Origin of the sequence: Mycobacterium sp., from assembly GCF_047975165.1 — a bacterium.
GTDB lineage: Bacteria > Actinomycetota > Actinomycetes > Mycobacteriales > Mycobacteriaceae > Mycobacterium.
Map to the genome: position 1 here is coordinate 1 of NZ_JBKECZ010000098.1, position 57054 is coordinate 57054.

A 57054-nucleotide genomic window follows, 5' to 3' on the forward strand; every position below is an offset into this window, starting at 1 on the left:
CCGCATCACTGAGCCACCCCACATACGGGGCACCCGCCGCAGCCATCGCCGCCGACGCCGGCCCCGCCCACGGCCCACTGGCCAACCCCACGATCACCGCATCGAACGAACTCGCCGACGTCGCCAGATCCGCCGCCAAACCCTCCCACGCCGCCGCAGCAGCATGCAACGGACCCGACCCCGCCCCAGCAAAAATCCGCGCCGAATTAACCTCCGGCGGCAACCAGGCAAAATCAAACATCACAACCCCACTCCGTCGACAATGCTCACCTTCCATGACACATGACAGGTGCTATATAGGCCACTCTTCCTGAAAATCAGGCCGCCGGGTTGGATATTCAGTAGTTTCACAGGAACCCCGCAGATTTCTCCAAGATTGGACGCGCGATACCCAGCACGGAGGAGCCGATTTCGTCAGCCGGCCCGCGTCGCCGGCGGCCGGTAGAAGACCAGGAGCTGACCGATCGCACCGGCGAGTCCCAGCCCCAAGGAAAGGCCCAGACCGGACCAGCCGGTCGACCACAACGCGTCGCCGAAGATCAGGTGATCCAGGCTGTGCTTGCCAGGCCCCAGCGTCGCAACCGCGACCGCACTCACCGCCAGGACCAGGTTGTACTCCCAGCCCTCGTTGACGATGAAGAAGCCGTTGTGACGGTGCACGGTCCAGACCGCAACGACCATCAGCGATACGAATCCCGCCGCCGGAATCGGTGTGAGCAACCCGAGGGCCAACCCCAGCCCGGCGGCAATTTCGGTGCCGGCCGCCAGGGTGGCGTGGAACTTTCCAGGTTTCATTCCGATGCTCTCGAACCAGAGCGCCGTGCCGGGAATCCGGCCGCCGCCGAAGAATTTGTTCAAACCGTGCGCGGCCAGGGTCAGGCCGAGTACCAGCCGCAGCATCAGCACACCGGCCTCGAAGGCAGTCATACGGTCAAAATTAGACCATCGCCGCCGGCTCCAATGCCACACCACGGCGTCCGGCTACCCGTGTGGGACCATTGCGGGCGCTGCGGCGCCAGCCGGAGCACACACCGATCTGCCCATCGGACTGCTCGCCGACGAGGGGATGCCGCATGGCTCGCGCCGCGCAACACCGCGCCGCAGGCCCAGGCCTCCCGCGCATCGCGGTGGTAGCACTGGACGGCAGGGGGAACCACCCGCGCGAAATGCTGGGGAGCAAGGGCCTGGGAATCGACGCGATGCACCGGCACAACCTGCCCGTGCCACCGGCGTTCTGCATCAGTACCGATATCGGAGCCTGGTTCCTCGTCGAGCCCGGACCCGCGCTCGACGCCGTTTGGGCCGCGGTCCTCGACCAGCTGGCTCGGCTGGAGGAACAGACCTTGCGGACGTTCGGGCGCGGCCCGCGGCCACTGTTGCTCAGCGTGCGTTCGGGAGCCGCCCATTCGATGCCCGGCATGATGGACACGATTCTCGATGTGGGCATCAACGATGCCGTCGAACAGGCTCTCGCGGCGTCGGTCACCCCCCGGTTCGCGAAAGACACTCGCAGGCGTTTCGCAAGCAGGTATCGCGGCGTCCTTTCCGACGACGGCTCCCACCCACCCGAAGATCCCTACGAGCAGTTGCGCGCGAGTATCCACGCCGTGTTCGCTTCGTGGAACTCGGCGCGCGCCGTCGCCTATCGCAATCATCACGGCCTCGACGCACAAGCCGGGACGGCGGTGGTGGTGCAGGCCATGGTGTTCGGCAATCGGGTGGCCAACTCCGGAGCCGGGGTGGTGTCGTCGCGCAACCCGATCACCGGAGCCGACCAGGTGTTCGGCGACTGGCTGCCCAATGGCCAGGGTGACGACGTTGTTTCCGGGCTGGTCGAGGTCGAGCCGATCTCAGCGCTGCGAACTGCGCAACCCCGCGTCTACGACGAGTTGATGGCTGCCGCCCGCGGCCTCGAACGGCTGCACGGCGACGTCCAGGAGATCGAATTCACCGTCGAGGACGGCAAGCTCTGGCTGCTGCAAACCCGGCCGGCCGAACGGTCGGCGACGGCCGCGGTGCGGTTGGCCCTGGACCTTCGCCGCGAAGGCCTCATCGATGACATCGAGACGCTGCGGCGGGTGGCGTCGGTGGATTTCGAGGCGCTGCTGAAGCCGGTGCTCGCGCCGGAAACCCGGTTGGCCGCGGAGCTGTTGGCCACCGGGTTGTCGGCCTGTCCGGGGGTGGCTTCCGGTATGGCCCACACCGATTTGGATCAGGCCCTGGACGCGGCCGGCCGCGGCGAACCGGTCATCCTGGTGCGCGAGTACACCCGGCCCGAGGATGTCCAGGGCATGCTGGCCGCCCAGGGCATCGTCACCGAAGTCGGTGGCGCTGCCAGCCATGCCGCCGTGGTCAGCCGCGAGCTGGGCAAGCCTGCCGTGGTGGGCTGCGGAAACGGGGTGGCCGCGACACTGGCCGGCCGCGAGATCACCGTCGACGGGTACACGGGCGAAGTGCGTCAGGGCATCCTGCCGTTGACCGCATGGTCGCAGGACGATTCGCCCGAACTGCGCGAACTCACCGACCTCGCAATGCAATTCAGTCCGCTGCGGGCCCATGTCACCGGGGCCTACCCGCGTCTGGACGAACACTCCGAAGCAGCGGTGCGCCAGGCCATGGCCTCCGGACAGACCGACGTGGTGTCGGAGGCGCCCCTGATTGCCATGCTGGTCGCGCTACGCCTGGAAACACTGGGGAACGACTCCCCGCACCGCGGAAGCGATGGATGATGACCGACGAATCCCGCAGTCCCGGCACTCCGGTTGTTCCACCGAACCCGGACGCCGACGACCTCGCGGTCCTGCAGGCGGTCCGGTTGAAGGGGAGGCTGACCCGGGCAGACCTGGCGGCGACGGTTGCCGAAAGCGTTGCCGACATCACGCCGGTGGTGGCGCGACTCGCCGCTGCGGGATTACTCGTCGACGGCCCCGCCATCCGGATTTCACCCGACGGCCGCGCCCGGCTCGCAGAGTTGCTGACCGCGGAGCGGGAGACCGCCGATGCGGCCGCATTGGCCGTTGTCTACGACGAGTTCCGTTCGGTGAACACCGATTTCAAGTCGGTGGTCACCGACTGGCAGTTGCGGGACAACCAGCCGAACAACCACGACGACAGCGACTATGACGCCACGGTGCTGGCCCGTCTGGACGATGTGCACCGGCGAGTGCTGCCGATCATCACCACGGTCACCGTGCAACTGCCGCGTCTGGCCGCCTACCCGAGGAAGTTGACCGCGGCGCTGAATCGGGTGAAGGTCGGCGAGCTCGCCTGGCTGACCAGGCCCCTCATCGACTCCTACCACACCGTGTGGTTCGAGTTGCACGAGGAGCTGATCCTGGCCGCCGGCCTGACCCGGGAGGAGGCCGCCCGGTCCGGCGACGCCGGCTGACGGCGGGCCGAACGGCTACAGCGCGGCATCGAGCAGCCGCACATAGGCGTTCGGATCGGGCAGCGCCGATTCCGCGGCATGCACGCTGATCGCTACGGTGTCACCGATGCCGTGCACGCCGTGCGTCAGGCCCATCGCCGGTGACAACGCCGGATACCCACACGTCAATACCACTGGAGCACCACCGAACCTCAGATCGGCGGGCCCCCGGTGCACGCTCGACACGACCGTGTTTCCGGCCACCTGCACCGGGCGGACGTCGGTGTCGAATCGGGATACCCCCCAACGCAATAGCGCCGCTGGCATTGCGGCGAACGCTTGATCGGCCGCGCGGCCGGCAGGGTGCGCCAGGCGGCGCCGGGCATTTGCCAGATCAGTCTCGATCCGCCGCAACCGGTCGGCATCGCCCGGGTACAGCCCGACCACCGCATTGGCGAAATGGTTATTAGCTTGTCGCACACCCGGTTTGGTCATCGGCACCTCGGCACCCAACGTATCGGCGGAGTCGCCGAACAATTCACGCAGCGCACTGCCCACCGCCGCCAAGACGGCGACGGTCACCGTGGGGCCGCACAATTGGGATCTGTCGCGCACCAGGGTGCGAACTGCGCGCACACACTCGGGCCTGGTGTTGGTGGGCAAGGGCGGGCGCGTCCCCAGCGGCGCAGGGACTCGGCCCGCCTCGGTGTCGGCGACGAACCGCCGGTGGGCGCGGGCCGCCGCGACTGCCCGCCGCGGCAGCCGCCCCGCCCGCGAAGGAACCGCCGCGGGCACCGGGCTCGGCCTGCCGAACAGCCGCGCCGCCATCGCCGACGCCCGCACTCCGTCGCCCAGCGCGTGGGCGACCTGCAGCACGGCGACGGTGCCCGGTCCCGACGTGCACGGAACGCCATGCACCGGGGTGAAGACGTGCAGCTGCCAAGGCAACCGGCGGGCATCGAGTTGGCCCTCTGCCAGACCGGCCACCGCGGCCAGGCAACCGTCCCAACCGGTGGCGGCCAGGTCGCGGCGGACAACGCAGCCGGGCCCGACGTCCGTCGGCACCCACCGCGGGTAGCGGGCCGGGCAATCGTCGGCAACCCGCACCGCAAGGTCCGGGCAGGCCCGCGCGCGGCGACGAATCTGTTCGAAGACGTCACCGAGATCGGCCGGTGCGCCGTCGAATGCGTAGAGCAGGAACTCATCGTTGGGGACTTTGGCCGACATCCAGTAGAACTGCGCGTCGACGGCGGCCATCGGGTGCATGCGGCGAGTGTCAGCCCGGTGAACCGATGAAATCCAGGACCAGCTCGGCGATCGTCGCCGGTTGTTCGAGCTGCAGAAAGTGGCCCGCGCGCGGGATCAGCGCCACTTCGCTGCCCGGCGGCAGCACCGGTTCGACCCAGCTGGCGAAGGCCGACGTCATACAGCCGTCGTCTTCGCCGTGCAGGTACAGGCTGGATAATTTCGGCGCCCGCGTCCAGTACCGGTGCAACTCGGCGTATCGCGCCGGGGGGCGGGTGTTGCCGATGGTGGCGCGGTAGGGCCCCAGGGCCGCCCGCCAACTCTGCGGCGTCCCGATCGCGGCGTCGACGTGGCGCAGGTCCTCATCGCAGCGGTAGCCCGGCGACCAGCGCCGCCACAGCAGCGGAACCACCCAGGATGCCGACCGCTCGGGGAGCCAGGGCACCTGGAAATAGCTGATGTACCAGCTGCGCAGCAGCTGTCGAGGTATCTGCCACGCCAGCCGGCCGCGGTCGGGCACCCGACCCAGCGGGCGAAACGCTCCGGGGGGCGGCACCGACATGATCACCGCCTTGGCGAACGGCGCCTCGGGTAGAGCGGCCAGCCCGGCGGCGGCGATCGCACCCCAGTCGTGGCCGATCACCACGTCGCGTTCGGTTCCGCCCGCCGCCGACCGCACCCGCAACGCGTCGTCCATCAACGCGCCGATGTGATAGCTGCCGTCGACCGGGATCGACGACGGCGCGTATCCGCGCATGAACGGCGCCACGACCCGCCAGCCGGACTCGGCCAGTCGCGGAGCGATTTTGCGCCAACCGTAGGCGGTGTCGGGGAAACCGTGCAGACACAAGGCGATCGGATCACCCGGCGACCCCCAGGTCAGCGCCTTGAGGTCACCGTTGGGGCCCTCGACGTCGATCCACTGCGGTTCGGCCAACGCGACTCCCCTTTTGCCATGTGCTCCTCGCACCGTCCACCGTATCCGGCCGGCCGGGCCGGCGGCGCCTGCTGCCCTCGACGTGCCGACCGTGAACTACCCGACGCGACACGCCGTCGATGCGTCGCGAAATTCACTCTCGGTGAGTTCGGCGAGTCCGGCAGCCTAGTTCGCGGGCTTCTCGGCGTGGCCGCCGAATTGCTTGCGCATCGCCGAGAGCGCCTTGTTGGCGAAGTCGTCGAGGTCGCGTGAAGCGAACCGGGATTGCAGGGCCGTCGTCAGCACCGGTGCGGGCACACCTTCGTCGATCGCCGCGATGGACGTCCAGCGGCCCTCACCGGAATCGGAGACCCGGCCGGAGAACTCGTGCAGTTCGGGCGAATCGTGCAGGGCGATCGCGGTGAGGTCGAGCAGCCACGAGCCGATCACGCTGCCCCGGCGCCACACCTCGGCGATGTCGGGGATGTCCAGGTTGTACCGGTAGTACTCCGGGTTGGACAGCGGAGCGGTCTCGGCGTCACCCGCCACGACACGTGTGCCGACATCGGCGTTGCGCAGGATGTTCAGCCCTTCGGCCAGCGAGGCCATCATCCCGTACTCGATACCGTTGTGCACCATCTTGACGAAGTGGCCCGCCCCGGATGGCCCGCAGTGCAGATAGCCGCGTTCGGCGGGGGTGATTTCACCCTGGCGCCCGGGTGTCCGCGGTGCGGCGTCGACTCCGGGGGCCACGGTGGCGAAGATGGGTTCGGCGTGCGCGAACGCGTCCGCGTCACCGCCGATCATCAGGCAGTAGCCCCGTTCCCGACCCCACACCCCGCCGCTGGTGCCGCAGTCGAGTAAATGAATACCTTTCTCGGACAATATCTTCGAATGCTTGATGTCATCACGGTAGTAGGAGTTGCCGCCGTCGATCACGATGTCGCCGGGCTCTAGGGTGACCGCGAGTTCGTCGATGACACCGGTGGTGATGCCGCCCGCGGGCACCATCACCCAGACGACCCGGGGGGCGGTCAACCGATCGCGCATCTCCTGCGGGGAAGAGACGCCGGTGGTTTGGTCTTCTCCGGCCATCGCGGTCACCGCATCGGGGTCGTGGTCGTAGACCACGCATTCGTGCCCGTCGGCGACCAGGCGACGGACGATGTTGGCGCCCATCCGGCCCAGACCGATCATGCCAAGCTGCATGGTGTCTCCTTCGTGTCCGACGGGGCGGCAGGCTCACCGGCCGCGCCACACCAACCGTAGACACCGTTGACAGGGCAGGCCAACCACCGTGCAGCTCCCTGCCAGGATGGTCAGCATGAGCGACTCGCTGCACATCGCGTTGTATGTCGTGACCGGCCTTGCGGTAGCCGAAGCCGGTGGCGTCGCGGCGCTCTGGTGGCTCTACAACCGCAGCCGCGCCGAGTCAGCGGAACTCCGGGAGCAGCTCGATGCCCGGAATCGGCTGATGTCCGGTGGCCGGGAAGCCGTCAAAACGGTGTGGAACACCGCCAATCTGATGCGTCAAAAGGGGTTCGGCGCGGTGGTACGCAACTCGATCGAGGATCTGGCCGATTGGGCCGAGGTCGAACTTCCCGACCTGGACCGTATCGCCCCCGACGGGCGCGTGGTGATTGTCTTCTCCGACATCGAGGAGTCCACCGCCCTCAACGAACGGATCGGAGACCGGGCCTGGGTCAAGCTGATCAGCGCGCACGACCACCTGGTGAGCCGGTTCGTCCAACAGCACGCCGGATACGTGGTGAAAAGTCAAGGCGACGGCTTCATGATCGCCTTTGCCCGAGCCGAAGAGGCGGTGCGCTGCAGCATGGCTATTCAGCAGCAATTGCGAGTCGATTCACAACGCAAGCGGCGCACAGCGATTCGAGTCCGGATCGGCATCCACCTCGGCCGCTCGGTACGTCGCGGCGACGATCTGTTCGGTCGCAATGTGGCGATGGCGGCCCGCGTCGCCGGCCAGGCCGTCGGAGGTCAGATCCTGGTGAGCGAGCCGGTGCGGGATGCCGTGCGCGACTGCGATGACATCGGATTCGACGATGGCCGGGACGTCGAGTTGAAAGGCTTCACCGGAAGCTACCGGTTGTTCGCGGTGGACGCCGAAGCGGAGCCCGATCTGCCCCGAAAGCTCTGAGCGTCGGATTCGGCCAACCGCTCGTGCAGCCGCGCGCGAATCTCGTCAGGTGTGTAGGCCTGACGTTTCCGCTGGTCGCGCACCACGAGCGCACCGCCGGCAACGACACCCGCCGCGCCGGCCAACCCGACCCACTTCCAAATGTTGCGCATCAGCACAGGCTATCCCGGCGAGGTTACATAGAGTGCTGTAGTGGACTCGAGCACGCTCACCTTGGACCAAGCACTCAACGAGACGCGAACCGGCGACCTCTGGCTCTTTCGAGGCGGCTCCGGGCCTGACCGTGCCATCCAGACGCTGACGAACGCGCCGGTGAACCACGTCGGCATGACTGTGGCGCTCGACGATCTGCCCCCGTTGATCTGGCATGCCGAACTGGGCCACAAGCTGGTCGACATGTGGACCGGCACGAATCACCGAGGCGTCCAGCTCAACGACGCCCGCCAGGTATTCCTGCAGTGGACGAACCGCTACCACCAGCGCTGCTGGCTGCGCCAGCTGACCCCGTATGCCAACCGCAAACAGGAGAACGAGTTGCTGCAGGTGATCGCGCGAATGAGCGGGACCGCGTTCCCCACCACCACCCGGCTGACGGGCCGCTGGCTGCGCGGACAGTTGCCCACCCTCAACGACTGGTTCCGGGGAATCCCGGTCGTGGAACGCAAGGTTCGCGACTACACCGAGCATCGCCGGGAGGAGCATCGCAAAATGGGCCTCGGAACGGCATACTGCGCGGAGACGGTCGCGGCCACCTACGAGGAAATGGGATTGCTGGTCACCGACAAGGACACCAACTGGTTCGATCCTGGCAGGTTCTGGAGCGGTGATTCGTTGCCGCTGGTATCGGGCTACCAGCTGGGCAAGGAGATCACCGTTGTGGGCGACGAACCGGGGTAGGCGCTAGTCGACCGTCATCTCCCCAAGCTCGGACCATCCGGTCACATCCACCGTCTGGCTGAGGATCTTCGGTGTTGAAACCAGTGCCTGGGGGAACTCAGCCATCGCTTTCTTGAAATGATCGCTGTTGACGTGCAGGTTTCCGGCGGCGTCGTCGTGGAACGCCTCAACCAAGACGTATTCGGCCGGGTTGTCCAGGCTGCGTGACCATTCGAACCACAGATTGCCCGTTTCGGCCCTGGTGGCCTCGGTGAACGGCGCGACGAGCTCCGGCCAGCGCAGGGTCCACTCGGGTTTCGTCTCGAACTTGGCGACTATAAATATCATCGGCGGATCACGCCGCAAGGATACGATAGTTTCGAGCCTTCGAGTCGGGGATTAATTCAACGCAAACCACACTCCGGCCGTATTTGTGAGTCGCGTCACAAATACGGCTGAAGGGTGTGGTTGCGGTTACATCAGGACCAAGTGTGACCTGCACCGCAAATTCAATTCGACGGTCGGATCACACCGGAACAATTATTGTCAGGCGTCCATCATTTCGGGCTCGTCGACCGGCGCGTCCTCGTCGACCGGCACCTCGTCGACAACCGGAGCGTCCTCAATAACCGGTTCGAACACGGCCTCTTCGGGAGCTGGCTCAGGGGCCGGTTCGATGTCGTCCACCAACATGACTGACTCGTCGGGCGCGGGCAGGTCGTCGTCGGCCAGGTCTTCCACGGCCAAGTCGTCCACCGGCAGGAACATATGGTGGGTGAAGCCCCGCTGGTAGGCGCCAGCACCGCCGATTCGGACACCGCCGCCCTCGCCGCTGGAGACCGGAGTCCCATCGGGCAGGGTCACCGCGGTGTGGCCGCCGTTCCATCCGATCACCACCGCGTTCGGCGCGGTGCCGTACTGGAAGCCACGGGCCAGCAAAGCGGCCTCTTCGTTTCCGGTATTGAACCTACTGGCGAAAACCGGCCGTTCGCTCGCAGCGTTTGCCACCCACGAAGCCAATCCCGAGCAGTCGGTCCCTGCGGGAGTCATTCCACCTGGAATGTAGGGCGTCCCGGAAACCTGATTAACGAGCGCTAACAGCGATGCAAGTGCAATCATGGGCAGGAACGCTACCGAATATAGGATGGTGATATCAAATATTTGTGGCACTCATCACGCTGATCATCCAAATGATCGAATTATCGCCGTACTCCAATTATGTAACGGACCAATATACGAAGAGGAACAGTTGCAAAATAACCGAAATTGTAAATTTATCAGCAAACGATGTTGAATCTCATTGCAGCCTTGTGTACTGGGATTTCATCTGCCCGAAGTCGGCAATAGCAATATTTGCATGGCATACCTCAAAAATCCACAGCGGTAGGGCTTCTACCTTGGCGGCTGCTGAGTTCACGTGTTGATCTTGATTTCCGGGGTCCGGGTAGCCGGTGTCGAGGCGTGTCGTGCGGTGACGCCGAGTTCCTTGGGCCCGGTGTGTGGTTTGCTCCTTTCGGGGGTTGAGTGGATACGGGGGTCCGCGGGTTAGCGGACCAGCCGGCGGCGGGCACACACCCGATCGCGGCCCGTGCACGTTCGTCCAGATCGAACCCGACCGAGTAGACCGGCGACACCCCGGCCGGGCAGCCAGGTTCTCCAGGTAGTCCACGACAGCGTGGCTGACACCGGCACCGTCGATGGTGGTCAGAAGGTTGTGGCGCCACCAGCCCGGGACCGAGGCGATCGCGGCGTCAATGAGCGCCGGGTGATCGGCGGCGGTGCATCGCTCCGGGGCGATTCAACCTGCTTGCTCGCGAGCGTAACGCCAGGGCGAAATCCCGAGCGCAAAATCGCAGCCACGTTACGCTCGCGACCGACTCACAGCCCCTGAACCTCACCGGCGCGAAAAATCGAGGCTAGGCAAAATGTCCGAACTCAGGTCCAGATCGAACCCGATCGAGTAGACCGGCGACACCCCGGCCAACGCGGCCTACTGTTCAGCCAAACAGGCGCCAGTGGCAACGGCGGCGACGGCGGCAACGGCGGTGCCGGCGGCTCGGCCAACGGTCAGAGCGTGGGCGCCGGTACCAACGCCGAGGCCGGCCATGGCGGCGACGGCGGCGCAGGCGGCGCAGGCGGCGCAGGCGCCCTCGACGGCAACGGCGGCAATGGAGGCGAGGGCGGCCAGGCGAAGGGCGGCGGCAATACCTTCAGCACTTCCGGCGGCAACGCCACGGCTGGCAAAGGCGGCGACGGCGGCGACGGCGCCACCGGCGGCGCAGGCGGCGCCGGCGGCAACGCCGTCGGCGGCGGCACACTATCGGGCTCCGAGGGCGGTCATGCCACTGCCGGCAAAGGCGGCGCAGGCGGCGACGGCGCTGCCGGTGCGGGCGGCGCAGGCGGCAACGGCGGTGCCGCCACCGGCGGCAAAGGCGGCGCAGGCGGTAACGGGGCCGCGGGCTTCGACGGTGGCGCTGGCGGCACCGGCGGCAACGGCCTAGGCGACAACGGCCAACAGGGCGGCAACGCCAACGGCGGCAACGGCGGCGACGCCGACGCCGGCAACGGCCACGGCCCCGGCGGTGGGAAAGGTGGCAACGCGTCCAGTGGCGCCGGCGGCATGGGCAGCGCCACCGGCGGCGCCGGCGGCGCGGGCGGTCCTGCCTAGCCGTTCGTGGATCGACACCAGCGGCGATTTCGTTGTCGATGCGCCGGCGCCGACCGGCGCCGAATGCTCACCCGGTCACCACTGCGTCGGCCGGCGCGGTGACTACCGGCCGGTGGCCCTCCCTCCGGAGACCGGCCCGTGGCGAAACTCCACCACATCGCCGTCGGCCATCACGTAGTCCTTGCCTTCCATCCGCACCTTGCCGGCGGCCTTGGCAGCGGTCATCGAACCGGCGGCGATCAAGTCGTCGAAGGATACGATCTCGGCCTTGATGAATCCCTTCTCGAAGTCGGTGTGGATCACCCCGGCGGCCCTCGGGGCGGTGTCCCCCCGATGGATAACCCAGGCCCGGGCTTCCTTCGGGCCGGCAGTCAGGTAGGTCTGGAGCTTCAGAGTGTGAAAACCAGCCCGCGCGAGGGCATCCAGGCCCCGTTCGGTCTGCCCGATCGACTCCAGCAGCTCCGCGGCGGACTCGTCGTCGAGTTCGATCAATTCGGATTCTATTGCGGCATCCAAAAATACGGCATCCGCGGGTGCGACCAGTTCGCGTAGCTCGGCGATCCGTGCGGCGTCGGTCAGCACCGGTTCGTCGGCGTTGAACACATACAGGAACGGTTTGATCGTCAGCAGGTTCAGCTCACGCAGCAGCGTGGTGTCGGTGCCGGAGGCGAACAACGTGCTACCGCTGTCGAGTACCTGTTGCGCCGCCTGTGCCGTGTCCAGCAGCGGTTTGCGGTCCCTGTTCGTGCGAGCTTCCTTCTCCAGACGTGGCAGCGCGCGTTCCAGTGTCTGCAGATCGGCCAGGATCAGTTCGGTTTCGACGATCTCGATGTCGGACCGGGGGTCGACCTTGCCCGAGACATGGGTGACATCGTCATCCGCGAACACGCGCACCACCTGGCAGATCGCATCGCATTCGCGGATATGGGCCAGGAACTTGTTGCCCAGCCCGGCCCCTTCCGAAGCGCCCTGGACCAGGCCGGCGATATCGACGAATGTCACCGGTGCGGCAATGACGCGCTCGGACCCGAAGATTCCGGCCAGCTTCTCCAGCCGCGGATCGGGCAGGGACACCACACCCTCGTTCGGCTCGATGGTCGCGAACGGGTAGTTGGCGGCCACCACGTTGTTTCGCGTCAGCGCGTTGAAGAGGGTCGACTTGCCGACGTTGGGTAAACCGACGATTCCCAGGCTCAGGCTCACGGGAAGCCAAGTGTACGGGGCGCGCCATCCGCCGGGGCCCAACCGTCTGGGAGTCGTTGACCTGATTGCCGGTACGGTCAACGTGTGTCAGCGCAGCGGGAAATATCGGTGGTGGACAAGGGCCGCCACTCGATAATTCCCACCGTGCCGGGCGTGCCGTGGTGGGCGGCGGTGCTGGTCGCCGCCGGAGCGACCGCCGTCGGGGGCGTGCTCGAATCCGGCCAGAAGGAATTGGGCGAGGTTTTCGCCCTCTGTTACGTCGCCGGCTGCCTGGCGGCGGTCCTGGCGGTACGGCAGGCGGCGCTGTTCACCGCTGTCATTCAGCCGCCGCTGATCCTGTTCTGTGCGGTCCCCGGCGCCTACTGGCTTTTTCACGGAGCCAAGACCGACAGGCTGAAGGATCTGCTGATCAATTGCGGCTATCCGCTGATCGAGCGTTTCCCACTGATGCTGGGCGCTGCGGGTGGTGTGTTGTTCATCGGATTGATCCGGTGGTACTTCGGCAGGCAGATTGGCCCGGCACCGGCAACCGGTGATACCGGCAAGGCCGCAGTGCAGGGACGGGAACCGGCTGCCGGCACCATCTCGCCAACCACTTCGGGGAGCAGCTTCGGCAGGGTAATCCGCGGATTGGTCGCCCAGGCTCGTGCGCTGCTGGCCGATGTCACCGCTCCCGACGACGGCCGGACCCGCGGCCCGGACCGCAGACCGAGTCACGGCAGGAGCCGCACCGCGCCAACCCGCAGGCCCCCCGGGAGCGACGGCCGTTCCGCACCGCCACCGCCCCGCGGCTACCCTCGTCGCCCGCGACCGGATGAAACATCCGAACCCGAACGCCCGCGTCGCACCACCCGCCGAAGCCCGGTGCCGGCACGGGACCCGTCCGGCTACGACCCCGCCGACCGGCGACCGCGCCGTCGCCGCCAGGGCGAACCCGATCGCGGTACCCCACCGTCGAGAGACCCCCGCAGGGACCCGCGCCGAGACCCGCGTCGCACTGCCCACGAGGACTCCTACGACCGGACGCACGGGCGACAGGAGCGTCGCAACAGCCGGTTCGACCAGTACGAGCCCTATGAGCAACACGAGCAACCCGGGCGCGGCGAACGCCACGGCCGGCACGAAGGCCGAGCGTTGGGCCGCGAAGAAGGCAGCCGCAACTACGATCCGCGCGACCCCCGCAACCCGCGCGACCCCCGGGACCAGCGCGACCAGCGCGACCAGCGCCGGGGGTACGAGCCCCGCCCACGGTACCGGCCCCGGCCGCCCAACGAGGCCTACGAACCCAACCAGGCCTACGAGCCGCAGTACCGCAACCCGGCGCCATCCGGGGCCAACGGCGCCGACCCGGATCCGCGGGTGCGCTATCGCCGACAAACTCCGCCAGGCGAGTCGCGAACCGACCCCCGCGACCAACCCCGCCGCGACCCGCGCACGGGCCCGCAGCCACCACGGCGGCCCCCCTCCCAGTACCGGGAATGACCGGCGCCCGCACCGCGGCCTAATCGCGCGAGCGGGCCGGACGGATCTCTCGCGGCAAGGCGAACACCAGCGTCTCGTTGGCCGTCGTCACCGGCTGCACCAGGTCGTAGCCGTATTCGGCCAGCCGCTCCAGCACGCCTCGAACCAACACCTCCGGAACGGACGCACCCGATGTCACACCGATGGTACGAACATCCTCCAGCCACGCCGGATCGATGTCGTCGGCCCAGTCGACCAGGTGCGCCGCACGGGATCCCGCACCCAGCGCCACCTCGACCAACCGCACCGAGTTCGACGAATTACGGGACCCCACCACGATCACCAGCTCACACTCCGGCGCCATCGCCTTGACCGCGACCTGGCGGTTCTGGGTGGCGTAGCAGATGTCGTCGCTGGGCGGGTCCTGCAGGTTCGGAAAGCGTTGGCGCAAACGTTCGACGATCTCCATGGTCTCGTCCACGGATAGGGTGGTCTGCGACAGCCAGACCACCTTGTCCTCGTCGCGCACCCGGACATGCTCGACGGATTCGACCCCGTCGACCAGCTGGACGTGGTCGGGAGCCTCACCGGCGGTCCCGATGACTTCCTCGTGACCATCGTGGCCGATCAGCAGAATGTCATAGTCGGCGCGGGCGAACCGCTTGGCCTCGTTGTGCACCTTGGTCACCAAGGGGCATGTCGCGTCGATGGTGCGCAGATTGCGATCTGCCGCGTCGGCATACACCGTGGGCGCGACACCGTGGGCCGAGAAGACGACGATGGCACCCCGCGGCACCTCGTCGGTGTCCTGGACGAATACCGCACCGGCCTTGGCCAGGGTGTCCACCACGTGGCGGTTGTGCACGATCTCGTGCCGCACATAGACCGGTGCGCCGTGGCGTTCCAGCGCGCGTTCGACCGTCTCCACCGCCCGGTCCACACCGGCGCAGTAACCGCGCGGCTCGGCGAGCAGGACCCGCTTGCGGTTGGCGGTACCCGCCGACGACCCGGCGACCGAGCCCGAAGCACCCGGTATCCCCATGTCGACGGTGGGCCCCATGGGGTTCAGGGTACTTTCCGCTGCCCGGAGCGTGCCATTTCGCGACGGTATCCATGCGTTCCCGGGATCCTCCGCGCGCTCAGCTTGGCGTTGGCCGCCGCTTAAGGCAGTCTGGGATTCATGGCTACTGCACCGTACGGATTCCGGCTGCTGGTCGGCGCAGCCACAGTCGCCGTCGAGGAGACGATCAAGCTCCCGCGGAACATCCTGATGTACCCGATGACGCTGGCATCCCAGGCCGCCCAGATCGTCATGCGCTTTCAGCAGAATCTTGCCGAGATGGCGATAAAGGGTGACGCCACGCTGGAGTCGCTGTTCCCACCCAAGGACGACCAGCCCGAATGGGCGACATTCGACGAGGATCTGGAAGCCGGGGACGGCGGCAGCCCGGGGGAATCCCCGGTGGCCGAAGGTGGCGACGGCGACCGCCGCGCGGAAGGTCGCTTCGCGCTGTACTCGGTCCCCGACACCGCCGATTCCCCGGCCGGGCCCGCAGACCAGCAGGCAGCCCAGGACGCTGCGGCCGCATCCGAGCCGGCCGTGGCGGCCAGGCTGGACTACGCGCAGCTGACCTTGGCGCAGCTGCGGGCCCGGCTGCAGTCGCTGGGCGTCCCCGAACTCGAGGACCTGCTGGCCTACGAGCTGGCCACCAAGGCCCGCGCCCCGTTTCAGACGCTGCTGACCAACAGGATCACCCGCGCGTCGGCGAAGTGACCGACATCTCGCCGTCGGCAGCCTCGCCGAACTCGGCGGAGAACCCGTTCCCGGTGCGGGCGGTCGCCATCCGGGTCCAGGGCTGGATCGAGCGACTGGGCACCGTGTGGGTCGAGGGCCAGCTGACCCAGATCACCATGCGGCCCAACGCCGGAATCGTGTTCATGGTGCTGCGCGATCCGGCAGCCGACATGTCGATTCCGGTGATGTGCTCGCGTGACCTGGTACGACGGGCGCCGGTGAAGTTGACCGAAGGAACTCGGGTCGTGGTGTGCGGCAAGCCGTCCTTCTACACCGGCCGCGGTACGTTCTCCCTGCGGATCAGCGAGATCCGGGCAGTCGGCGTCGGCGAGCTGCTGGCCCGGATCGAACGACTGCGCCGGCTGCTGGCTGCCGAGGGACTTTTCGATCCCGGGCTCAAACGACCGATTCCGTTCCTGCCCACCATGATCGGGTTGATTTCGAGTCGGGCCAGCCACGCCGAACGAGATGTGACGACGGTGGCAACCGCGCGCTGGCCGGCGGTCCGGTTCGCCATCCGGCACGCCGCCGTGCAGGGCTCCAACGCCGTCCCGCAGATCGTGCACGCATTGCGCGAACTCGACGAGCACCCCGAGGTCGACGTGATCGTGCTGGCTCGCGGGGGCGGCAGCGTGGAAGACCTGCTGCCCTTTTCCGACGAGACGCTGTGCCGCGCGATCTCGGCCTGTCGCACCCCGGTGATCAGCGCGGTCGGGCACGAACCCGACAATCCCCTCTGTGACTTGGTCGCCGACCTGCGGGCCGCCACTCCCACCGACGCGGCCAAGAGGGTAGTGCCCGATGCGGCGGCCGAACAACGTTTGCTCGACGAGTTGCGTCGGCGCAAGACCCGGGCGCTGCGCAGTTGGGTCTCCCGGGAACAGCGCGCACTGGCCCAGCTGCGCAGCCGCCCGGTGCTGGCCGACCCGCTGCGAATGCTCACCGCACGCGGCGAGGAGGTCCGGCGCGCCCGGTCCGGACTGCGCCGTGACATCACCCGCCTACTCGACGGAGAATCCGAACGGGTCAACCACCTGGCCGCACGGCTGGCCGCCCTGGGCCCCGCGGCGACGCTGGCCCGTGGCTACGCCGTGGTACAAGTTGCGGCCCCGACCAACACGGTGCTGCGATCGGTGCACGACGCCCCCGCGGGCACCAGGCTGCGGGTGCGGGTCGGTGACGGCGTGATCGCGGCGGTGAGCGAAGGACACATCGATGGGCACTGACTCCGACCCCGACGCGCTCGACGACGCACCCGACCCCGACGCACCCGGCCCCGACGGCGGCACTACTACTCCCATTAGTGAACTCGGCTACGAACGCTGCCGGGACGAGTTGATCGACGTCGTGCGGCGCCTGGAAGAGGGCGGACTCGACCTCGATGCGTCGCTGCAGCTGTGGGAACGGGGCGAGAAGCTGGCCAAGAGATGCGAAGAGCACCTGGCCGGTGCTCATAAGCGTGTTGCCGACACCCTGGCCGCTGGCGAGGCCGAGGGGTGACCGGCCCTCGCCCGGCCATGTCCGGCCCGGCCCCGGCCCGGGCCCGGGCCCGCCCGATCATCAGTCGGATCCATATTTCAAACTAGAACACGTTTCAGTTATACTCCCCGACGTGGCTGATACGTCGCAGACAACAGAACTCGGCAGCGTCCTTGTCACCGGCGGCTCTGGCTTCGTCGGCGCCAACTTGGTCCGGACGTTATTGGACCGGGGTCATCGCGTCCGCTCCTTCGACCGGGCCCCGTCTCCGCTGCCCAAGCACCGGAAGTTGGACGTCCTGCAGGGCGACATCACCGATGCGGCCGTGTGCGCGGCGGCTGTGGAGGGCATGGATACGATCATCCACACCGCGGCGATCATCGAACTGATGGGCGGCGCCTCGGTCACCGAGGAGTACCGGCAGCGCAGTTTCTCGGTCAACGTCGGCGGGACCGAGAACCTGGTCACCGCCGGGCGCAGGGCCGGCGTCAAGCGGTTCGTCTACACCGCATCCAACAGTGTGGTGATGGGCGGACAGAACATCGCCAACGGCGACGAGACGATGCCCTACACCACCCGGTTCAACGACCTCTACACCGAAACCAAGGTGGCCGCCGAAAAGTACGTCCTGGCAGAGAACGGCGTCGACGGGATGCTCACCTGCTCGATCCGGCCAAGTGGCATCTGGGGCACCGGCGACCAGACGATGTTCCGAAAGCTCTTCGAGAGCGTCATCAAGGGGCACACCAAGGTTCTCGTCGGCCCCGAGTCGGCCAAGCTGGACAACTCCTACGTGCACAACCTGATCCACGGCTTCATTCTGGCCGGTGAGCACCTGGTGCCCGGCGGCACCGCACCCGGGCAGGCGTACTTCATCAACGACGGCGAACCGATCAACATGTTCGAGTTCGCCCGCCCCGTGGTGGAGGCCTGCGGCGAAAAATGGCCCAAGCTCCGAGTTCCCGCTGCCCCGGTACGCGCGGCGATGACCGCGTGGCAACGCCTGCACTTCCGGTTCGGAATTCCCGAACCGATTCTTGAGCCCACGGCCATCGAGCGGGTGGCCATCAACAATTATTTCTCGATCGACAAGGCACGCCGCGACCTCGGCTACGAACCGCTGTTCACCACCGAACAGGCAATGGCCGAATGCCTGCCGTACTACGTCGAACTGTTCAACAAGATGAAGGCCGAAGCCTGATTCGTCGGCGCTGCGGGCAGCCGGCTGGGTGCGACGGCTAACGGAAGCTGACCATCTCCCCGCCCCATGCCTCGCGGATCCCGGCATCGACCCCGGACGCGACGGCCTCGTGCTTGTCGATCACCAGGCAGGCGTGACCGGGCTCCCCATGTCGCGGCCAGGACGGCTGCCCGGGCAATCCGTCGGGCTCACCGTAGGTGGCGAAGTTGACCCACCGGGTACGCACCCTCTCCGACACAGCCGTTGCCGTCTTGACCCCGCCGAGCTTGAGGGAATAGTCCTGCGGTCCGCCGAGATTGCCCCACACATAAGGCAATTCGGTCGCATGCGCAGCACGGACCAGCGCTAGCTTCAACATCGGGGTCGAGTAGTCGAACCGGTACAGGTACACCGGCGCAACCGCACTGTGGCCGTCGGCCAGCCACAGCGTCGGCATCCGGAAGCCGACATCGGTGGCCATGCTGAGCGTTCGCGTCTTGCGTCGTCCCGAATAGGCAGCGCCGATCTCGTCCACCGACGGCAGTTGCAGGTCCGGCTGTTCAGCGGCGATCTGGGTGAACATCGACGTGATCGCCTTCGGCGTATAGGGCATCAGCGGAGAACGCATCAGCCGGAACAGTGCCGCCTCGTTCCTGTTGGTGCCGATGATCAACGGGACCGGCAGCAGCCGGCCTTCCTGGGCCAACTTGACGGGATAGTCGGGCAGCAGATCTCCGTCGACGATGGGCACGAAGGCAAGCGTGCCGGGGTTTCGCACCGGAACTTCGTTGAAGACTTCCGCGCCGGCCCCGACCAGCGCCGCAGTCGGCAGGTCCGTCACCCTGTCCGCATCGGACTCGGCGATTCCCAGCTTCTGCAGAACCGTCAAGGTAACCCGGCGGGCCCGATCCCGGTCGTAGACCGAGGTGGCCGGTGAGCTCTGCGCGATCGCGCGGGCGAACAGGCCCCCGGCGGCCGGGCAGGCCAGCAATGTCGTGACCATCCCGGCGCCGGCGGACTCACCGAACAGCGTGACGTTGCCGGGATCGCCGCCGAAGGCCGCGATGTTCTCGCGAACCCAGTGCAGTGCGGCCAACGCGTCGCGTAGCCCGATATTGGAATCGAAACGCCCCTGTCCCGAGCCGACCGACGACAAGTCCAGGAATCCGAACGCACCGAGCCGGTAGTTGACGGTGACCACGATCGCGTTTCCGAAACCGGCGAGGTTGCGGCCGTCGTAGAGCGGCTGGCTGGCCGCGCCCAGGACGTACGCGCCGCCGTGCAGCCACACCATCACCGGCTTCGCCACTCCGGGCTCGGTGCCGACCGGCGCCCAGATGTTCATCCAAAGGCAGTCCTCACTCTGGCCAGCCCCCAGGTCGAGTGGCATCCTGGCCACCACCGGCTGCGGACAGGCCGGCCCGTAGGCGGTTGTGTCGGCAATCTCGGTCCACGGCTGCGGTGGTTGCGGGGAGCGGAAACGCAGGTCGCCAACCGGCGGGGCGGCATACCGAATGCCCTTCCACACGGTCACCTGCTCCACTGTCCGGCCCGCGGCGCTGTGCACTCCCGAGGCCAAATTGACACCGCGGACCGGCCCGTAGGTCGTCTCGACCACACTCACGCTGTTCCTCCTACCAAGCTGAGGCCAGACCCCAATCGCGCAGGGAGCCACGTGCGCCCCCGAACCTTTAAGGTTACGGAGCGCGCAACACCAACGCAGAGGGACGGCTGGCACCGGGCATGGAGAACGAAGGCACCCACGAATTCACCCGCGAGGTCACCCACGAATTCACCCCAGCCCAGAAGCGTGCCCTGGCGTTCTGCACCGGCGTCGCACTGCTGTTCGGCGCGTACTTCCTGCGGCCGTACTTCGTCCTGATCGTGATGGCCGCGGTCGGGGCCTACCTGTTCACCCCGTTGTTCAACTGGTTCGGCAAACGCCTCAACACCGGGCTGTCGGCCACCGCCACGTTGCTGTCGGCGGTGGTCATCGTGATCGTGCCGGTCAGTGCGCTGGTGGGGTTGGCCACAGTACAGATCTCCCGGATGATCGACTCCGTCTCCGAGTGGGTTCGGTCGACCGACCTGAGCACCCTCGGCGACAAGACTCTGCACGTGGTCAACGACCTGCTGGGCCGGTTGCCGTTCCTGCACGTCGAGGTCACCGCGGAATCGCTGCGCGATGCGATCATCTCGACTTCGCAAAACGTCGGGCACTGGCTGCTGGGGCTCCTGCAGGACACCGCGGGCAGCCTTGCCGGCCTCATCACCTCGGCAATCATCTTCCTGTACGTGTTCCTCGCGATGTTGGTCAACCAGGGGAAGCTACGAACGCTGGTCGGCAAACTCAACCCGCTGGGCGAACACGTCACCGATCTCTACCTGCACAAGATGGGGTCGATGGTGCGGGGCACCGTGAGCGGCCAGTTCGTCATCGCCTTCTGCCAGGGTGTCGCCGGCGCCGCGTCGATCTACCTCGCGGGATTTCACCAAGCCTTCTTCATCTTCGCGATACTGCTGACCGCACTGTCGATCATCCCGCTGGGCGGTGGAGTCGTCACCATCCCGTTCGGCATCGGCATGATGTTCTTCGGCAATATCCCCGGCGGGGTGTTCGTGGTGCTCTTCCACCTGGTGGTGGTCACCAACATCGACAACTTCCTGCGACCGATCCTGGTGCCGCGGGAGGCCCGGCTGAACTCCGCGCTGATGCTGCTGTCGGTGTTCGCCGGCATTGCGATGTTCGGGCCGTGGGGCATCGTCATCGGCCCAGTGCTGATGATCGTCATCGTCACCACGATCGAGGTCTACCTGGCGGTGTACAAGGGCTCCGACATGCCCACCATCGACCGGAGCGACCCGAAGCCCGCGCGCGGCAAATGGCGCAGACGACCAGCCGAGGAGCCGACCCCGGATGCGCCCCCCGAGACCGCGGAAACAGACGCTTAGGTCAGCCGCTGGGCGAGGAACTCGACCACCCGCTTACGCGCCTCATACGCCGGATGGCCGTCGACCTCACGAACCTCTTCGGTGAGCACCGAGTGCGCCATGCGGCCGAAACCGTGTTCGTTGCCGCGGCCCGAGTCGATCTCGATCACCTCGAACGCGTCGCCGAGACGCTGCTTGAGGGTCGCGAACCGCTCGCGCGGAGCCGTCTTGTCCTCGCTGAACCGCAACCCCAGGGCACACAGGCCGTCGTCGGCGCAACGGCCTGCGACCACGCTGAGTTCGGATTCACTGAGGCCCGGGTCGCGGCGCTGCTTCGCGGTCAGCGGCAACGGAACCGACGGCTGGCTCAGCACCGGCGCCAATACGCTGTCGTCGACGGCCGCGGCCAACGCGAATCCGCCGGTGAAACACTGGCCGATGACCCCGACACCTTTCCCCGGCGTCGAGGCATTCAGGTCGCGGGCCAGCGCACGCAGGAACAGCGACACCGGGCGCTGCTTGTTGGTCGCCATGGCCGCGAATTCCTTCGTCACACACCCGCGGCCGAGCGACGTGGCGAGATAGCCCGCCGACACCGGCCGGCCCGGCTGTCCGAACAGCGACGGAATGACCACCGTGAAACCACTGTCCACCAGGTGATTCCCCAGGGCCAGAACGCCCGGATGGATGCCGGGCATCTCGGGGATCAGCACCACCCCCGGTCCCGAGCCCTTGCGGTAGACGTCGTAGGTGTAGCCGGCGCCGGTGAACGGTGCGGGCGACCATCCCGACAGGTCCGCCTCGGGTGCACTCACATTCGCGCCTTTCTGTCGTCTTGTCGGTTATTTCGCCGGTAGCGGCGGCTGGGACTGCGTCGATTCGGCAAGCGTGCGGAACTGGTCGGGAGTGCCCGCCCCGGTGATCGCGAGTTGAGTGGGGCCGACCGCGCTCGCCAGGCGGGTGGTCCACACCGGCTCGAACGCACCGTCGGCATCGGCGCCTTCGTAGACGACCCAGGTGATGCCTGCCACATCGACCGCCCCGGTCGGGTACATCCCCGGGTGAATCGAGCCCACCAGCTTGTCTTCGTCGGCATTGCTCTGCGTCAGGCCCAGGTACTGCCCCGTGGGGCTGATGTAGCCGACTGTCGAGGTGACAGCGTGCAGGTGTTCTTCGGCCGCCGCATCGGTACGCCCACCTTCGATGCCGCCCCGGCTGCCGGAATTGGGTTGCCAACCGGCCGGCAGGCTCGGGATCCGGAGCGGGAATCCGAACGTCGCGGCGTCCGCCCGCAGGGCCTTGGCCGCGTCATAGGACGGCACCGTCCCCCGATTTGTCCCGCCCGGGGCGATCGAGCACATCCCGACCATGCCGGCCAGCAGAATGCAGCCGATCACCAGCGGTATCAGCGACCAGAACATGTCGCGGCCGTCCTGAAGCACCCGCGGCTTGGCGGGCCTGGGGGTCGGTTGCGGCTCGGCGGTCACTCCCCGAGTATCCCAGCTCCAGCCGACTCCGGTGCTTCTGGGACAATTCCGAACCATGAAGGACGAATCCGGCCGATGACCGCGCCGCACGGACCCGGCCCCTCGCCGACGGCCACCGCGAGTTCCGACCCGGCGCGCGGGACTCCGCTGCGCGGCGAGACCCCGGACCGCAACCTGGCAATGGAACTCGTGCGCGTCACCGAGGCCGGAGCGATGGCCGCGGGCCGCTGGGTCGGCCGCGGCGACAAGGAGGGCGGTGACGCCGCCGCCGTCGACGCGATCCGCCAGCTGGTGAATTCGGTGTCGATGCACGGTGTGGTGGTGATCGGCGAGGGCGAGAAGGACGAAGCGCCGATGCTCTACAACGGCGAAGAAGTCGGCAACGGGGACGGCCCGGAATGCGACTTCGCCGTCGACCCCATCGACGGCACCACGCTGATGAGCAAGGGAATGCCCAATGCCATCTCGGTGCTCGCGGTGGCCGATCGCGGCACCATGTTCGACCCGTCGGCGGTGTTCTACATGAACAAGATCGCCGTCGGGCCCGAAGCCGCGCACGTCCTGGACATCACCGCGCCGATAGGAGAGAACGTTCGCGCGGTGGCAAAGGTCAAGGGATTGTCACTGCGCGACATGACGGTGTGCATCCTGGACCGGCCCAGGCACGCCCAGCTGATCCAGGACGCGCGCGCCACCGGTGCCCGGATCCGCCTGATCACCGACGGCGATGTCGCGGGAGCGATCTCGGCGTGCCGGCCCCATTCGGGCACCGACATGCTGGCCGGGATCGGCGGCACCCCGGAGGGCATCATCACCGCAGCCGCCATCCGGTGCATGGGCGGTGCCATCCAGGCCCAACTGGCGCCCACGGACGAAGCCGAACGCCGCAAGGCGCTCGACGCCGGCTACGACCTGGATCAGATACTGACCACCCGGGACCTGGTGTCGGGCGAGAACGTGTTCTTCTGCGCCACCGGCGTCACCGACGGCGATCTGCTCAAAGGTGTGCGCTACCAGCCCGGTGGCTGCACCACCCAGTCGATCGTGATGCGGTCCAAGTCGGGCACGGTACGCATGATCGAGGCCTATCACCGGCTGTCCAAGCTCAACGAGTACTCGGCTATCGACTTCACCGGCGATACCGAAGCCGCCTATCCCCTGCCGTAACCGCAGGCGCCTGAAACCCGACCGACACCGACGAACAAGGAAGCCAGACACATGCCCGACACCGCCGACAATGGCGCCGCAGACGGCGACTACCGCATCGAACACGACACCATGGGCGAGGTCCGGGTACCGGCAAAAGCGTTGTGGCGCGCACAAACCCAGCGTGCAGTCGAGAACTTCCCGATCTCCGGACGCGGGCTGGAACGCACCCAGATCCGCGCCCTGGGTCTGCTGAAAGGGGCCTGCGCGCAGGTCAACCGGGACCTCGGGTTGCTGGCAGCCGATAAGGCCGATGCCATCATCGCCGCGGCCGCCGAGATCGCCGACGGCAAGCACGACGACCAGTTCCCCATCGATGTCTTCCAGACCGGGTCCGGCACCAGTTCGAATATGAACACCAACGAGGTGATCGCCAGTATCGCCGCCGCCAATGGCGTCGCGGTGCACCCCAACGACGACGTCAACATGTCGCAATCGTCCAACGACACGTTTCCCACGGCAACCCACATCGCCGCCACCGAGGCCGCGGTGAGTCATCTGATCCCGGCGCTGCAGGTGCTGCAGGATGCGTTGCTGGCCAAGGCACTCCAGTGGCACACGGTGGTGAAGTCGGGCCGCACCCACCTGATGGACGCGGTCCCGGTGACACTGGGGCAGGAGTTCAGCGGGTACGCCCGCCAGATCGAGGCGGGTATCGAACGGGTGCGCGCGTGCCTGCCCCGGCTCGGCGAGTTGGCCATCGGCGGCACCGCCGTCGGCACCGGGCTCAATGCCCCAGACGACTTCGGCGTCAAGGTGGTCGCGGCACTGGTTACCGCGACCGGTATCGCCGAATTACGTACGGCTGCCAACTCTTTCGAAGCACAGGCGGCCCGGGACGGATTGGTTGAGGCGTCAGGCGCGCTGCGCACCATCGCGGTGTCGCTGACAAAGATCGCCAACGACGTCCGGTGGATGGGTTCGGGCCCGCTGACCGGCCTGGCCGAAATCCGGTTGCCCGATCTGCAACCCGGCAGCTCGATCATGCCGGGAAAGGTCAATCCTGTTCTTCCCGAGGCGGTTACCCAGGTGGCCGCACAGGTGATCGGCAATGATGCGGCGGTGGCCTGGGGTGGGGCGAGTGGCGCCTTCGAGCTGAACGTCTACATCCCGATGATGGCCCGCAACATCCTCGAATCGTTCACGTTGCTGACCAACGTGTCCCGGCTGTTCGCCCAGCGCTGCGTCGTGGGTCTGGTGGCCAACGTCGAGCACCTGCGGGAGCTGGCGGAATCCTCGCCGTCGATCGTCACTCCGTTGAATTCGGCCATCGGCTACGAGGAGGCCGCCGCGGTGGCCAAGCAGGCCCTCAAGGAGCGCAAGACGATCCGGCAGACCGTCATCGACCGCGGCCTGATCGGCGACAAGCTGTCGGAGGCGGAGTTGGACCGCCGCCTGGACGTGTTGGCCATGGCCAAGGTCGAACCGATCGACTAGGGCGTACGGAAGTCGGGATCACCGGGCAAGAATGACCCCGGCAGCGCGGTTGAATGGCCGCCTCGCACGGGGTGGACAACGAAAACGGAAGTGGTTCAGCAAATGACAACGCCTCCCGGCGGCCCCTACGGCCAAGACCCTTACGGATCGAACCCCTATGGGCAACAACCGTATTGGGGCGGCCAGCCGCAGGACCAGCCGCCGACGCAACCCCAGAGCGTCCCCCATCCGTATCCACCGCCCGGCGCCTACGACCCCTCGGCGTACCCACCGCCCGGACCCTACGGCTCCGGGCCGGGTCACGACCCCCGGCAGCCCCCGCCCGGCTACCAGCAGCAGTACCCCCAACCCGGCCAGGAAGCCCCGGGTGCCTGGCCGGCCGGGCCCTACCCTGCTGGCCCACCACCGAACCGGAATTCGAAGCTGCCGTGGTTGATCCTCCCGGCCGTTGCGCTGGTAGGCATCATCGCCCTGGTGGTGATCATGGTGACCATCCTCAACAGGGGAACCGACTCGGCCGGTCCGTCACCGACCACGACCATGGGGCCGGTGGGGCCGGGCAGTGGCGAGCAGACCGCCACCGGCTGCACACCCAATGTCTCCGGGGGCGATCAACCCGACGGCGACATGCTCAGCGCGGGCAAACTGTCCTTCCCGATCAGCAAGGCACCCGGATGGATGCCGTATCCGGACGACCAGAACCCCAACCTTATCGACGCGGTCGGACTCGCCCAGGCAGTGCCTGATGCCAGCCAATGGATGATGCAGGTCGAGGTCGCCATCACGAACTTCGTACCCGGTATGGACGTCGCGGCGCAGGCATCGAAGCTGATGGACTGCGTTGCCAACGGCCCCGGGTACAACATGGCATCGCCGACGCTGGGCACAAAGGAGACTTCGTCCACCACCGTCGACGGGGTCGAGGCAGCCCGAGTCGATGCCGAGATCACCATCGGTGACACCAGCAAAGGGGTGGAGGGCGATGCCGTCACCATCATCGCGGTCGACACCGAACCGGTGACCATCTTCCTGGCGTCAACGCCCATCGGCGACCGGGCTTCCGCGGAGATAGTGGAAGATGTGATTGCGGCGCTGCAGGTGTCGAAGTAGCCGCGACGGCTGCGGCGACTCGGCGGCTGCGACGACTCCGCCCACCGGTCAGGCGCCGTTGTTCGGCCCACCGGAGTTCTGCCCCGGAATGTCGGTGATCGGCAGATTCGGCATCGGCCTGGGCGACGGGGTATCGGGCAGCGGCGGGATTTCGGCGGCCGGGATCTCATGCAGGACGTCGACCGGCGGGCCGTTCTCCCGGCTGCCGTAGCTGCTGCCGGGCGCCCTCGGCCCGAGCAGTTCGCTGACCGTCACCAGGTGATAGCCGTTGGCCTTCAGCACCGGGATGAACTGGTACACCAAATCGACCGTGCTGGAGTAGGTGTCGTGCAGCAGAACCACCGAGCCGGGCTTGACCTGCGACATCAGCAGTGCCCGGGTCGCGGCGATGTTCGCGTCGTTGGCCCAGTCGAACGGAATGACATCCCAGAGGATTTCGCCCATGCCGAACGTGGCGGCATGCCGACGCACCTCCGGGTTCGAAAGACCGCCAGCGGGCCGATACAGCACCGGCGCGGCGCCGGTGGCGGCCGCAATGGCCTGGTTGGCCCGGGTGAACTGGCCGTCGATGTCCTCGGACGGAATCGTGGTCATGTTCGGGTGCTCCCAGGTGTGACTGCCGATCTCCATTCCGGCTTCGGCGATCTGCCGGGCACCCGCCGGGTTCGCCGCCACCTTGTTGCCGATCAGGAAGAAGGTGGCCTTGGCGTCGTCGTCCCGCAGGATTTTCAGCAACCGGCCGGTGAACGGTGACGGGCCGTCATCGAAGGTGAGCGCGACGCATTTGACCACCGCGCAGTCCATATTGTCGGCGCGGGTGACGCGTCCGGTCAGACCGCCGACGACCAGTACCGCGGCCGCCACCGCAGCGCCGAAGACCACGCGGCCATAGCGCCAGGCCTGGTTGTCGGGTCGTTTCCGCACTCCGGAAGTTTACCGGGACGCCGTAGCGGGTGGCCGGCTCCGCGGGTCGCCCTGCTCAGTGCCCCCCGGCGATCTCCTCCAGCATCTCGGTGACCAACGCCGCGATCGGCGACCGTTCGCTGCGCAGCAGGGTGATGTGAGCGAACAGCGGATGCCCCTTGAGCTTCTCGATCACCGCGGCAATACCGTCGTGGCGGCCGACCCGCAGATTGTCGCGCTGCGCGACGTCGTGGGTGAGCACCACCCGCGAGCCGGCGCCCAGCCGGGATAGCACCGTTAGCAGCACGTTGCGTTCCAGCGACTGCGCTTCGTCGACGATCACGAAGGAGTCGTGCAGCGAGCGGCCGCGAATATGGGTCAGCGGCAGCACCTCGAGCATGCCCCGAGACAGCACCTCGTCCAGCACCGCCGAGCTGGCCAACCCCTCCAGGGTGTCGAAGACGGCCTGCGCCCAGGGGCCCATCTTGTCGCTCTCGCTGCCGGGAAGATATCCCAGCTCCTGGCCACCGACGGCATACAGCGGCCGGAAAACCACCACCTTGCGCTGCGTCCGGCGCTCCAGTACGGCCTCCAGGCCGGCACACAGCGCCAGCGCCGACTTCCCGGTGCCCGCCTTGCCACCCAGCGACACGATGCCGACGGACTCGTCGAGCAGCAGGTCGAGCGCCACGCGCTGCTCGGCGGAGCGGCCACGCAGCCCGAACACCTCCCGGTCGCCGCGAACCAGTTGAACCCGCTTGGCGGGCGTCACCCGGCCCAACGCGTGCGAACTCCCGCCCAGCAACCGAATACCGGTGTGGCAGGGTAGATCCCGCGCTTCCGCCAAGTCGATTTCGCCGTCGGCGAATAGCGTTGCGATGCCCTCGGGAACGGTCTCGATCTCGCTCATCCCCGACCAGCCGGAGGCGACCACGTCCTGCGCGCGGTACTCGTCGGCCGCCAGGCCGACTGCGGCCGCCTTGACCCGAAGCGGAATATCCTTGCTGACCAACGTGACCCGGCTGCCCTCGGCGGCGAGGTTCGCGGCGCAGCTCAGGATCCGGGAGTCGTTGCTGCCGGTGCGGAAGCCGGCTGGCAGCACCGAGGGATCGGTGTGATTGAGTTCGACCCGCAACGAACCACCCTGTTCGCCAACGGAAATCGGCTCATCCAGCCGACCGTGCTCCAGCCGCAAATCGTCGAGCAGCCGCAACGCCTGACGCGCGAACCATCCCAGCTCGTGGTGATGACGCTTGGCTTCCAGCTCGCTGATCACCACGAGGGGAATCACCACCTCGTGCTCGGCGAACCGGTTGCATGCCCACGGGTCGGACAGCAGCACGGAGGTGTCGAGTACGTACGTCCGGATCTCGGTCACAAGCCGCTCCTCGAGCGAATGATGCTTGCGCGGACCCGCGCGAACACGTCGGCGGGGGCTGCGGCACCAAGGCCGGGGCCGGCCCTGCCTTCCCAACCACCGGTGTGGAAACCGGTGTGGATACCGGGAGTGCCGCCCTGGCAGATGGAGTCGCTGACCATCACCGGCGACGCTACTCCGCCGGTCACACCCCCGCAGTGCAGGCGCGCCGGGGCAAACCGCAGACAGCCCGAAGCGTCGACCTCGGCCCGCGAACCGTCAGTTGGTGACGAGTTGGCGCAGCGCGGGCTCGTCAGCCAGTCCCCACGCCGTGATGCGCTCGGAGATCGCCTGCTGCAGCTGCTGCTGGTCGAAAATGCCGGCTGCCGCCACGTTCGCCACTTTGTCCTGGTAGGTATCGATGTCGGCGCCCAGGACCTCGAGCTCCCCGGCGCGGGCGGCGATCGCCGCGATCGTCTCGTCGCGGGAGTATTCGAGCAGGAAGGTGACCAGATTCGCGAAGAACTCCTCGTGGCGCGCTTCGTCGCGAGCGATCCGGTCGACGAGTCCGGCCAGGATGGGCTCCTCGATCCGGGCGGCCAGGTTGCCGCAGAAGGCGGCGTAGCAACGCTCGACGAACGCCATGTGCACCAGGGTTTCGACCTGCGAGTAGCTTTCCGCGCGGTAGCCCTTCATCACATGCTGGACGCGCGCCTGCTCGTTGGCGGTCGGATCCACCTCCCGGGTGACCACGAGGTATTCGCGCAGCGCGATGGCGTGCAGATGCTCCTCGGCCGTCCACCGGCCGATCCAGCGGCCCCAGTAGTCCTCCAGGATGAAGTGCTCCACGAGCTCGCGGTGATGAGCAGCCAGGTTGTCCTTCAACAGCAGCAGGATCTCGCAGGCATCGGTGATCTGCCGGGGCAGTGCAGCCTGGGACGGGTCCCAGTCCCGTCCGCCGAGGAACGCGAAGTTCTCGCCTCGGTCGAAGGGGACGAAGTCATGAGCGAACCAAATGTCCTCGGTGGACAGGTGCCGGTCCACATTTGCTTCCACGACGGGCTCGAGTGCGAGAGTCAGCGTGTCAGCTACAGGTCTCTGTGCCATGCGGTAACTGTAACTCGCATTAACAGGTTCTTTCAAATCCCCGCGCCACGTGTCGGGGTGTCGGTTCCGGTAGCGGCTGTGCCCGCTGGGCGGGCCGGATTTCTCACCGGCCGGTCAGCGGCCCACCAGGCGCCAGTCCTCCAGGCCTTCATACAGTGGGAACTCCCTGGCCAACCTGATCACCCGGTCGCGGAGCGCGGGCACGTCCGCCGACGCGGCACCCACCAACGCGGTCGCGATGACGTCGGCCACCTCGGCGAACTCGGTGTCGCCGAAGCCGCGGGTCGCCAGCGCCGGTGTCCCGATGCGCAGGCCCGACGTCACCATCGGAGGCCGCGGGTCGTTGGGGACCGCATTGCGGTTGACGGTGATGCCGACGCTGTGCAGCAGGTCTTCGGCCGCCTGACCGTCGAGCGGGGAATTGCGCAGATCGACCAGAACCAGGTGCACGTCGGTGCCGCCGCTGACCACCGAAACCCCGGCGTCGGCTACGTCTCCGGCGAGCAGCCGGTCGGCCAGGATCCGCGCGCCGGACAGCGTGCGTTGCTGACGCTCGGCGAATTCCGGCGTGCCCGCGATCTTCAGGGCCACCGCCTTGCCCGCGATGATGTGCATCAGCGGCCCGCCCTGCTGGCCGGGGAACACCGCCGAATTGATGGCCTTGGCGTACTCCTGCCTGCCAACGATCAGGCCGGATCGTCCCCCGCCGAGGGTCTTGTGGATGGTGGTGGAAACCACGTCCGCGTGCGGCACCGGTGACGGGTGCAGCCCGGCGGCGACCAATCCGGCGAAATGCGCCATGTCGACCCACAACTTCGCATCGACCTCGTCGGCGATGGACCGGAAGGCCGCGAAGTCCAGAATCCGCGGGTACGCCGACCAGCCGGCAATGATCACCTTCGGCCGGAACTCCAGCGCCTGAGCGCGCACGACGTCCATGTCGACCCGGTGCGTCGTCGGGTCCACCCCGTAGAAGGCGTTCTCGTAGAGCTTTCCGGAAAAGTTCAGCCGCATTCCGTGGGTCAGGTGCCCGCCGTTGGCCAGATCAAGGCCCAGCAGCCGTTCCCCAGGCGACATCAGGGCGTGCAGCACAGCTGCGTTCGCCTGCGCGCCGGAGTGCGGTTGCACATTGGCGAAATCCGCGCCGAACAGCGCCTTGGCCCGATCGCGGGCAATGTTCTCGACGACGTCGACGTGCTCGCAGCCGCCATAGTAGCGGCGTCCGGGCAGACCTTCGGCGTACTTGTTGGTCAGCACGCTGCCCTGGGCCTGCAGCACCGAACGCGGCACGAAATTCTCCGAGGCGATCATCTCCAGCGTGTCGCGCTGCCGCCCCAACTCCATGCCCAGCAACTCGGCGATCTCGGGATCGACCTCGGCCAGCGGGGCAGCCATCGCGGAATCGGATGCGGGTGCGGAAGTCCGGGCGTCGGGTGCGGCAGTCACGCGCGCCAGTCTATCCAGCGAACCGTTCGGCGGCTGAGCCGCGCTTTCCCGAATCCGCACGCCTTTCTCCCAGCCCAACGGCGACGCCGGCCGTCGCTGCTGCAAAAATGGCCCAATGCCGCGGCCCAGCGAGCCGAGCCCGTATGTGGAGTTCGACCGGAAGCAATGGCGCGAGCTGCGCATGTCCACGCCGCTGGCGCTGACCGAAGAGGAACTGATCGGCCTGCGCGGCATCGGTGAGCAGCTCGACCTGCTGGAAGTCGAGGAGGTCTACCTCCCGCTGTCCCGGCTCATCCACCTCCAGGTCGCCGCCCGCCAGCGGCTGTTCGCCGCCACGTCGGAATTCCTCGGCGAACCGCAGCAGAACCCGGACCGGCCGGTGCCATTCATCATCGGCGTTGCCGGCAGCGTGGCCGTCGGCAAATCGACGACCGCGCGTGTGCTGCAGGCGCTGCTGGCCCGCTGGGATCACCACCCCCGGGTTGACCTGGTGACCACCGACGGCTTCCTGTATTCCAACGACGAACTCGATCGCCGGAATATCATGCACCGCAAAGGCTTCCCGGAGAGCTACAACCGGCGGGCGCTGATGCGGTTCGTCACCTCGGTGAAGTCGGGTTCGGAGTACGCCTGTGCACCGGTGTACTCACATCTGCACTACGACATCATCCCCGGCGCCAAACACGTCGTCCGCCATCCCGACATCCTCATCCTCGAAGGGCTCAACGTCCTGCAGACCGGCCCGCGGCTGATGGTGTCGGATCTGTTCGACTTCGCGCTCTACGTCGACGCCCGGATCGAGGACATCGAACAGTGGTATGTCTCGCGGTTCCTGGCCATGCGCGGAACCTCGTTCGCCGACCCGGAGTCGCACTTCCACCACTACTCGGCCCTGTCGGACTCGCAGGCGGTGATCGCCGCCAAGGAGATCTGGCGATCGATCAACCGGCCGAACCTGGTGGAGAACATCCTGCCGACCCGCCCGCGGGCCACCCTGGTGCTGCGCAAAGACGCCGACCATTCGATCAACCGGCTGCGGCTGCGCAAGCTCTAGGTGTATCCGGCCATCAGGCCGGTTGCGGTCGGCCGATGGGGGGTGGGCCGTCGAGCGCGCTATGGCGCGGGGGCGCGGGGGCGCGGGGGCGGCGGCTGAGGGGGGTGGCGGCTGAGGGGGTGTCGGCGGCTGAGGGGGTGCCGACGGCCCTTGCTTTCGCCGAGCGTGTAGCTACTGCGGTTTTTTCGGCGATTTTCCGCAGTAGTTACACGTTCGGCGAGTCTTTTGGGGGCAGGGGGCGCGCCCCGCCGGGCCGCCACCCCCCCAGTCGCCTCAACCGTCACAATCGCCCCAGCCGCCCCAGCCGCCCACCCCGCAGCTCGCCGAGCGTAACGCCAGTGCGCTTTTGCGGGTGATTTTTCGCACTGGCGTTACGCTCGGCGAATCTGGTGAGCGGCAGGGGGCGAAACCGCGCCCCCCGGCCGCACGCCCCGCGGCCCCGGCCGCGCTAGCCCCCGTACCGGCGGTGGCGCCTGCTGTAGTCCCGCAGCGCACGCAGAAAATCGACGCGGCGGAAAGCGGGCCAGTGCGCCTCGGTGAACCACATCTCGGAGTAGGCGCTCTGCCACAGCAGAAAGCCGGATAGCCGCTGCTCCCCCGAGGTGCGGATCACCAGGTCGGGGTCGGGCTGCCCGGAGGTGTAGAGGTTCTCCGAAATCCCCTCGACCGTCACCGCCTCCACCAGCTCCTCGGCCGTCGCACCATCGGCCAGCTGCTTGTTCATCAATGCCCGGACCGCGCCGGCGATCTCCTGGCGCCCGCCGTACCCCACCGCGACATTGACGTGAAACGCGGCGTCGGGCGGCGTGGAATCCACCGCGTCACGCAGCCGGCGGGCGGGGCCTTCGCCCAACAGGTCCAGGTCGCCGACGGTGCGCACGCTCCACTGGTTGGCCGGCGCGCAGATCTCCTCCACGACATCGGTGATGATCTCGATCAAGGCGCTGAGCTCGTCGGGGTCGCGTTGCAGATTCTCGGTGGACAACAGGTAGACGGTGGCCATCTCGATACCGGCCTCCTGGCACCAGCGCAGCATTTCGGCGATCTTGATCGCACCCATGCGGTAGCCGACACTGACGTCGTCGTAGCCGAGACTGCGCGCCCAGCGCCGGTTGCCGTCGCACAGGACCGCGATGTGACGCGGCAGCTCCGAGGCCGACGTGGCCAGCCCCTGGCGTAGCCGCAGCTCGTAGAGCCGATACAGCGGCTCCTTGAGGCGCGGTGGGATGATCTCCACGAAAGTCCACCCTACTGTGACCCACGTCAATCGCCCGCCGCTGATTTCGCCAACATCACGTGTTGTCGATCAGGTGTTTTGCCGCAGTCCCGGCTACCCTGATTGCAGACCAACGCACTCAAGCCCACCGGCTATCACCAGATGGGGCACGAGCAGGGATGACCAGCCAAACCAGCACACTCACCGGCACCGAGCCGGCATCCGAGCCGCAGCACGACGTCCACTCACCCCGGGACGCCGCCCAGAAAGCCACCCAGCACATCGTCGACGGCGTCACCCGGGTGCTGACCAAGCCGCGCTTCCGCGGCTGGATCCACGTCTACTCCGCGGCAACGGCGGTATTCGCCGGCGCAACACTGGTCGCGGTGTCCTGGGCGGTGGGGTCCACCAAGGCCGGCCTGGCGACACTGCTCTACACGTTCTCCACGATCATCATGTTCACCGTCAGCGCCACCTACCACCGGGTCAATTGGAAGTCCGAGACGGCCAAGCGGTGGATGAAGCGAGCCGATCACTCGATGATCTTCGTCTTCATCGCCGGCAGCTACACGCCGTTTGCACTACTGGCCCTGCCCGGCCATGACGGGCACGTCGTGCTCACGATCGTGTGGGCCGGTGCGGCAGCCGGGATTCTGCTCAAGATGCTCTGGCCGTCGGCGCCGCGCTGGGTCGGTGTGCCGCTCTACATCCTGCTGGGTTGGGTGGCCGTCTGGTACACCGGGACGATCCTGCACAACGCCGGGGTGGCCGCGATAGTGCTGCTGTTCGTCGGCGGCGCCCTCTACAGCATCGGCGGCATCCTCTACGGCCTGCGGTGGCCGAACCCGTGGCCGGCGACGTTCGGTTTCCACGAGTTCTTCCACGCCTGCACCGCGGTCGCGGCGATCTGCCACTACATAGCCATGTGGTTCGTCGTCTTCTAGACGCCAGCACCCTCAACCGGCCACCCACATCCGCCGAGCGTTACTCCACAGTCACGTCACCCGCCGAGCGTTACTCCACAGTCACGCCACCCGCCGAGCGTGACTGCACAGTCACACCCGTCGCTGAGCCCGGTCACCCCCACCCGCACCCGCACCCGCACCCGCACCCGCCGAGCGTTACTCCACAGTCACGCCACCCGCCGAGCGTTACCGCACAGTCACGCTCGGGGGCCCGCATCACCTCCCGGCGGCGCTATCACCTCAGAGTTGCCGCATGTCGGCGGGCGACCAGTATGCCTTCATCGCCGCCACCTTGCCATCGGCATCGAACACCATCGTCTCGATGGGCTCGATCACCATCTTCTTGTCGCCGGCAGTCAGCGTCAGCCGGAAGAGAAATGCCGCCTCATTGCCGGACACCCGCAGGGTCAACAGCTCGCACTGGCGCCGCAAGCCCTGCATCGCCGCGTAGAAGCCGCCGATCGCGCGGATGCCGATATGCACCTCGCCGCCGACCGGGTCCTCCAGCGTCGCATCGTCGGCGTAGAAGGCGGCCAGGTCATCGGCGGTCCCGGACGACACCGCATCCATGTAGCGGTGAACCGTGTCGGTGATCGCTTGGGCACGCTCGGCGGCATTCGGCATGCCAGGCACGGTACTACCCGACGGCGCCCAGCGCCGCGCCCAGCGCCCCGGCGCTGGTGACCGGCAGATCGCAGACCCGGCCGCGACACACATATGCGGCATCGGCGCCGGCCACCAGGTCCCGGCCTGCCAGCAACGGCGCGGAATCCACCGAACCGCCGAGGACAATCGCTCCGCCGGGGGCGAGCCGCCGCGCGTCGGCCAGCAGCGATGACGAGGGGTCCGCGCAGGACACCGCTACCTGCAGTGGCCCGCGCACCGCGGCCTCGGCGACAGCCAGCCAATGCCCGGCCGCGCGAGGTCCGCGAGCCAGCAGCGCCGAGTGCGCATCCAGGGTGAAGCCGGCCAGGCGCAAATACCTTTCGGCACGGGTGCTGTCGGCCAGGTGGGCGGCTGTCAGCAGCGCGTCGGCCATCGACGACGCCCCCGACGGCGTGGTCCCGTCCAGCGGATCGGCCGGCCGCAGCATCAGCTGTTCGGCATCGTCTGCGGTGTCGAACCAGCGGCCGGGATGCTGCGGGTCGCCGAAATGTCGTACCGCAGCGTCCAGCAGACCGGTGGCTGCGGTGAGCCAGGCCTCGTCGCCGTCGAGTTGGTACAGCGCCAGCAATCCGGTGGCCGGCATCGCGTAGTCCTCCAGGACGGCCGCGCTGTCGCCGACCACACCGCCCAGGCTGGCGCGGCGCAGCCGCCCGCCGACGACGTGCAGGTCCAGCAGCGCGCTCGCGCATCGTCGGGCAGCGGGCAGCAGTTCCGGTTCGTCGAGGGCGACGGCGGCTTCGGCCAGCGCGGTGATCGCCAGGCCGTTCCAGGCTGTGACCACCTTGTCGTCGCGCCCGGGCTGCGCCCGGGTCCGGCGCGCCGCCAGCAGACGCGCCCGGATGTCCTCCCATCGCGAAACGTCGGCGGGATCGCTGCGCAGTTGCAGCACCGAGGTCCCGTGTTCAAAGGTGCCGGACTCGTTCACTCCAAAAAGATCTGCCGCCCACCGACCGTCATCGGCGCCGAGAACCTCGGCGAGTTCGGCCTGCGTCCACACATAGGTGGCCCCCTCGCGGCCGTCGGTGTCGGCATCCAGCGATGAGACGAACATGGCGCCGTCGCGCAGGTCGTCGAGCAGGAACCGGGCCGTCTGCGCGGCTACCCGCCGGGACAGCGGATCCCCGGTGCGGCGCGCCCAGTGAGCATAGAACCGCAGCAGCAGCGCGTTGTCGTACAGCATCTTCTCGAAATGCGGTATCACCCAAGCAGTGTCGACACTGTAGCGGGCGAATCCGCCGGCGAGTTGATCGTAGATACCGCCGCGAGCCATCGCGTTTCCGGTGTGCGTCACCGCCTGCAGGACCTCCGCGGACCCGGTGCGTTCGTAGTTGCGCAGCAGCGCCTCCAGCAGCGCCGACGGTGGGACTTTCGGTGCGCCGCCGAAACCACCGTGATCGATATCCCGCTCTCCCAGCACCAGGGCGACGGCCCGGTCGCACAACTCCGGTGCCACCCGGGGCCCCGAAAGCCCCGCGTCCGCCGCCCCGCCGACCTTCCCGGACGACATGCGGCGCAACTCCCCGGCAATCCGCTCCGAAGCCCCCTCGACCTCCTCGCGACGTAGCCGCCACGTTTCGCTGACCGCCGAAAGAAGTTGCAGGAAATCATGTTTGGGGTAGTAGGTGCCACAGTAGAACGGGCGGCCATCCGGGGTGAGGAAGCAGGTCATCGGCCAGCCGCCCTGGCCGGTCAACGCTACGGTGGCGTTCATGTAGACCGCGTCGATGTCCGGGCGTTCCTCGCGGTCGACCTTGATGCAGACGAAACCGACGTTCATCGCCGCCGCCACCTCGGCGTCCTCGAACGATTCGTGGGCCATCACGTGGCACCAGTGGCAGGCGGCGTACCCGATCGAGAGCAGGATCGGGACATCCCGCTCGGCGGCGCCGGCCAGTACCTGCGGACTCCACTGCTGCCAGTGCACCGGGTTGTCGGCGTGCTGGCGCAGGTACGGGCTGGTGGCCTTCCCGAGGGTGTTGGTGGCGGAGAAGTCAGCCGGGCTCATGACGCGATCCCGGCGGTTGCGCCGATCCGCTGCCATCGGCGCCGTGATCGTTGCCTCGTATCGCGTCGGTGCCCTCGTCCGCGTCCTGATCCGCCCCGGGGTTCTGGCGGTCGAAGGATTCCGGCACCTTCTCGAGCTGCCGGTTCATCGACCGCACCAGAAACACCGTGGCAATCACCAGCAGCACCACGACCAGCAATCCGACCGGACTGGCCTTGCCGAATTCGGGACCGGGAGTTCGGGTTTCACCGTCTGCGAGCAGAGCGAGCAGAATGCCTTTCACTGGTCCTCCTCAATTCCGGCAAACAGGTCCGTCTCCGGCAGCGGGCACGGCACCCGCGACCGCGCCAACTCGAACTCTTCGGTCGGCCACAGCCGCTGTTGCCAGGAGATCGGCGCGGCGAAAAAGCCGGCGTTCGGGTCGATCTGGGTGGCGTGAGCCAGCAACGCGTCGTCTCGCTGCCCGAAATACGACGAGCACTCGACGCGGGTGGTGACCCTCTTCTCAAAAATGTCGTGGTCGGCATGCCAGTTCCGGAGCCATTTCTCGAACGGCCCTTCCTGGCCGTTCTTGATGAATTCGTCCTGCAGCAACCGGATCCGTGCCCGGAGGAACCCGTGTACGTAGTAGAGCTTGGACACCGTCCACGGCTCCCCGGCGCCGGAGAAACGACGGTGGTCGGCCGCGGCCTCGTAGGCGCCGACCGACACCTCGTGGCAGCGACTATGGTCGGGATGCGGATAGCCGCCGTTCTCGTCGTAGGTGATCATCACGTGCGGCCGGAACTCGCGGACCAAACCCACCAATGCCCCGATCGATTCCTCCAGCGGCACCACGGCGAAACAATCCGGCGGCAGTGGCGGCGGCGGATCACCCTTGGGCAGACCGGAGTCGATGTAGCCCAGCCAGGTGTGCTCCACTCCGAGGATCTCCGCGGCCTTGGCCATCTCGTCGCGCCGGACCTCGGAGATATGGGTGTGTACGTCGGGCAGGTCCATGGCCGGGTTGAGAATCTCGCCGCGCTCACCGCCGGTCAGCGTCACCACCAGCACTCGGTGGCCTTCGTCGGCGTACCGGGCAAGGGTCGCCGCGCCCTTGCTGGACTCGTCGTCGGGGTGGGCGTGCACCGCCATCAACCGCAGTTTGCTCACACGCTCCCTCTTTTGTCCCTCGACCGCCCGACGGTTGGCTCGATGCACCTATACTTCCAGTTCCCCCAACCCCACCATTCCCGAGGGCATGACCGAAGGCTCGACCGACGATTCCACCGCTCGTCCCGCTGCGCGCTACGGCCGCCCGGGACTGTCCCGCACATCCCGGCGCCTGATCGTCGCCGGTCTCGCGGCGGCGACGGCCGCGGCGACCGTCACCGTCGCCGTCGTCGCCTATCGACGACTCAACTCTGCGCCGGTCACCGGCACCATGGTCGGGTACCAGGTCATTGACGACGAAACCGCCTCGGTGATCCTGCGGGTGACCCGCGACGACCCGTCGCAACCGGTCGAGTGCATCGTGCGCGCACGAGCCTACGACGGGTCCGAAACGGGCCGGCGGGAGATTCTGGTGCCGCCCTCCGAGGACACCACGGTGGTGGTGACAACGACGCTGAAATCCAGCAAGCCACCGTTCATGGCAGACGTATACGGCTGCGGCACAGACGTACCCGCTTACCTGACGCCTCCCTGACCCGGCGGCAATCGCCGAACTGCGGATATGGGGGTTATCTGGCGCGTTCCCAGTGGTAGCATCGGCAGGCGCACGGTCCTATCGGGACCGTGTGTTGCTGCATTAGAGGCCGCGAGCAGTGCGGAGTTGCGACGCCCGGAACCCGGCACCCGGCACCCGGCAGCGGCATCAAACCCTCCGGGCGGCCCCGAGGGCCGGCAACAACGCGCAACAACGCGCAACAACGACAAGGAGTGCCAGGAGATGACGGACACTCAGGTGACCTGGTTGACCCAGGAGTCACATGACCGGCTCAAGACGGAGCTCGACCATCTGATCGCGAATCGTCCGGTCATCGCCGCCGAAATCAACGACCGCAGGGAAGAGGGCGACCTGCGCGAGAACGGCGGATACCACGCCGCCCGCGAAGAGCAGGGCCAGCAGGAGGCCCGCATCCGGCAGCTGCAAGACCTGCTCAACAACGCCAAGGTCGGCGAAGCCCCCAAGCAGTCCGGCGTCGCGCTGCCCGGTTCGGTGGTCAAGGTGTACTACAACGGCGACAAGTCGGACAGCGAAACATTCCTGATCGCCACCCGGCAGGAGGGCGTCAACGACGGCAAGCTCGAGGTCTACTCACCGAACTCGCCGCTGGGCGGTGCCCTCATCGACGCGAAGGTGGGCGAGACCCGCAGTTACCGGGTGCCCAACGGCAGCACCGTCGAGGTGACGCTGGTCAGCGCGGAGCCCTACCACTCGTAGCCGCGCGCCCCTGCCGCAGATCGGCGAGCGGCTCAGCTCAGCGCCTGCTCCAGATCGGCGAGCAGGTCGGCGGCGTCCTCGATACCGACAGACAGCCGCACCAGGTCGTCGGGCACCTCCAGCTGCGAGCCCGCCGTCGAGGCGTGTGTCATCGCGCTGGGATGTTCGATCAGCGACTCCACCCCGCCGAGCGATTCGGCCAGGATGAACACCCTGGTCCGGGCGCAGAGTTGTTCGGCCGCCGGCCGTCCGCCGCGCATCCGCACCGACACCATGCCGCCGAACCCGCTCATCTGGCGCGCGGCGACCCGGTGTCCCGGATGACTCGGCAGGCCCGGGTACAGAACGGCACTCACTGCCGGTTGCTCGACCAGGAATTCGGCTACCGCACAGGCATTTTCGCTATGCCGCTGCATCCGCAACACCAGTGTCTTGAGCCCCCGCAGGGTCAGGTAGGCGTCGAACGGGCCCGGGACCGCACCCGCCCCGTTCTGCAGGAAGGCGAACGCCTCGTCCAGTTCCTCATCGTCGGTGACCAGGGCGCCGCCGATGACATCGGAGTGCCCGCCGATGTACTTGGTGGTCGAATGCAGCACGATGTCGGCGCCCAGCGCCAGCGGCTGCTGCAGCACCGGTGAAGCGAATGTGTTGTCCACCAGCACTTTTGCCGAACCAGCCGAGGCCAGTTCGCAGATTCCGGCGATGTCGGCGACCGACAGCAGGGGGTTTGTCGGGGTCTCCACCCAGATCAACCGGGTGCGCGGGGTGATCGCGGCCCGCACCGCGTCCAGGTCGGACACCGACACCGGTGTGTACTCCACACCCCAACCGGTGAAGACCTTGTCGATCAGCCGGAAAGTCCCGCCGTAGGCGTCATCGGGAATGACGACGTGATCGCCCGGGCGGAGCACCGCGCGCAACGCGGTGTCGGTGGCGGCCATGCCGGAGCTGAAGGCCCGGCCGAACACACCTCCCTCGACGGCGGCCAGCGCGGCCTCCAGTGCGGCTCGGGTGGGGTTTCCGGTGCGGGCATATTCGAAGCCCCCGCGCAGTCCGCCTACGCCGTCCTGGGCGAACGTGCTCGATGCGTAGATCGGGGTGTTGACGGCACCGGTCCCCGGGTCCGGCCGGTAACCGGCATGGATGGCTCTGGTGGCCAGCCCGGTGAATTCCTGGTTTTCGCTCATCGGCCGTCAGCCTAACCGGCCCGAGCCGGCAACGGCGCGGCCGCAAACGGCGCCCGTCTGCGTCACGCAGGCAGGCACACCGTGGACATCATCTTGTCGGCGAGCGTCTGGCGCTTGGCGTCCCACAGCGGCCACAGGAACCCGATGTAGCAGATGATCGCATCCACCAGATGGGCGAGTTGGCGCACCAGCGACGCACCGAAACCCAGTGGCGCCCCGGTGGCCTCGCTGACCACCTTGAACTTGCAGAACGACTTGCCGACGCTCGACCCGGTGACGCCTTGGCGGTAGCCGTAGTTCCAGATCAGGTAGGCGAGGATCAAGACCAGCGCCACCCACTCGGCGACAAAACCTATCACCGAGTTCTGCACGTCGCAGAATCGGACGACATCGTATTCGTTGACATTGGATACGCACGATTGTTGTTCGGTGAGCATGTCGGTCGCCCAGGCGATGGCGTTGAGGATCACCACCGGGGCCCAGTCGATCAGGACCGCCAGCACCCGGGTGATCCAGGGTGTGTAGGACTCCGATGGCAACGCCCGAATCGCCGGCCCCGGCGGCGGAGGGACCGGGCCTCCCGACGGCGGCGGTGGCGGCGGATAACCTCCCGCGGGCGGCTGGGGCAGCGGACGCTGCGGCGGGAACCCGCCGGGCGGCTGATCGGTCATCGGCGCACCTTTCGGAGTCTGCTGAGCAGGCGGCCCCACAATATCGCAGATCCGAATTCGAGACGCGATCCCGAACAGCCGTCACCCGCCAGGCGCCAGGCGCCAGGCGTCGCCGCAGGCGCAACCCGGCTAGCGGCGACGCTGCCCCTCGGACAAGAAGCCCAGCAGGTCGTAGCGGGTTATCACCCCGACCGGTTTCCCCTCTTCGACCACCATCAGCGCGTCGGAGTCGCGCAGCGCCTTGCCCGCCGCGCCGACGAGTTCGCCGGCGCCGATCAACCGCAGCGGCGGACTCATGTGCACCGACACCGCGTCGGCCAGATTCGCGCGACCTTCGAAGACCGCCGAGAGTAGTTCGCGCTCGGAGACACTGCCGGCGACCTCACCGGCCATCACCGGCGGCTCTGCCCCGACGACCGGCATCTGCGACACCCCGTACTCGCGCAGGATCCCGATGGCGTCGCGCACGGTTTCCGACGGGTGGGTGTGCACGAGATCGGGTAGCGCACCGGATTTTCGCCGCAACACGTCGCCGACGGTCGACTGCGCCGCCGAGCCGTCGAGCGGGCTGCGCAGGAATCCGTAGGAGGACATCCAGGCATCGTTGAAGATCTTGGACATGTAGCCGCGACCGCCGTCGGGCAGCAGGACCACCACCAGCGCGTCGGGCCCGGCATCGGCGGCGACTTTCAGCGCGGCGACCACCGCCATCCCACAGGATCCGCCGACCAGCATGGCTTCTTCCCGGGCCAGCCGTCTGGTCATGTCGAAGGAGTCCGAATCCGATACGGCGATGATCTCGTCGGGTACCGACGGATCGTAGGCGGCCGGCCAGAAATCCTCCCCGACACCCTCGACCAGGTAGGGCCGGCCGGTACCGCCGGAGTAGACCGATCCCTCCGGGTCCGCGCCGATGACGCGCACCCTGCCGCCGGACACCTCTTTGAGGTAGCGGCCCGCGCCGGTGATGGTGCCGCCGGTGCCGACCCCGGCCACGAAATGGGTGACGCGGCCGTCGGTGTCCGCCCAGATCTCCGGGCCGGTGGTCGCGTAGTGGCTGGCGGGCCCTTCCGGGTTGGCGTACTGGTCGGGTTTCCAGGCTCCGTCGATTTCCCGGACCAGCCGGTCGGACACGCTGTAGTAGCTGTCGGGATCTTCCGGCGGCACCGCCGTCGGGCACACCACCACCTCGGCGCCGTAGGCGCGCAACACATTCCGCTTGTCTTCGCTGACCTTGTCCGGACAGACGAACACGCACTTGTAGCCGCGGCGCTGGGCGATCAGGGCCAGCCCGACACCGGTGTTGCCCGATGTCGGTTCGACGATGGTGCCGCCCGGCTTCAGCTCCCCGCTGGCCTGCGCGGCGTCGATCATCCGTTCGGCGATCCGGTCCTTGGAGCTGCCGCCGGGGTTGAGGTATTCGACCTTGGCGGCCACGGTGCCGGCGCCGGCCGGGACCACCGAATTCAGGCGAACCAGTGGTGTGCCGCCGATGAGGTCACTGAGGTGCTGCGCGATCCGCATACGATTATCGTTGCAGGCGCCATGCCGTGCCGCACATCGGCCAACCCCTGGCCCCCTACCCCTGGCGCCCAGCGCCCAGTGCCCAGTGCCCAGCCCCCGGCGCCGATCGCTATTCGGTGGCCTCGCGGATGTACTTGCCGATCTGGCGCAGCGAGCGTTGCGCCTCCGGCAGGATCGAGCCCGCGAGCTGGAAGTCATGGACCTGGCCCGGCCAGACCCGTACTTCGGCCGGCACACCGGCAGCCGCCAGGCGCCGGGCCGCCAACTGCGCGTCGTGCAACAGCACCTCGGAGCCCGAGACGTGGATCAGCGTCCGCGGCAGGCCGGGCTCGATGTGCTCCAGCGGTTCGTAGATCTCTTCCGGCCGCCCGTTCACTTTGTTCTTGGCTGCGCAGCTAGCAACCAATTCTCCGAGTGCGTCGAAGGCTCTAGGCGGGAATACCGCATCGGTCTTGATATTTGGGTGAGCTTGCTTGAATTCCTTTGCCAGCTGCAGCAAGGGCGAGATTGCCACCAGGGCCGCGGGCTCCTCGCCCTCTCTCTGCAGCCGCTGCGCAAGAGACATCGCAAGGTAGCCGCCGGCGGAGTCACCGGCGAGCACGATCTGTTCCGGGTTGTATCCCAGCAACCGCAGCCACTGGTAGCCGTCGTAGCAGTCGTCGAGGGCCATCCCGATCGAGTGTTTGGGCATCAGCCGATAGTTGACAACCAGCACCGGTGTGTCAGCAAACTTCGAGATTGATTCGACCAGGCGCCCGTGCGAGTTTGCGCCACACGTCAGGAACGCTCCCCCGTGCAGGTAGAGCACGACCCGCCGGGTGCCGTCGGCGGGTAATACGCCGGGCGCCCGGACTAGTTGGGCTGTTGCGTGTGGTAGCGAGACTTCTGCCCGGACGGTATTGGTCGCCGGCAGCAGCACCCGGGCGGCGTGGTCGATCACGCCCCACGGCCAAGGGAGATTCGGGACGTAGCTGCCGACGGTCAGGACGGGCCGGACCGTCACCCGCGACGCCGCCGCAGCTAACCGCGCGGCAACGCTTGGGCCGGATTCGACGACTTCGACGGGGGCCCCGTCGCTGATCGCGAACCTGTGTCTTTTGAGTCTACGACCCCGCAGCACATCGCGCGGGCGAATGGCGACCCTGGGTGAACCGGAAACCTTTTGAGGTGCGGTCATGCTCAACACTTCCTACGCCGTTGTAGTCGGATACAGCATGTGAGGATGATTCCGAACGTTCCACTCGTTAGTCAATAGAAGCGTCTGACCAACCTCAGAACTTAGCTTGACAGTCCCTACTACCTTCAACGTAGGAGCGATCGGATTCGATACCACATCTGTTCCACACCGTAACTGGTTTGTTTGTCAGCTACCCCCGAAATTCGCGTATTCGTCCTAAACTGATCGGGTGGGCGTGCATGTGCCGCGGCGTTCGACGATTGCCTTGGCCACAGCGGGTGCACTCGCCTCGACAGGCTCGGCCTATCTGGGCGCACGCAACCTGCTGGTTGGCCAGGCGGTGCATGTCCGCACAACGATCCCCAAATCCTGCGACATGCCGCTGCGCGCCGACGGCGTCTACACCCGGGGCGGCGCCACCCCCCAGCGCTGGCACCGCGGGATATCCGCCGACCTGCACCTGATGATCTTCGGCGACTCGACCGCGGCCGGATACGGCTGCGTGACCGCTGAAGAAGTTCCCGGCGTGCTCGTCGCCCGCGGCCTCGCGGAGCAGACCGGGCTGCGACTCAGGCTCAGCACCAAGGCGATCGTCGGCGCTACGTCCAAGGGCCTGACCGGGCAGGTCGACGCGATGTTCGTGGCCGGGCCACCACCGGACGCGGCGGTGATCATGCTCGGCGCGAACGACATCACCACCCTCAACGGGATCGGCCCCTCGGCGCAGCGGCTGGGTTCGGCGGTGCGCCGGCTGGTCGAGCGTGGCGCCGTCGTCGTGGTCGGCACCTGCCCGGACCTGGGCGTCATCACCGCCATCCCGCAACCACTGCGATCCTTGGCCCGCACCCGCGGCCTGCAACTCGCCCGCGCGCAGTCCGCGGCGGTCCGGGCGGCGGGCGGTCTCCCGGTCTCGCTGGCGAACCTGCTGGCGCCGAGTTTCCGAGAAACACCCGAGTTGATGTTCTCTGCCGACAACTATCACCCGTCGGCTGCCGGGTATGCGCTGGCAGCCGAGCAACTGCTGGCGCAGCTGTGTGATGTGTTGTGCGAGCACGATACGGCGCCGTCGGCCAGCGTGCCGGTCGAGCAGGTGACCCAGGTCAATGCGGGGGCTCCCGTCGGCGCCGACGAGACCCGGCGCGGCTGGGCGTCGAGCTGGTGGGCCCGAACCCCGTTCGCCCGCAGCTCGGGTGTGCCCGTTCCGGCCGCGGCGTCCTGAGTCGGGCCGGGTAGGCCATCAACCAGGCTGGCGTCGTCGATGCGAGCGGCGCGAGGCTAGGCTCGATCCTGTCGGGCCCGAATGCCCGCCGGGCCATGTATGAAGGAGCCGTCATGCCGGAAGCCGTCATCGTCTCAACCGCCCGCTCGCCGATCGGCCGGGCGATGAAGGGTTCGCTGGTCGACATGCGGCCCGATGATCTGGCGGCGCAGATGGTGCGGGCAGCGCTGGACAAGGTACCGGCGCTCAACCCACACCAGATCGACGACCTGATGCTGGGCTGCGGTCAGCCCGGCGGCGAATCCGGCTTCAACATGGCCCGCGTCGTCGCGGTGCAGCTCGGCTACGACTTCCTGCCCGGCACCACCGTCAACCGGTACTGCTCGTCGTCGCTGCAGACCACCCGGATGGCCTTCCACGCGATCAAGGCCGGGGAGGGCGACGCGTTCATCTCCGCGGGTGTGGAGACGGTGTCCCGGTTCGCCAAGGGCAGCTCCGACTCGTGGCCGGACACCAAGAACCCGCTGTTCGAAGACGGCCAGCAGCGCAGCGCCGCAGCGGCCGCCGGCGCCGACGAGTGGCACGACCCTCGCGCTGACGGCGGCCTTCCCGATGTCTACATCGCGATGGGCCAGACCGCCGAGAATGTCGCGGTGATGACGGGCATCTCCCGTGAAGACCAGGACCACTGGGGAGTGCGCAGCCAGAACCGTGCCGAGGAGGCGATCAAGAGCGGCTTCTTCGCCCGTGAGATCACGCCGGTGACCCTCCCCGACGGGACCACCGTGAGTGCCGATGACGGCCCGCGCGCGGGCACCACCTACGAGAAGATCAGCGGACTCAAGCCGGTGTTCCGGCCCAACGGCACCGTCACGGCCGGCAACGCCTGCCCGCTCAACGACGGGGCCGCGGCGGTGGTGATCACCAGCGACACCAAGGCGAAGGAACTCGGCCTGACGCCATTGGCGCGCATCGTGGCCACCGGGGTGAGCGGGCTGTCCCCGGAGATCATGGGCTTGGGCCCCATCGAGGCGAGCAAGCAGGCGTTGGCCCGTGCCGGGATGTCGGTGCGCGACATCGACCTGTTCGAGATCAACGAGGCGTTCGCGGTACAGGTCCTCGGTTCGGCGCGCGAGCTCGGTATCGATGAGGACAAGCTGAACGTCTCCGGTGGCGCCATCGCTTTAGGGCACCCGTTCGGCATGACGGGGGCGCGCATCACCGCCACGCTGCTGAACAACCTGGCCACCCACGACAAGACGTTCGGCGTGGAGACCATGTGTGTCGGCGGCGGCCAGGGCATGGCGATGGTGATCGAGCGGCTCACGTAAATCAACCCGTTGACCCTTGACCCTTGCCCCTTGCCCCTTGCCCCGGCGCCGAGGGCGCAATCTCCCCCAGTTGACTCTGCACTGGTGGCGCAAAAGTGCGAGTGGACTGCGCCCTGGGCGCAGAGTCAACGCACAGGGGGCCGGGCACCAGCCCGCCCTCAGCGCGGCGTCACCATGAGAAAAGCCGGCATACCACGGGGGCGTGCCGGCTTTCCTCGCGGAGGAAGCTAATCGTTCTGCAGATAACTCAGCAGACGCAGGATCTCCATGTACAGCCAGACCAGGGTGACGGTCAGGCCGAGGGCAACACCCCAGGCCGCCTTTTCGGGGGCGCCGGCACGGATCATCTGGTCGGCGGCATCGAAGTCGATGAGGAAGCTGAACGCCGCGACCCCGATGCACACCAGAGAGAAGATGATGCCGATAGGCCCGGCACTGCGCAGGCCGAGGCCCTCGCCGCCGCCGACGTGGAACATCGACAGGACCAGGTTGCCGATCATCAGCACCAGCACGCCGACCATGGACGCGAACAGCATCCTGGTGAATTTCGGTGTGACCCTGATGGCCCCGGTCTTGTAGACCACGAGCATGCCGAAGAACACCCCGAGCGTGCCGAGGATGGCCTCGCCGATGAGCATCCCGGCATTCGCCCCGCCAACGGAGAAGTTGGCCATCACGAAGGAGAAGGCTCCGAGCGCGAGCCCTTCGAGGGCAGCGTAGCTGAGCACTATCGCCGGGTTGTCCTGCTTGCGCGCGAAGATCGCGATCATCACCAGCGCCATGCCGCCGAGCGCGCCGACCAGGAGCAGCGGCATCGCGAGCGCGAGATTCGACGCGACCAGAAAGTAGGAGACGACGGCAGTCGCAGAGAGTACCGCCAGCGTGAAGCCGGTCTTGGTGACGACGTCGTCGATGGTCAGCGGACGCGAAGGCCGCGCCTGCTGGGCCTGCTGGTAGGGGGCGGAAGGATCCGCCTGGTAGCCCGGCGCGACACCGGTCCCGAATTGCGCATATCCGCCCTGCTGCCTCGGCAGCGAGCGAAACACCGGGTTACTTGTCTCCCGCACCGTCGGATCCTCTCCTAGTAGCTGTTGCTTCGAGCTGTGCGAACAAACGGTCAACGATCAGCGGGCCGCCCAAGTTCCCAGCTGAACTGCTATTTTCAAGTGTCCCGGGCGCCATACCCGGACTGGATATAGATCAACCTTAGCCCCGCGGGCACCGGCGGGCGAGTAACGAATAGATTGCTGGTCAAACTCATGGCCCGCGGACGACGCGATCAAATGCCGACGAGGGGAGACGACGGCTGTGACCGAGGCCGAGACCGGCGAAGTCCTGACCCGCGTCGAGGGCGGCGTCGGCTTCATCACCCTCAACCGCCCCAAGGCGATCAATTCGCTGAACCAGACCATGGTGGATTCCCTCAGCGCAATCCTCACCCGCTGGGAGCGCGACGACGCGGTACGCGCGGTGGTGCTGGCCGGGGCCGGGGAGCGCGGCTTGTGCGCCGGCGGCGACATCGTGGCCATCCACCGCAGCGCCCGCGGCGACGGTGCCGAGGCGCGGCGGTTCTTCCGTGACGAATATCTGCTCAACAGTCAGGTCGGCCGCTGCGGCAAACCGTATGTGGCGCTGATGGACGGCATCGTGATGGGCGGCGGCGTCGGTGTCAGCGCACACGCGAACACCCGCGTGGTCACCGACACCTCCAAGATCGCCATGCCGGAGGTAGGGATCGGGTTCATTCCCGACGTCGGCGGCGCCTATCTGCTGTCGCGGGCGCCCGGCAAGCTGGGCCTGCACGCGGCTCTGACCGGGGCCCCGTTCAACGGCGCCGACGCGATCGCGCTGGGATTCGCCGATCACTACCTGCCGCACCGCGAACTCGACGCATTCACCGCCGTCATCGCCGCCGACGGTGTCGAGCGTGCACTCTCCGAGCACGCTGTCGAACCGCCCTCCAGTGAGCTTGCCGCGCAACGAGAGTGGATAGACGAATGCTATTCGGCCGACTCTGTTCCCGGCATTGTCGACGCGTTGCGCGGCCACGCCGCCACTCCCGCCAACGACGCGGCCGAATTGATCGCCACTCGCTCCCCCATCGCGCTGTCGGTGACGTTCGAGGCGGTGCAGCGAGCGGCGAAGCTGAAAACCTTGGAAGATGTTCTGGTGCAGGATTATCGGGTGTCGTCGGCGTCGATGCGCTCACACGACCTGGTCGAGGGCATCCGTGCGCAGGTGATCGACAAGGATCGCAACCCGCAGTGGTCGCCGGCCTCGCTGGCCGAAGTCACCGCCGACGACGTTGCGGCATACTTCGTGCCCGTCGATGACGACCTGAGTTTCCAGACCCGCTTCATTCGGAAGGTAATACCATGACGTACGAGACTATCCTCGTTGAACGCGATGGCCGGGTGGCCACCATTACCCTGAACCGGCCGAAGGCCCTCAATGCGCTCAACAGCCAGGTGATGTGCGAAGTGACAAGTGCCGCGGCAGAACTCGATGACGACCCGGCTGTGGGGGCGATCATCATCACCGGCTCAGCGAAGGCGTTCGCCGCCGGCGCGGACATCAAGGAGATGGCCGGCCTGTCCTTCGCCGACGCATTCGGCGCCGACTTCTTCCGCCCCTGGTCCAAGCTGGCCGCCGTGCGGACGCCGACGATCGCCGCCGTGGCCGGTTACGCGCTCGGTGGTGGCTGCGAATTGGCGATGATGTGCGACCTGCTGATCGCCGCCGACACAGCGAAATTCGGCCAACCGGAGATCAAACTCGGTGTCATCCCCGGCATGGGCGGATCGCAACGGCTGACCCGCGCCATCGGCAAGGCCAAGGCGATGGATCTCATCCTGACCGGGCGCACCATCGACGCCACCGAAGCCGAACGCAGCGGCCTGGTTTCGCGGGTGGTGCCGGCTGATGACCTGCTGGCCGAGGCCAAGGGCGTGGCGGCCACGATTGCGCAGATGTCGCTGTCGGCGACCCGGATGGCCAAGGAGGCGGTGAACCGCGCGTTCGAATCGACGCTGGACGAGGGACTCCTCTACGAACGCCGGTTGTTCCATTCGACTTTCGCCACCGACGACCAATCCGAGGGTATGGCGGCATTCGTCGAAAAGCGCCCGCCCAATTTCACCCACCGATGAGTGACTCACCGGTCACCGCCGCCGGTACGTACCAGGCCGGCGCAGAGCAGACGCCCGGCGCCGAATCCGACGGGGCCGCAGCGCATCCGGTAACGATGAGCAGCCATTGGTGGGCCCGCAACTACACCTACACCGGGACCTTGGTCGGCCTGATTTTCATGTGGTTGTCGTTGACGCCGTCACTGCTGCCCCGCGGTCCGCTGTTCCAGGGGGTGGTCAGCGGTGTCTCCGGCGCCATCGGTTACGGGCTCGGTGTCTTCGGTGTCTGGCTGGTGCGCTACATGCGGTCGCAGAACTCCAGTCCCCGGGCGCCCGCCTGGGCCTGGCTGCCGCTGATCGTGGTCGGCGCTATCGGCGTGGTGATCATGGCGATCCGGTTCCACGTGTGGCAGGACGATGTGCGCGACATGATGGGAGTCGAGCACCTGACGTGGCACGACTACCCGCTGTCCTCGGTGTTATCGGTGATCGTGCTGTTCACCCTGGTAGAAACCGGCAAGGCCATCCGCTGGCTGGTGAATCTCCTGGTGTCGCAGGTGGATCGGGTGGCGCCGTTCCGGGTTTCGGCGGCCATCGTGGTCATCGGGCTCATCGCGCTGACGGTCACCCTGATCAACGGTGTCGTACTCAAGTTCGCGATGCGATCGATGAACGACACGTTCGCCACGATCAACAGCGAGATGGATCCCGACACCGCCGCACCCAAGACTGCCCTGCGCTCCGGCGGGCCGCAGTCGCTGGTGTCCTGGGAATCGCTGGGGCACCAGGGCCGGATCTTCGTCGGCTCCGGACCCTCGGTAGCGCAGCTGGCGGCCTTCAACGGCGCGCCGGCGATCCAGCCGATCCGCGCCTACGCCGGGCTGGATTCCGACAACGGCATCCAGGCGACCGCCGAACTGGCCGCCCGCGAACTTCAGCGCACCGGGGGTTTGCGACGCGCTGTGGTCGCGGTGGCCACCACCACCGGCACCGGTTGGGTCAACGAGGCCGAGGCCTCGGCGCTGGAATACATGTACAACGGTGACACCGCGATCGTGTCCATGCAGTACTCGTTCCTGCCCAGTTCGCTGTCGTTCCTGGTGGACCGGGAGCGGGCCAGGCAGGCCGGTCAGGCGCTGTTCGAGGCCGTCGACAAACTGATACGGCAGATGCCGGAGTCCCAGCGCCCGAAACTGGTGGTGTTCGGCGAGAGCCTGGGATCGTTCGGCGGCGAGGCGCCGTTCATGAGCCTCAACAACGTGGTGGCCCGCACCGACGGCGCATTGTTCAGCGGCCCGACGTTCAACAACACCATCTGGACCCAGCTGACCGCGACCCGAGATCCGGGCTCACCCGAATGGTTGCCGATCTACAACGACGGCGACCACGTCCGGTTCGTCGCCCGTCCGGCGGATCTCGACCGGCCGGATACCCCGTGGGCCAGACCGCGGGTGGTGTATTTGCAGCACGCCTCCGATCCGATCGCCTGGTGGACACCGGACCTGCTGTTCAAAGAGCCGGACTGGCTGAAAGAACGACGCGGCTACGACGTGCTACCGCAGATGAGCTGGATTCCGGTGGTGACGTTTCTGCAGGTTTCTGCCGACATGGCGGTTTCCGTGGAGGCCCCCGACGCCCACGGCCACCGCTACATCGCGATCGTCGCCAACGCCTGGTCCGCCATCCTTTCCGCACCCGGCTGGACGCCGGAGAAGACCGCGAAGTTGCGGCCACTGCTGCACGCCGAGTGACACCGGGCGCCGTTGGCGCCGCTACCCCCGGCCCCGCCAGTGCCCTACAGGAACGCCCGGTCGCTATCGACCCCGCAGTTGCAGAGAACTCCCCCGCGCCAAGCAGAATGGCGGGATGACCACCCCGACAACCGTCCCTCCTCCCGGTCCACCCGGCACTCGCGTTGCCCTGGCCCTGGGCAGCGGAGGCGCCCGCGGCTACGCCCACATCGGTGTCATCCAGGAGCTTCGCGAGCGCGGCTACGAGATAGCCGGCATCGCGGGGTCATCGATGGGAGCGGTGGTCGGCGGCGTGCAGGCGGCCGGACGGCTCGACGAGCTCGCCGACTGGGCTGAGTCCCTGACCCAACTCACCATTCTGCGGTTGCTCGACCCGTCCCTGTTTTCGGCCGGAGTGATGCGGGCGGAGAAAGTTCTGGTCGCAGTGCGCGACATCCTCGGCCCGGTCGCCATCGAGGAGCTGCCGATCCCCTACACCGCCGTCGCCACCGACCTGTTCACCGGCAAATCGGTGTGGTTTCAGCGCGGCCCGCTCGACGAAGCCATCCGCGCCTCCATCGCGATCCCCGGTGTGATCGCGCCGCACGAGATCGACGGCCACCTGCTGGCCGACGGCGGCATCCTGGACCCCCTGCCGATGGCCCCCATTGCCGCTATCAACGCCGACCTGACGATCGCGGTGAGCCTCAACGGCAGCGAGCCGGGGCTGGCACGCGACACCGAACCGGGATCGACCACCGAATGGCTGGGCCGGATGCTGCGCAGCACTACCGCGCTCCTGGACACCAACGCGGCCAAGTCCGTGCTCGACCGGCCGACCGCGCGAGCGGTGCTGAGCCGCTTCGGTGCGGTGGTTCCGGAATCGGAGGACGAATCCACCGACCCCGGGCAACAGCCCGCCGACCCGGGTGGCGACGTCGACGTAACCGACCTCCCGAAACTCGGCAGCTTCGATGTGATGAACCGCACCATCGACATCGCGCAGTCCGCGCTGGCCCGCCACACGCTGGCGGCATATCCGCCCGATGTGCTGATCGAGGTGCCGCGAACCACGTGCCGCAGCCTGGAATTCCATCGCGCCGCCGAGGTCATCGCCACCGGGCGCGCCCTGGCGGCCCGCGCGCTGGACGCCTACGAGAACGCCGGCACCGACGAGCCCCAACAACCTGCTGTCGAGGACTGAGGCTCGCGCCAGCCGCCCGCTCCGGCCGGGCAGCCCGGGCCCGGTCTACACACCCAGAAACCGCGCGACGGCACGGGCTTCGCGGCGCCCTTGCGCCCGCCCCGCCGTCGCCGAAGCGACCCGGCATCGCGGGTCCAGCGGATTGGACCCGAAGGCCGCCAGGGATGTCTCGTCGGCGAATACGCTCGACGTCGCCCCGCCGAACGCCGCGATCTCGGCGGCCGGCCCGGCCCCGAACGGCGACGGTGTGTCCGGCCCAGCCGGCACCAGCACCACCGCCGCATCGCAGTCGTCGGCCACTGCCACGTTGACCGAGCTGTTGACACCGCCGTCCATGTAGCGCCGGCCGGCGATGGTCACTGCCGGCCAGGCTCCCGGCACCGCGCAGCTGGCAGCCACCGCATCGACCAGGCCGACACCCGAGCTGCGGTCGAACACCACGAATTCGCCGGTGACAGTGTCGACGGCGGTGACCCGCAGCTGCCGGCCGGACCATCGGTGCGACGGCAGCCTCTGGGCAATCACCGTGCGCCGCACCGCCTCCGGAACCGTTTCGGTGGCCAACGCGACCGATCCGATCCGCTTCAGGCGTTCCCTTACCCGATCGGATCCCGCGGGCCGCGGGTCGCGCAGGGCAGCGAGGAACAGTTTCGTGATGGCGTCGACGTCGACCCCGGGGTCGATCTCAGCCGATGTCTCGGCAACCTGCCGGGCAAACAGTTCGTCGAGCGTGCAGCCGCTGCCGATCTGGGCCGCGACCGCCGAACCGGCCGAGGTACCGACCAGCACATCGGACTCCAGCAGCAGCCGCGCCGCCGCCGGTGACTCGTCGGCGATGCCGCACAGAATTCCGGTCTCCCAGGCGATTCCGGCCACACCGCCGCCCGCCAGGACAAGGGCACGTTTTGTTGGCATACCCGGCTACTTCGCCAGTCCCGGCGCGGCGCGCCCGGTGATCGGAGGCAGGTCGAAGAAGCTACGGACACCTGCCGGGGCGGCGCAGGTGGCCGGGATCGCGTTGACGCAGTGGGCGGCGGTCGCCACGATGCCAGGATTGCTGACGAGACCCGCACGCACGCTTTCCGGTTGCCAGCCTTTGACGGTGACGAACGTGTCGGGATTGCCCCGCACCTCGATCTCGTAGCGCTCCCCCTCCGGACCGAAAGTCCACGGCGGATCAAGATTTTCCTCGCCCATCAGCCAGTTCACGGTTATCCGGACGACCGTGGTGTCGGCGACCACGGCTTCCCAGTGGAAACGACGTGCGGCGACCTGGCCCGGCTCGATCACCCCGATGGGCGAATCTATGGGCCCGGTCGCGACCGCAACCTGTTGCGTCGGACGGATTTCGGGTTCGGCGGCGAAACCCAGTCTGTCGACGATCAGGCGCACGGACTGAAAGAAGCCGCCGTTGAGCAGCTTCTGCATCGGCCCGGTCAAGGCAGTGTCCGGGCTGCCGCCAAAGCCCATGACATAGCGCAGCACATCGGGTGCCGCGTAGGTGCGCATGTCGGAAAACTCTTCGGCCCGAACGAACGTCACACCGGTCGACATCACCGAGAGCAGTAGCGGAAACAGTTCGGTGGCCGCCCCGGGCCCAATCCCGGCGCCGTGCAGGGTGGCGTTTCCGACCCGCGCCGCCTCCTGGAGGGGCTCGGCCTCCTTCGCCGGGAGATAGAACCAACCGACCGGGGTGACCACGTTCGTACCCGAGCGCAGCAATGCGGCGACCTCGTCGACATTGGGCAGCAGCGGCGCGTAGATCACCGCGTCGGCGTCCAGGGCGAGGATATCGTCGATGCTATTGGTGGCGATCACGCCGAGCGCGGGGCAGCCGATGATCTCGCCGACGTCCCGGCCGGCCTTGTCCGCGGAATGCACCCAGCAGCCGGCCAGTTCGAGGTCGGGATGCTCCAAGATGCCCTTGATCGCGGCCGCACCGACCCCACCGGTGGCCCATTGCACAACCCGCAGTTTCATACCCAGACCCTCCTCGTTACCGGCTACCGGTGACCGGCTATCCGCGCACCTCGATCACGTGGTAGCCGCCGTCGGCGTGCCGGGACCGGATGGCCTTCTTGTCGTACTTGCCCACACTGGTCCGCGGGATTTCCTCGGCGAAAGCCCAGAATTCGGGCACCCACCATCGGGCTACTTTGTCGGACAGGAATTTTCGCAGTTCAGCCGCATCGAGTCCGGACCCTGGCTCGGCCACCAGAACTGCCAACGGCCTTTCCTGCCAGCGCTCGTCGGGGATCGCGACCACCGCGGCTTCCAGCACGTCGGGGTGGGCGATCAGACAGTTTTCCACTTCCACCGAAGAGATCCACTCTCCGCCGGACTTGATGACGTCCTTGGCGCGGTCGGTCAGGGTGATGAATCCCCGTTCATCGATGTGGCCGACGTCCCCGGTGCGCAACCATCCCGCGTCGAACTTGGATTCGTCCTGTCCCAGGTAGTACGAGCCGGTGATCCACGGCCCGCGAACTTCCAGCTCACCGACCGCCGCGCCATCGTTGGGCCGGACCGCACCGTTGTCATCGACGATGCGCGCCTCCACCCCGCACACCGGCTGCCCCTGGGTGACCCGGTATGCCCAGTGGCGGTCGCCCGGAGTGCCCGGCGGGGGCCAGGCCATCGAGGCCAGCGGCGATGTCTCGGTCATGCCCCACAATTGGCGGATCTCGACGTCGTACTTCTCCTCGAAGGTGCGCATCAGCGATTCGGGAACAGCGGACCCGCCGCAGGCGACCAGTCGCAGCGAGGACATGTCATGGCCGGGATCGCGTTCCAGCTGATGCATCACGTCGTTCCAGATGGTCGGCACCGCTCCGGCTACCGTGGGCCGCAACGTCTCCACCAGGTGGATCAGCGAAGCGGGATCGAGGTGCCGGTCCGGCAGGATCAGGTCGGCACCGGCCATCAACGCCGCGTAGGGCAGCCCCCAGGCGTTGGCATGGAACATCGGCACCACCGGCAGCACGCGGTCACTCGACCCGACCCCGATTCCGTTGACGGCACACGCGGCCATCGTGTGCAGATAGCTCGAACGATGACTGTAGACAACGCCTTTGGGATTTCCCGTGGTGCCGCTGGTGTAGCACATGGCGGCCGCGGAGAGCTCCTCGATCGGCGGCCAGTCGAAGTCATCCGGCTCGGGATCCAGAACATCGTCATAACGGACGACTGTCTTGCCGGATGCCTTGAGCGCTGCGATGTCACCACCGCCGACCGCGATCACGGTGTGCACGGTGCGCAGGTCTGCCAGCACCGGCGCCAGCAACGGCGCCAGCGACATATCGACCAGCACGACCCGGTCCTCGGCCTGGTTTGCCACGTAGACGATCTGATCGGCGAACAGCCGGATGTTCAACGTGTGCAGCACGGCGCCCATCGAGGGAACGGCAAGGTAGACGGCGAGATGCTCGGCGTTGTTCCACATGAATGTGGCGACGCGCTGATCACCGGTTACACCCAAGTGACGCAATGCGTTTGCCAATTTGGCGGCCTGCCGGCCGACGTCACGATAGGTGGTGGTGCGGTAGCCGTCCCCGGTTGCGGTGATGACCTCCCGCATGCCGTGGACCTCGCAGCCGTGGCGCATGATCGCGGTGATCGTCAGCGGAAAATCCTGCATCGTGCTGTACATCGATGTACCGCCTCACCCGTCGCGGCGCAGCGCCGCCTGATGTCCCCGATAGCGAATGCTATCGCCGCACAGCACATCGCGGAACCACGGACCACTCGGCGCCGAACGCCGCTGCTCAGACCAGCGCCGGGTCGTGGAGCGTCTCGGGTACGAACAACTCGGCCGAACTCCGGGTTTCCAGGGCGGACTGATGCACATCGGCGTCCACCGGCGCCGGCAGCCGAACCGCGCTGACCCGGCCCGAGTGGTCGGCGATGTAGAGGTGGCGGCCGTCGGGGCTTTCCGCCACACACGACGGCTGGGCCGCCAGGTCGATCGAACGGATCAGATCCTGGGTGAGCGTGCACAGCACGGTGACGCCGTCCTGGCCGACCAGATACGCCCGGTCGCCGTCGGCGCTGAGGGCAAGCCGGGTGAGCAGGCCGGAGATCTCGGAAATCTTGCGGGTTGCGCTGACCTCGCCGGATGCGGTGTGGACGACGTCGACCACCGCGAAGTCGGGGCCACTGCTGGCGACGTAGACCCGGGCGCCGTTGGGACTGACGGCAACGTCGCGAACCGGGAGTCCGAT

At 67.4% G+C, this 57054-nt stretch carries 56 protein-coding genes (1 of these 56 only partly in view); 24 read left to right on the forward strand and 32 right to left on the reverse strand.

Annotation, left to right across the window (positions count from 1 at the left end; all coding sequences use genetic code 11):
- Together ACK5M9_RS10105 and ACK5M9_RS10110 are read right to left on the reverse strand one after the other, a co-directional pair.
- A partial coding sequence (locus ACK5M9_RS10105) for a PPE domain-containing protein (protein WP_416891243.1) occupies positions 1–244 on the reverse strand: 244 nt, incomplete at its 3' end.
- A gap of 170 nt (positions 245–414) precedes the next feature.
- Positions 415–927: a DoxX family protein gene (locus ACK5M9_RS10110; RefSeq protein WP_416893037.1), complete on the reverse strand. Its 513-nt coding sequence runs from the start codon at positions 925–927 to the stop codon at positions 415–417.
- A 146-nt stretch (positions 928–1073) separates the two neighbouring features.
- Here ACK5M9_RS10110 and ACK5M9_RS10115 point away from each other — a divergent pair, with 146 nt between their 5' ends.
- Both ACK5M9_RS10115 and ACK5M9_RS10120 read left to right on the forward strand, forming a co-directional pair.
- Positions 1074–2729: a pyruvate, phosphate dikinase gene (locus ACK5M9_RS10115; RefSeq protein ID WP_416893038.1), complete on the forward strand. Its 1656-nt coding sequence runs from the start codon at positions 1074–1076 to the stop codon at positions 2727–2729.
- Entirely contained in the window at positions 2729–3388 is a 660-nt protein-coding gene (locus ACK5M9_RS10120) for a MarR family transcriptional regulator (protein WP_416893039.1), read from the forward strand. The genes ACK5M9_RS10115 and ACK5M9_RS10120 overlap by 1 nt, the downstream gene beginning before the upstream one ends.
- A 15-nt stretch (positions 3389–3403) precedes the next feature.
- On the opposite strand, the gene ACK5M9_RS10125 is transcribed toward ACK5M9_RS10120, so the two are convergent.
- The 3 genes from ACK5M9_RS10125 to gnd form a co-directional block, all read right to left on the reverse strand.
- Complete coding sequence (locus ACK5M9_RS10125) at positions 3404–4633, reverse strand: WS/DGAT domain-containing protein (protein ID WP_416893040.1); 1230 nt, start codon at positions 4631–4633, stop codon at positions 3404–3406.
- 10 nt (positions 4634–4643) lie between these two features.
- Positions 4644–5549, reverse strand: coding sequence for an alpha/beta fold hydrolase (locus ACK5M9_RS10130; RefSeq protein ID WP_416893041.1), 906 nt, complete (start codon positions 5547–5549; stop codon positions 4644–4646).
- Positions 5550–5714: 165 nt separating this feature from the next.
- Positions 5715–6737, reverse strand: a complete 1023-nt coding sequence (gene gnd, locus ACK5M9_RS10135) for a phosphogluconate dehydrogenase (NAD(+)-dependent, decarboxylating) (protein WP_416893042.1) — start codon at positions 6735–6737, stop codon at positions 5715–5717.
- Between the two features lie 106 nt (positions 6738–6843).
- On the opposite strand from gnd, the gene ACK5M9_RS10140 reads away from it, so the two are divergent.
- Complete coding sequence (locus ACK5M9_RS10140) at positions 6844–7686, forward strand: adenylate/guanylate cyclase domain-containing protein (protein ID WP_416893043.1); 843 nt, start codon at positions 6844–6846, stop codon at positions 7684–7686.
- On the opposite strand, the gene ACK5M9_RS10145 is transcribed toward ACK5M9_RS10140, so the two are convergent.
- Positions 7629–7838 carry a hypothetical protein gene (locus ACK5M9_RS10145; RefSeq protein ID WP_416893044.1) on the reverse strand — a complete coding sequence of 70 codons (210 nt, stop codon included), beginning with the start codon at positions 7836–7838 and terminating at the stop codon, positions 7629–7631. The genes ACK5M9_RS10140 and ACK5M9_RS10145 overlap by 58 nt on opposite strands.
- A gap of 40 nt (positions 7839–7878) precedes the next feature.
- Here ACK5M9_RS10145 and ACK5M9_RS10150 point away from each other — a divergent pair, with 40 nt between their 5' ends.
- On the forward strand, positions 7879–8583 hold the full coding sequence (locus ACK5M9_RS10150; RefSeq protein ID WP_416893045.1) for a guanylate cyclase: 705 nt from the start codon (positions 7879–7881) through the stop codon (positions 8581–8583).
- Positions 8584–8586: 3 nt separating this feature from the next.
- Here the strand turns inward: ACK5M9_RS10150 and ACK5M9_RS10155 are convergent, their stop codons facing one another.
- Positions 8587–8910, reverse strand: coding sequence for a putative quinol monooxygenase (locus ACK5M9_RS10155; RefSeq protein WP_416893046.1), 324 nt, complete (start codon positions 8908–8910; stop codon positions 8587–8589).
- Between the two features lie 198 nt (positions 8911–9108).
- Positions 9109–9681 carry a peptidoglycan endopeptidase gene (locus ACK5M9_RS10160; protein ID WP_416893047.1) on the reverse strand — a complete coding sequence of 191 codons (573 nt, stop codon included), beginning with the start codon at positions 9679–9681 and terminating at the stop codon, positions 9109–9111.
- A gap of 955 nt (positions 9682–10636) precedes the next feature.
- Between ACK5M9_RS10160 and ACK5M9_RS10165 the strand changes: the two genes are divergently transcribed.
- Entirely contained in the window at positions 10637–11230 is a 594-nt protein-coding gene (locus ACK5M9_RS10165; RefSeq protein WP_416893048.1) for a hypothetical protein, read from the forward strand.
- A 102-nt stretch (positions 11231–11332) separates the two neighbouring features.
- Here the strand turns inward: ACK5M9_RS10165 and ychF are convergent, their stop codons facing one another.
- A complete protein-coding gene (gene ychF, locus ACK5M9_RS10170; RefSeq protein ID WP_416893049.1) occupies positions 11333–12433 on the reverse strand; it encodes a redox-regulated ATPase YchF in 1101 nt (366 codons plus the stop codon).
- Between the two features lie 84 nt (positions 12434–12517).
- Between ychF and ACK5M9_RS10175 the strand changes: the two genes are divergently transcribed.
- Complete coding sequence (locus tag ACK5M9_RS10175; protein WP_416893050.1) at positions 12518–13915, forward strand: DUF6542 domain-containing protein; 1398 nt, start codon at positions 12518–12520, stop codon at positions 13913–13915.
- Positions 13916–13934: 19 nt separating this feature from the next.
- Here ACK5M9_RS10175 and ACK5M9_RS10180 read toward each other — a convergent pair whose 3' ends face one another.
- A complete protein-coding gene (locus ACK5M9_RS10180; protein WP_416893051.1) occupies positions 13935–14954 on the reverse strand; it encodes a 4-hydroxy-3-methylbut-2-enyl diphosphate reductase in 1020 nt (339 codons plus the stop codon).
- A 120-nt stretch (positions 14955–15074) separates the two neighbouring features.
- Here ACK5M9_RS10180 and ACK5M9_RS10185 point away from each other — a divergent pair, with 120 nt between their 5' ends.
- From ACK5M9_RS10185 to ACK5M9_RS10200, 4 genes are all read left to right on the forward strand, one after another.
- Entirely contained in the window at positions 15075–15668 is a 594-nt protein-coding gene (locus ACK5M9_RS10185) for a lipid droplet-associated protein (protein WP_416893052.1), read from the forward strand.
- Positions 15669–15673: 5 nt separating this feature from the next.
- On the forward strand, positions 15674–16915 hold the full coding sequence (gene xseA / locus ACK5M9_RS10190; RefSeq protein WP_416893091.1) for an exodeoxyribonuclease VII large subunit: 1242 nt from the start codon (positions 15674–15676) through the stop codon (positions 16913–16915).
- On the forward strand, positions 16905–17189 hold the full coding sequence (locus ACK5M9_RS10195; RefSeq protein WP_416893053.1) for an exodeoxyribonuclease VII small subunit: 285 nt from the start codon (positions 16905–16907) through the stop codon (positions 17187–17189). The genes xseA and ACK5M9_RS10195 overlap by 11 nt, the downstream gene beginning before the upstream one ends.
- A gap of 112 nt (positions 17190–17301) precedes the next feature.
- Positions 17302–18369 carry an NAD-dependent epimerase/dehydratase family protein gene (locus ACK5M9_RS10200; RefSeq protein WP_416893054.1) on the forward strand — a complete coding sequence of 356 codons (1068 nt, stop codon included), beginning with the start codon at positions 17302–17304 and terminating at the stop codon, positions 18367–18369.
- Between the two features lie 37 nt (positions 18370–18406).
- Here ACK5M9_RS10200 and ACK5M9_RS10205 read toward each other — a convergent pair whose 3' ends face one another.
- Positions 18407–19972, reverse strand: a complete 1566-nt coding sequence (locus ACK5M9_RS10205) for a carboxylesterase/lipase family protein (protein WP_416893055.1) — start codon at positions 19970–19972, stop codon at positions 18407–18409.
- 119 nt (positions 19973–20091) lie between these two features.
- Here ACK5M9_RS10205 and ACK5M9_RS10210 point away from each other — a divergent pair, with 119 nt between their 5' ends.
- A complete protein-coding gene (locus ACK5M9_RS10210) occupies positions 20092–21300 on the forward strand; it encodes an AI-2E family transporter (protein ID WP_416893056.1) in 1209 nt (402 codons plus the stop codon).
- Here ACK5M9_RS10210 and ACK5M9_RS10215 read toward each other — a convergent pair.
- Both ACK5M9_RS10215 and ACK5M9_RS10220 read right to left on the reverse strand, forming a co-directional pair.
- Complete coding sequence (locus ACK5M9_RS10215; protein WP_416893057.1) at positions 21297–22094, reverse strand: dienelactone hydrolase family protein; 798 nt, start codon at positions 22092–22094, stop codon at positions 21297–21299. The genes ACK5M9_RS10210 and ACK5M9_RS10215 overlap by 4 nt on opposite strands.
- 27 nt (positions 22095–22121) lie before the next feature.
- Entirely contained in the window at positions 22122–22766 is a 645-nt protein-coding gene (locus tag ACK5M9_RS10220; protein ID WP_416893058.1) for a DUF4245 domain-containing protein, read from the reverse strand.
- Positions 22767–22841: 75 nt separating this feature from the next.
- On the opposite strand from ACK5M9_RS10220, the gene glpX reads away from it, so the two are divergent.
- The 3 genes from glpX (at position 22842) to ACK5M9_RS10235 (ending at position 26519) form a co-directional block, all read left to right on the forward strand.
- Entirely contained in the window at positions 22842–23933 is a 1092-nt protein-coding gene (gene glpX / locus ACK5M9_RS10225; RefSeq protein ID WP_416893059.1) for a class II fructose-bisphosphatase, read from the forward strand.
- A gap of 51 nt (positions 23934–23984) precedes the next feature.
- Positions 23985–25409, forward strand: coding sequence for a class II fumarate hydratase (locus ACK5M9_RS10230; RefSeq protein ID WP_416893060.1), 1425 nt, complete (start codon positions 23985–23987; stop codon positions 25407–25409).
- Between the two features lie 102 nt (positions 25410–25511).
- Positions 25512–26519: a hypothetical protein gene (locus ACK5M9_RS10235; RefSeq protein ID WP_416893061.1), complete on the forward strand. Its 1008-nt coding sequence runs from the start codon at positions 25512–25514 to the stop codon at positions 26517–26519.
- Between the two features lie 48 nt (positions 26520–26567).
- On the opposite strand, the gene ACK5M9_RS10240 is transcribed toward ACK5M9_RS10235, so the two are convergent.
- The 5 genes from ACK5M9_RS10240 to glyA form a co-directional block, all read right to left on the reverse strand.
- Complete coding sequence (locus ACK5M9_RS10240) at positions 26568–27443, reverse strand: polysaccharide deacetylase family protein (protein ID WP_416893062.1); 876 nt, start codon at positions 27441–27443, stop codon at positions 26568–26570.
- A gap of 55 nt (positions 27444–27498) precedes the next feature.
- Positions 27499–28800, reverse strand: a complete 1302-nt coding sequence (locus ACK5M9_RS10245; protein WP_416893063.1) for a PhoH family protein — start codon at positions 28798–28800, stop codon at positions 27499–27501.
- Positions 28797–28988 (reverse strand): hypothetical protein, encoded by a 192-nt coding sequence (locus tag ACK5M9_RS10250; protein WP_416893064.1) that lies wholly within the window; start codon positions 28986–28988, stop codon positions 28797–28799. Before ACK5M9_RS10250 ends, ACK5M9_RS10245 begins: the two co-directional genes overlap by 4 nt.
- Before the next feature lie 70 nt (positions 28989–29058).
- Positions 29059–29886: an acyl-ACP desaturase gene (locus ACK5M9_RS10255; protein WP_416893065.1), complete on the reverse strand. Its 828-nt coding sequence runs from the start codon at positions 29884–29886 to the stop codon at positions 29059–29061.
- Positions 29887–30000: 114 nt separating this feature from the next.
- Positions 30001–31281, reverse strand: coding sequence for a serine hydroxymethyltransferase (glyA, locus tag ACK5M9_RS10260; protein WP_416893092.1), 1281 nt, complete (start codon positions 31279–31281; stop codon positions 30001–30003).
- Positions 31282–31447: 166 nt separating this feature from the next.
- Between glyA and coaA the strand changes: the two genes are divergently transcribed.
- Positions 31448–32386 carry a type I pantothenate kinase gene (gene coaA / locus ACK5M9_RS10265; protein ID WP_416893066.1) on the forward strand — a complete coding sequence of 313 codons (939 nt, stop codon included), beginning with the start codon at positions 31448–31450 and terminating at the stop codon, positions 32384–32386.
- A 448-nt stretch (positions 32387–32834) separates the two neighbouring features.
- Here coaA and ACK5M9_RS10270 read toward each other — a convergent pair whose 3' ends face one another.
- Entirely contained in the window at positions 32835–33623 is a 789-nt protein-coding gene (locus ACK5M9_RS10270; RefSeq protein ID WP_416893067.1) for a (2Z,6E)-farnesyl diphosphate synthase, read from the reverse strand.
- Between the two features lie 158 nt (positions 33624–33781).
- On the opposite strand from ACK5M9_RS10270, the gene trhA reads away from it, so the two are divergent.
- Positions 33782–34546 (forward strand): PAQR family membrane homeostasis protein TrhA, encoded by a 765-nt coding sequence (gene trhA, locus ACK5M9_RS10275; RefSeq protein ID WP_416893068.1) that lies wholly within the window; start codon positions 33782–33784, stop codon positions 34544–34546.
- Positions 34547–34807: 261 nt separating this feature from the next.
- On the opposite strand, the gene ACK5M9_RS10280 is transcribed toward trhA, so the two are convergent.
- From ACK5M9_RS10280 to mca, 4 genes are read right to left on the reverse strand one after another with little or no spacing between them, the layout of a single operon-like run.
- A complete protein-coding gene (locus ACK5M9_RS10280; protein ID WP_416893069.1) occupies positions 34808–35191 on the reverse strand; it encodes a nuclear transport factor 2 family protein in 384 nt (127 codons plus the stop codon).
- Positions 35192–35204: 13 nt separating this feature from the next.
- Positions 35205–37238: a thioredoxin domain-containing protein gene (locus ACK5M9_RS10285; protein WP_416893070.1), complete on the reverse strand. Its 2034-nt coding sequence runs from the start codon at positions 37236–37238 to the stop codon at positions 35205–35207.
- The gene (locus ACK5M9_RS10290; RefSeq protein WP_416893071.1) at positions 37225–37521 is read right to left on the reverse strand and encodes a hypothetical protein; all 297 of its coding nucleotides are present in this window, start codon (positions 37519–37521) and stop codon (positions 37225–37227) included. The genes ACK5M9_RS10285 and ACK5M9_RS10290 overlap by 14 nt, the downstream gene beginning before the upstream one ends.
- Positions 37518–38390 carry a mycothiol conjugate amidase Mca gene (gene mca, locus ACK5M9_RS10295; protein ID WP_416893072.1) on the reverse strand — a complete coding sequence of 291 codons (873 nt, stop codon included), beginning with the start codon at positions 38388–38390 and terminating at the stop codon, positions 37518–37520. Before mca ends, ACK5M9_RS10290 begins: the two co-directional genes overlap by 4 nt.
- A gap of 88 nt (positions 38391–38478) precedes the next feature.
- On the opposite strand from mca, the gene ACK5M9_RS10300 reads away from it, so the two are divergent.
- Both ACK5M9_RS10300 and greA read left to right on the forward strand, forming a co-directional pair.
- Positions 38479–38925, forward strand: a complete 447-nt coding sequence (locus ACK5M9_RS10300) for a DUF4307 domain-containing protein (RefSeq protein WP_416893073.1) — start codon at positions 38479–38481, stop codon at positions 38923–38925.
- A 243-nt stretch (positions 38926–39168) separates the two neighbouring features.
- Positions 39169–39663: a transcription elongation factor GreA gene (gene greA, locus ACK5M9_RS10305; RefSeq protein WP_416893074.1), complete on the forward strand. Its 495-nt coding sequence runs from the start codon at positions 39169–39171 to the stop codon at positions 39661–39663.
- A 32-nt stretch (positions 39664–39695) separates the two neighbouring features.
- Here greA and ACK5M9_RS10310 read toward each other — a convergent pair whose 3' ends face one another.
- The 4 genes from ACK5M9_RS10310 to ACK5M9_RS10325 form a co-directional block, all read right to left on the reverse strand.
- Complete coding sequence (locus ACK5M9_RS10310; protein WP_416893075.1) at positions 39696–40850, reverse strand: cystathionine gamma-synthase; 1155 nt, start codon at positions 40848–40850, stop codon at positions 39696–39698.
- 62 nt (positions 40851–40912) lie between these two features.
- On the reverse strand, positions 40913–41599 hold the full coding sequence (locus ACK5M9_RS10315; protein ID WP_416893093.1) for an RDD family protein: 687 nt from the start codon (positions 41597–41599) through the stop codon (positions 40913–40915).
- A gap of 51 nt (positions 41600–41650) precedes the next feature.
- Positions 41651–43045 (reverse strand): cystathionine beta-synthase, encoded by a 1395-nt coding sequence (locus tag ACK5M9_RS10320; RefSeq protein ID WP_416893076.1) that lies wholly within the window; start codon positions 43043–43045, stop codon positions 41651–41653.
- A gap of 109 nt (positions 43046–43154) precedes the next feature.
- The gene (locus tag ACK5M9_RS10325; RefSeq protein ID WP_416893077.1) at positions 43155–44222 is read right to left on the reverse strand and encodes an alpha/beta hydrolase fold domain-containing protein; all 1068 of its coding nucleotides are present in this window, start codon (positions 44220–44222) and stop codon (positions 43155–43157) included.
- Between the two features lie 241 nt (positions 44223–44463).
- Here ACK5M9_RS10325 and ACK5M9_RS10330 point away from each other — a divergent pair, with 241 nt between their 5' ends.
- Positions 44464–45441, forward strand: a complete 978-nt coding sequence (locus tag ACK5M9_RS10330; protein WP_416893094.1) for an SGNH/GDSL hydrolase family protein — start codon at positions 44464–44466, stop codon at positions 45439–45441.
- Positions 45442–45554: 113 nt separating this feature from the next.
- The gene (locus ACK5M9_RS10335; RefSeq protein WP_416893078.1) at positions 45555–46772 is read left to right on the forward strand and encodes an acetyl-CoA C-acetyltransferase; all 1218 of its coding nucleotides are present in this window, start codon (positions 45555–45557) and stop codon (positions 46770–46772) included.
- Between the two features lie 227 nt (positions 46773–46999).
- Here the strand turns inward: ACK5M9_RS10335 and ACK5M9_RS10340 are convergent, their stop codons facing one another.
- Entirely contained in the window at positions 47000–47839 is an 840-nt protein-coding gene (locus ACK5M9_RS10340) for a Bax inhibitor-1/YccA family membrane protein (protein ID WP_416893079.1), read from the reverse strand.
- A gap of 241 nt (positions 47840–48080) precedes the next feature.
- Between ACK5M9_RS10340 and ACK5M9_RS10345 the strand changes: the two genes are divergently transcribed.
- The 4 genes from ACK5M9_RS10345 (at position 48081) to ACK5M9_RS10360 (ending at position 52834) form a co-directional block, all read left to right on the forward strand.
- Positions 48081–49151 carry an enoyl-CoA hydratase/isomerase family protein gene (locus ACK5M9_RS10345; protein ID WP_416893080.1) on the forward strand — a complete coding sequence of 357 codons (1071 nt, stop codon included), beginning with the start codon at positions 48081–48083 and terminating at the stop codon, positions 49149–49151.
- Positions 49148–49921, forward strand: coding sequence for an enoyl-CoA hydratase (locus ACK5M9_RS10350; RefSeq protein WP_416893081.1), 774 nt, complete (start codon positions 49148–49150; stop codon positions 49919–49921). The genes ACK5M9_RS10345 and ACK5M9_RS10350 overlap by 4 nt, the downstream gene beginning before the upstream one ends.
- On the forward strand, positions 49918–51651 hold the full coding sequence (locus ACK5M9_RS10355) for an alpha/beta hydrolase (RefSeq protein WP_416893082.1): 1734 nt from the start codon (positions 49918–49920) through the stop codon (positions 51649–51651). The genes ACK5M9_RS10350 and ACK5M9_RS10355 overlap by 4 nt, the downstream gene beginning before the upstream one ends.
- Positions 51652–51766: 115 nt before the next feature.
- The gene (locus ACK5M9_RS10360; RefSeq protein ID WP_416893083.1) at positions 51767–52834 is read left to right on the forward strand and encodes a patatin-like phospholipase family protein; all 1068 of its coding nucleotides are present in this window, start codon (positions 51767–51769) and stop codon (positions 52832–52834) included.
- A 45-nt stretch (positions 52835–52879) separates the two neighbouring features.
- On the opposite strand, the gene ACK5M9_RS10365 is transcribed toward ACK5M9_RS10360, so the two are convergent.
- The 4 genes from ACK5M9_RS10365 to ACK5M9_RS10380 all read right to left on the reverse strand — a co-directional run.
- Positions 52880–53749, reverse strand: coding sequence for a patatin-like phospholipase family protein (locus ACK5M9_RS10365; protein WP_416893084.1), 870 nt, complete (start codon positions 53747–53749; stop codon positions 52880–52882).
- A 6-nt stretch (positions 53750–53755) separates the two neighbouring features.
- Positions 53756–54820 (reverse strand): dihydrodipicolinate reductase, encoded by a 1065-nt coding sequence (locus tag ACK5M9_RS10370; RefSeq protein ID WP_416893095.1) that lies wholly within the window; start codon positions 54818–54820, stop codon positions 53756–53758.
- A gap of 31 nt (positions 54821–54851) precedes the next feature.
- Complete coding sequence (locus ACK5M9_RS10375; protein WP_416893085.1) at positions 54852–56483, reverse strand: fatty acid--CoA ligase; 1632 nt, start codon at positions 56481–56483, stop codon at positions 54852–54854.
- Positions 56484–56598: 115 nt separating this feature from the next.
- Positions 56599–57054: the 3' portion of a YncE family protein gene (locus ACK5M9_RS10380; protein WP_416893086.1), read on the reverse strand. The gene runs 753 nt beyond the window's last position; the window shows 456 of its 1209 coding nt (coding positions 754–1209); the start codon falls outside the window, past its right edge — the gene reads right to left on this strand; it ends in the stop codon at positions 56599–56601.

Excerpts from the sequence above, each read along its gene's own strand:
- ACK5M9_RS10365 (WP_416893084.1), bottom strand. The coding sequence starts at position 53,749 with ATGCCAACAAAACGTGCCCTTGTCCTGGCGGGCGGCGGTGTGGCCGGA.
- greA (WP_416893074.1), top strand. The coding sequence starts at position 39,169 with ATGACGGACACTCAGGTGACCTGGTTGACCCAGGAGTCACATGACCGG.
- glpX (WP_416893059.1), top strand. The coding sequence starts at position 22,842 with ATGACCGCGCCGCACGGACCCGGCCCCTCGCCGACGGCCACCGCGAGT.
- ACK5M9_RS10115 (WP_416893038.1), top strand. The coding sequence starts at position 1,074 with ATGGCTCGCGCCGCGCAACACCGCGCCGCAGGCCCAGGCCTCCCGCGC.
- ACK5M9_RS10145 (WP_416893044.1), bottom strand. The coding sequence starts at position 7,838 with ATGCGCAACATTTGGAAGTGGGTCGGGTTGGCCGGCGCGGCGGGTGTC.
- ACK5M9_RS10325 (WP_416893077.1), bottom strand. The coding sequence starts at position 44,222 with ATGACCGCACCTCAAAAGGTTTCCGGTTCACCCAGGGTCGCCATTCGC.
- ACK5M9_RS10350 (WP_416893081.1), top strand. The coding sequence starts at position 49,148 with ATGACGTACGAGACTATCCTCGTTGAACGCGATGGCCGGGTGGCCACC.
- ACK5M9_RS10335 (WP_416893078.1), top strand. The coding sequence starts at position 45,555 with ATGCCGGAAGCCGTCATCGTCTCAACCGCCCGCTCGCCGATCGGCCGG.
- ACK5M9_RS10285 (WP_416893070.1), bottom strand. The coding sequence starts at position 37,238 with ATGAGCCCGGCTGACTTCTCCGCCACCAACACCCTCGGGAAGGCCACC.
- ACK5M9_RS10125 (WP_416893040.1), bottom strand. The coding sequence starts at position 4,633 with ATGCACCCGATGGCCGCCGTCGACGCGCAGTTCTACTGGATGTCGGCC.
- trhA (WP_416893068.1), top strand. The coding sequence starts at position 33,782 with ATGACCAGCCAAACCAGCACACTCACCGGCACCGAGCCGGCATCCGAG.
- glyA (WP_416893092.1), bottom strand. The coding sequence starts at position 31,281 with ATGGCTGCCCCGCTGGCCGAGGTCGATCCCGAGATCGCCGAGTTGCTG.
- ACK5M9_RS10310 (WP_416893075.1), bottom strand. The coding sequence starts at position 40,850 with ATGAGCGAAAACCAGGAATTCACCGGGCTGGCCACCAGAGCCATCCAT.
- ACK5M9_RS10210 (WP_416893056.1), top strand. The coding sequence starts at position 20,092 with ATGGAGAACGAAGGCACCCACGAATTCACCCGCGAGGTCACCCACGAA.
- ACK5M9_RS10230 (WP_416893060.1), top strand. The coding sequence starts at position 23,985 with ATGCCCGACACCGCCGACAATGGCGCCGCAGACGGCGACTACCGCATC.
- ACK5M9_RS10300 (WP_416893073.1), top strand. The coding sequence starts at position 38,479 with ATGACCGAAGGCTCGACCGACGATTCCACCGCTCGTCCCGCTGCGCGC.
- ACK5M9_RS10255 (WP_416893065.1), bottom strand. The coding sequence starts at position 29,886 with ATGGCACAGAGACCTGTAGCTGACACGCTGACTCTCGCACTCGAGCCC.
- ACK5M9_RS10180 (WP_416893051.1), bottom strand. The coding sequence starts at position 14,954 with ATGGGGCCCACCGTCGACATGGGGATACCGGGTGCTTCGGGCTCGGTC.
- ACK5M9_RS10320 (WP_416893076.1), bottom strand. The coding sequence starts at position 43,045 with ATGCGGATCGCGCAGCACCTCAGTGACCTCATCGGCGGCACACCACTG.
- ACK5M9_RS10355 (WP_416893082.1), top strand. The coding sequence starts at position 49,918 with ATGAGTGACTCACCGGTCACCGCCGCCGGTACGTACCAGGCCGGCGCA.
- ACK5M9_RS10360 (WP_416893083.1), top strand. The coding sequence starts at position 51,767 with ATGACCACCCCGACAACCGTCCCTCCTCCCGGTCCACCCGGCACTCGC.
- ACK5M9_RS10235 (WP_416893061.1), top strand. The coding sequence starts at position 25,512 with ATGACAACGCCTCCCGGCGGCCCCTACGGCCAAGACCCTTACGGATCG.
- gnd (WP_416893042.1), bottom strand. The coding sequence starts at position 6,737 with ATGCAGCTTGGCATGATCGGTCTGGGCCGGATGGGCGCCAACATCGTC.
- ACK5M9_RS10185 (WP_416893052.1), top strand. The coding sequence starts at position 15,075 with ATGGCTACTGCACCGTACGGATTCCGGCTGCTGGTCGGCGCAGCCACA.
- coaA (WP_416893066.1), top strand. The coding sequence starts at position 31,448 with ATGCCGCGGCCCAGCGAGCCGAGCCCGTATGTGGAGTTCGACCGGAAG.
- ACK5M9_RS10280 (WP_416893069.1), bottom strand. The coding sequence starts at position 35,191 with ATGCCGAATGCCGCCGAGCGTGCCCAAGCGATCACCGACACGGTTCAC.
- ACK5M9_RS10195 (WP_416893053.1), top strand. The coding sequence starts at position 16,905 with ATGGGCACTGACTCCGACCCCGACGCGCTCGACGACGCACCCGACCCC.
- ACK5M9_RS10155 (WP_416893046.1), bottom strand. The coding sequence starts at position 8,910 with ATGATATTTATAGTCGCCAAGTTCGAGACGAAACCCGAGTGGACCCTG.
- ACK5M9_RS10160 (WP_416893047.1), bottom strand. The coding sequence starts at position 9,681 with ATGATTGCACTTGCATCGCTGTTAGCGCTCGTTAATCAGGTTTCCGGG.
- ACK5M9_RS10120 (WP_416893039.1), top strand. The coding sequence starts at position 2,729 with ATGACCGACGAATCCCGCAGTCCCGGCACTCCGGTTGTTCCACCGAAC.
- ACK5M9_RS10110 (WP_416893037.1), bottom strand. The coding sequence starts at position 927 with ATGACTGCCTTCGAGGCCGGTGTGCTGATGCTGCGGCTGGTACTCGGC.
- ACK5M9_RS10375 (WP_416893085.1), bottom strand. The coding sequence starts at position 56,483 with ATGTACAGCACGATGCAGGATTTTCCGCTGACGATCACCGCGATCATG.
- ACK5M9_RS10140 (WP_416893043.1), top strand. The coding sequence starts at position 6,844 with ATGGTCAGCATGAGCGACTCGCTGCACATCGCGTTGTATGTCGTGACC.